The sequence below is a fragment of the Marinospirillum minutulum DSM 6287 genome (assembly GCF_000422325.1).
Classification (GTDB): Bacteria; Pseudomonadota; Gammaproteobacteria; order Pseudomonadales; family Halomonadaceae; genus Marinospirillum; species Marinospirillum minutulum.
In genome coordinates this window covers 1-56908 of record NZ_AULO01000013.1, presented here as the reverse complement: position 1 = coordinate 56908, position 56908 = coordinate 1, and the positions used below count along the sequence as shown (strand labels likewise).

Here is a 56908-nt window from a genome sequence, read left to right as displayed (position 1 = left end):
CTATTGCCACCAGCATTGGTTGCTATATTGCCGCCTATTTGACACGAACCACGCGCACCTAAGTCTAGAGCAAACATCCAACCAGCAGCTTCTGCTTCTTCCTGAAGGGTTTGCAGAATTGCACCTGCCTGCACTTGTAAAGTGCCTACTACTGCATCTAGGTGCTCAATTTTATTCATCTTGGCAAGCGATAAAAGTAAGCAATTTTCTGAAGGAACAGCACCACCAGCTAACCCACTTAGGCCGCCTTGAGGCACAACAGCAACGCCATACCTATTACACAGTTCCATAATGCTAGCCACTTGTTCGGTGGTGCGAGGTGTAACTAAGCATTGAGGCTTGCCTGGCTGTTCGTCACTCCAGTCGTGAAGGTTAGCTTCTGGCACATCAACCATTAAATCTTTTGTATCAATAAGGGATTTAAGTTCATCAAAGAAACTGGAAGGGATAGCTTTAGCATTCATGCGGTGTCTATTTCCTACACTTAATTCAAAAAAAAGGGAGCGTAACTTTAATAGTATAAAGTAGCACTCCCTTAAGTCTTTTACTTATTTTTTGCCATGGTCAAAGCCAGGTCTTCAATCATGTCTTCTTGTCCACCCACAGTACCGCGACGACCTAGTTCAACTAAAAGGTCACGGGCTGAGATGCCGTATTTTTCTTCGGCACGCTTTGCGAATAAGAGGAAAGAGGAATAAACACCAGCATAGCCTAGTGTCAGTGCGTTACGGTCTACTCGAACGGGGTGATCCATCATAGGAACAACTAGGTCTTCAGCAACGTCCATGATTTTGAATAGATCAACACCCGTTGTTACGCCCATGCGATCAAGCACGGCACAGAAAACTTCTAGGGGTGTATTACCCGCACCAGCACCTAAACCTGCAACTGAACCATCAATGCGGCTAGCACCGGCTTCTATGGCAGCCAGCGAGTTAGCTATACCCATACCTAGGTTGTGGTGTCCGTGAAAACCTATTTCGATGTTTTTTGGCAATTCTTTACGCAGTAGGCCAATGCGAGCCGTCACATCATCCGGCAGCATATAACCCGCTGAGTCGGTGGCATAAATGCAGTTAGCACCGTAGCTGACCATCAACTTAGCCTGCTCCAGAATTTTTTCTGGGCTAACCATGTGCGCCATCATCAAAAAGCCGACGGTATCCATGCCCATCTTAGCGGCTTGGGTAATGTGCTGTTGGCTCACATCGGCTTCGGTACAGTGGGTGGCTACACGAATACTGGTGACACCACAATCTTTGGCCATGTTTAAATGATCAACCGTTCCAATACCCGGCAATAAGAGGGCTGAAATTTTAGCCTGCTTCATTTTTGGCACAACGGCTTTTAGGTACGCTTCATCGCTGTGTGCTGGGAAGCCGTAGTTAACCGAAGCACCGCCTAGGCCATCACCGTGGGTCACTTCGATCATCGGCATACCGGCTTGGTCTAAGCCAGTAGCAATATTAACCATTTCTTCCAGTGATATTTGGTGACGCTTGGCGTGCATACCATCACGTAGGCTCATGTCGTGTAGCGTGACTTTTTTACCTTGTAAATTCATTGGGTTTCTCCTAGCCGCGAGCGGGTAATGTGATGGACTGATTGGCCGCTTCTTCAGCAAACATTTCTGCGGTACGCAGTGCTGCTGCGGTCATTATGTCGAGATTACCGGCGTACTTGGGTAGAAAATCACCCAAGCCTTCCACCTGCATAAAGCAAGACACACGCTTGCCATCAAACACTGGACCATTGACTAGCTGATAACCGGGCACATAGCGTTGCACTTCTTTAACCATGGCATGAATGGATTCAGTAATCGCCGCTTGGTCAGGCGTCGTTTCGGTTAAGCAATGCACGGTATCGCGCATCATTAAAGGCGGCTCGGCAGGGTTAATAACAATGATTGCCTTGCCTTTTTTAGCACCACCCACCTGCTCTACACCGCTGGCGGTAGTACGAGTAAATTCATCAATATTAACGCGTGTACCCGGGCCAACAGAGCGTGAAGAAACGGTGGCAACAATTTCTCCGTATTCAACTGGTTGCACACGGGAAATGGCCGCGACCATAGGAATAGTGGCTTGCCCACCACAGGTCACCATATTCACGTTCATGGCAAGGTTTTTAGTTTGTTCAACCAAGTTCACCGGTGGCACACAAAAAGGACCAATCGCAGCCGGTGTTAGGTCAATCATAATCACGCCTAGTTCATTCAGCTTGCGGCTGTTTTCAGCATGAACGTAGGCTGAGGTGGCATCAAAGGCAATGCGGATATCATCTTTGACAATGTGCTCTAACACACCATCTACGCCTGTTGCACAGGTTTTAATGCCCATGGCTTCGGCACGTTTTAAACCTTCTGAGGTTGGATCAATACCTACCATCCAAACGGGTTCTATCCATTCAGAGCGTTGCATTTTCATCAACAGGTCGGTGCCGATATTGCCTGGACCGATGATGAGGGCTTTAAGTTTTTTACTCATATTTTTTCTCAATTAGTTATTAATTAAATTACTTAAACCCAACGATATAAAAGGTAGGTAAGTAATTAGTAACAGAGCAACCAGCATCACAATCACAAAAGGCACAGCACTACGCATAACCTTTTCAAGCGATAAAGACGCAACTCTTGAGGCTACAAAGAGATTCACCCCAACAGGTGGCGTTATCATTCCTATAGCTAAGTTAACAATCATAATGATGCCAAAATGTACAGGATGTACGCCTATGCCAGCAGCGATAGGTAATAGGATGGGTGTTAAGATAATTATTGCCGCTAGCGTTTCCATAAACGTGCCTATCACTAACAGCAATACGTTTATCAGTAGCAATAATAATAAAGGGTTGCTAACAATTTCTAAGGTGTAATCAGCTAGTTGAACTGGGATTCGCTCAATTGTTAATACCCGTCCAAAAATGGTAGCAGCACCAACAATGATCATAATGGTTGAGGTAATTAAAGCTGAATCGGCAAGAATGGTATAAAGCTTTTTAAGTGATAACTCTTTGTAAAGAAACACGCCAACAATTAAGCCATAAAATACAGCTACAGCGGCAGCTTCGGTGGGTGTAAATACACCGCCATAAATACCACCCAAAATAATGACCGGTACTAATAAAGCCCACTTAGCATCGTAAATAGTTTTTAATGCTTCACCTAAAGTGGGTGTAGGTTCTTTTAAGCCAACACTTTCACGCTTGCCAACAAACCAAGCATAGGCAATTAGAAAAATACCAATAAGCAACCCCGGAATAATGCCTGCTAAAAACAGCTCAGTTACTGAGACATTGGCAGAGGAGGCATAAATTATCATGGGAATACTCGGTGGAATGACTATTCCTAAGCTACCAGCTGAAGCAATTAAACCCGTAGAAAAGGCCGGACGGTAACCACCTTTTGTCATGGCTGGCAGTAGTATTGCACCTACAGCAGCAACGGTTGCAGGGCCAGAGCCAGAAATAGCACCAAAGAACATGCAGGTGACTACGGCAATAACAGCCATGCCACCATTGAAGCGTCCAAAGAGTATTTTACCTACAGAAAGCAAGCGTTCTGATAACCCACCCTGGCTCATTAAATTACCAGCTAAGATGAAAAAAGGTACTGCCATTAAGGGGAAGGAATCTATGGAGGTTACTAGCCCTTGGGCGACATAACTTGAGCTAACTTTTCCACTGAATAGTAAAGCGGCAGTGGAAGCTAAGCCTAAACCTATAGCAATAGGGACGCTTAAAAATAATAAGAAAGTAAATAAACCAAAAAGAATTAGCGCTGTCATAGGGCTTCACCTTTTGGATTACGAATAAAGCAAATCTCTTGATAAATTGCTTGCACCAAACGTAAAGCAGATAAAGAAAGCCCGACTACTGGAGCCAAATATACGTACCCCATGCTAATGCCAATAGAAGCAGAGCGCTGGTTAAATCGAAATATCTTTTCAGTTAGTGCGATACCTTCTTTTACTACAAGAATGCAGAAAAACAGGAAAACTAAGTGAAGCAATATATTGAAATGGTGTTGTATTTTAAGCGGTAGTTTATTGGCAAAAGTGGAGACACGAATATGTGCTTGTTTTTTAATACCATAACTTGCACCTATCCAAGTCATCCAGATAAACAGGTAGCGTGCTAGTTCTTCTGACCAGGTAATAGAAGAACCCACAACAAAGCGCATGAAAATCTGCGCAATAATTAACGCTGACATAATGCTAATTAATGCAACTAGCAGAATTTCTTCAAAGTAATTGTCGAGGAATTTCATTGATGAAAAAGCCTATAGCAGGGCAGGCCGAAGCCTGCTTGGGAATACACTTATTGTGCTGCTTTAACAATACGATCAGCTAAATCGGCACCAACAATTTTTTTGATCTTATCGTAAACAGGTTTCATTTTTGACGAGAAAGTATTTAGCTCTTCTGCTGTTAGGCTAGTAATGGTTACACCCTTAAGTTGTGCTGAAGCTTCACTATCTGCTTTTTGTGCTAAACCTCTTTGGTAAGCTTTAGCCTCTTGGAAGATCTCAGTGAAAATAGCCTGATCTTTTTTACTTAATCGGGCTTGTAGTTCTGGGTTCATTAGCACAACAAAAGGAGAGTAAATATGGTTGGTAATACTGATGTGTTTTTGTACTTCATCAAAACGCATATCACGGAAGAGGTTGATTGGGCCTTCCTGAGCTTCAAAAGTACCTTGTTGAAGTGCAGTATAAAGTTCACTGAAAGCTAAAGGTGCAGGATTAGTACCTAATTCGCGCCAAGCCATTAGGTGAATTTCATTTTCCATAGTACGCATACGAAGACCTTTAAGGTCATCTGAGGTACGGATTACACGCGAGTTATTAGTTAGCTGACGGAAACCATTTTCCCAGTAACCTAAACCTGAAAGGCCGACTCTATTTAGGCTTTGTAGAAGCTCCTGACCAATTTCACCGTCTAACACCTTATAAACTGAAGCGCGATCTTTGAATAGAAAAGGCATGTCTAGCGCAAAAAACTGCTTGTTAAAGCTAGCTAGTGGTGCGGAAGAAACAAAAATTAAATCTATATTACCTAGCTGAATACTCTCAATTAGCTCCCTTTCGCCACCTAGCTGACCATTAGGGAAAATTTCTATGCTAATACGACCATCAGTACGTTCACGTAATTCACGATCCATCAGCTCCAAGGCTTTATGACCAGTATTGGTTGTGGATGCAGCGTGAGATGCTTTAATGGTTAGCTCAGAGCCTGCCTGAGCTTGGGTCAATCCCATTGCTAGTGCAAGTGCACTAACCGAAAGAAGTTTTCCGCCGACTTTTAAAAGTTTTTTCATACTTACCTCGTTTTTTATGCAGTTTTATTGGTGTAAATATTTGCTGTTGGAAATTTAGATTAGTGCCTTTAGAATTTTCTGTCAAATATAGAAATCTGTTTTCAATATATGGAAGAAATGGATTGTTGTTACAGCTAGGTATACTTGCTATTTTGCCGCTTTAGGCATCAGCTATTCATTAATTTAAGAAACTAAATTCAAAGGCTTGTTATGCTCAAATTACTTATGATTGGTGCAGGTGGTATTGGCGGGTATTACAGCGCAAGACTGGCTGAAGCAGGGCATGAAGTTGTCTTAACTGCCCGTGGAGAACACCTAGCAGCATTACAAAAAAACGGTTTGCTTGTTCACTATGAAGGGCAGCAACTGGCTTGCCAGCTACCGGCGGTGGATCATACCACCCTAATGCAAAACTATCAGTCCAGTGACTTTGATGTGATTGTTATTGCGCTAAAATCGACAGCCACCCAAGCGGTATTAAACGAACTAGAATCTTGGTTGAAATCAAGCCAAGTGCCAGTGCTATCGTTACAAAATGGTGTGGATAATGAGCCTTTAATTGCTCAACTGCTGGGTGAAAAACGTGTGTTAGGTGGTTTGGCTGTACGTATTGGTGGTCATATTATTAAGCCAGGTGTGGTTGAAGCAGAGGGGGTTGCACAAATTGTTATGGGTGAATGGCCTGCGGCATCGAAGCAGCCAGATGCAAGGTGTTTACTAGTCGAAACACTGCAAACAGCATTTGTGCAGGCGGGTATTCCTACAACCGTTTCTACTGCTATAGGTTATGAACTTTGGCGTAAGCTAGTAATCAATAATGGGGTGAATCCTATTTCTGCTTTAACTGGGCTAGACACTCAAAGCCTGACTCGGCATCCTGAGTTAAGTAAACTTGTGTATGGCATGATGATGGAAACAGCCAAAGCAGCCAAAGCCGATGGTTTAGAGCTAGGTAAAAAAGATGTTGTTGAAATGTTTGAGCTGATAAGCAGCTTTAATGCCATTAAAACCTCTATGCTGGTCGATAAAGAAAAAGGCCGCCCTTTAGAATTGGATAGCATTGCTGGTGCTGTGCTGCGCCGTTCAGAAATTTTAGGTATTGATGCACCTTACACCACTACGGTAAATGCATTGCTCAGGTTAGCTAATTAAAAATAAGAGAGAAGACAAGCCAGTGACCCCTACACCCTTACCAGCTCCTAAAGTTCTGGCTAACCCTTTAATTAGGCGTACAGTTTTTATTTTTGGTTGGTTTAGTTTGGTGATGGGAGTTATTGGCATTTTTTTACCTTTACTACCAACTACGCCTTTTATTTTGTTAGCTGCTGCCTGTTTTGCACGGAGTTCACCTAGGTTTTATGCTTGGATAACCAGCCACCACCGCTACGGACCGATGATAGCTAACTATTTAGCTGGCAGAGGTTTGCCCGTAAAAGCCAAGGTAATGGCGATAAGTTTATTGTGGATAAGTGTTAGCTTTACCTTGTTTATTGTTAGCCTGCTTTGGGCAAAGCTTGCAATGTTAGCTACAGCGTTAGCAGTGAGTGTTTATATTATTTGGCGCTTACCCACCTTAAAAACAGGTTAGGTTCTTCTATTTTAGTGAACGCACGCTATCTTGTGAATGGTTTTCAGAGTTCTTCAAAAAAAGCTACTCATGCAGGTAAACGGTTGAACTTTTTAGCAAAAGTTGTACCTAAGAGATATGGAAATTATTTTAATAACAAAGGTGAAACATGCAAATCAAAGAATTAAAAAAGCAACTCGAGCTTAATCCGCAAATTCAAGTAGGTATTATTAATCACACTGCTAGTAGTTTTTGCTTAGTACAAATACGTAATGCAGAAGAAGTGAAGTTCTTAACTGGCTGGCGCGGACAACATCGTGTTTTTCGTAGTTTAGATGAAGCAACAGAAGAATTAGCACGCCATGGCATTAAACCTGCCTTTTTAACGAACTATGAACCTTTTTATGAAGGTTTAAACACTAGACCACTTAGCTTTTCGTTTTAAATTAAATTTTAACCCCTGTTTTAAACCCTTGTGCACAGCTAATTGATAGAGGTAGAGCGGCTGATTTGGTAATATGACGGCTAGTGTCATTTTACCAACTAACGAGGTTAGTCCGTGTCTTCAAATAAAAAGCCCCCTTTTGCAGTATTATTGGTGAACCTGGGAACACCAGATGCACCAACCCCTTCTGCAGTAAAAAAATACCTCGCTGAATTTTTATGGGATAGCCGTGTAGTTGATGTGGCACGCCCTTTGTGGTGGCTTATATTACATGGCATTATTTTGCGCTTTCGTCCAAGTCGAGTTGCTAAAAACTACCAACAGGTATGGACTGAAGAAGGCTCACCCCTCTTGGCAATTAGCAAGCAGCAACGCCAAGGGTTAGAAGCCAAATTGGAAGCCACGCTAGGCGAAAAAATACCCGTATTGCTAGCCATGACTTATGGTTCACCCTCTATGGAAGATGTAGGGCGCCAGATGCGCGAGCTAGGTGTAGAAAAACTGCTTGTGCTGCCTATGTACCCGCAGTTTTCTTCTTCTACTACAGCCGCTGCGTTTGATCGTTTAGCAGCTAGCCTAAAAAAATGCCCTCACTGGCCAGAACTGCGTTTTATTCGTGATTATGCTACCTACCCTGCTTACATAAAAGCTTTGGCTGAATCAGTGCGTCAGTCTTGGCAAAGTCAGGGCAAAGCCAGTGAATTACTTATTATGTCCTTTCACGGTATTCCCCAGCGTTACACCGCTAAAGGTGATCCTTATGCAAGGCATTGCAAAGCCACAGCCAAGGCTTTAGCTGCCGAGCTAGGTTTACAGCCAGAACAATGGAAGCTTACCTACCAATCGCGTTTTGGTCGTGAGCCTTGGTTACAGCCCTATACTGATGAAACCATGAAAAGCTTAGGCGCGGCTAAAACAGAAGGTATCTCTGTTATTTGTCCGGGTTTTAGTGCTGATTGCTTAGAAACGCTTGAAGAAATTGAAGAAGAAAACCGTGAATATTATGAAGAAGCAGGCGGTAAAGGTTTTACTTATATACCTGCCCTAAATGCGCGTTCTGAACATATTCAAATGATGCAAGAGCTCGTTAGACAGCATACCCAAGGCTGGTAGAGTCAGGTTGAAGCCTTCACAAATGAATGAGTGCATAGCATGGGTTTGAATCAGCAAAACAATGAGTCATCCAGTGGCTTTCGCAGCCTATTTAACCGTTCGGCTGCTGAAGTACAGCGAAAAAAACCCGGTCAACCACCGGGGTTTTTGCAACACACGGGTGAGCAGAAGTTAGAAGCAATGCGCATGACGGTGCATGATTACGATGCTAACCGTTATGACTCTTTTACTATTGATGCGCTAGATCCAACGGCTGCTTATATGCGCCCCAGTAGTAAAACTTGGATTCAGATTCAAGGTTTGCATGATATTACCCAGCTACGCAAGATAATGGACTATTTTGAACTGCACCCCTTGGTTCAAGAAGACATTGTTAGCATTAACCAACGCCCTAAAGTAGAACCTTATGGCGAGGTTATTTTTGTTGTGGGGCGAATGATAACGGCACGTCAAGAAGGCGATGCAACAGAGCTTAAATCAGAACAGGTTAGCTTGGTTTTAGGTAAAAACTTTGTCTTATCGTTTCAAGAAAGTGATGACCCACTATTTGATCCAGTCATTCGCCGTATGCTGGTAGCTAATACCCGTTTACGCCGTCATAGTATCGACTTTTTAACCTATGCCTTGTTAGACAATCTGGTTGACCATTACTTCACTGCTTTAGATTTTATTAACGAAACCATTGAAAGCATGGAAGAAAGGGTGCTAGATCAACCAGATCCTTCAGATTTACAAAGCATTCATGCTTTGCGGCGTGATCTTATCTTTTTTAGAAAGTCAGTTTGGTCTTTGCGAGATGGAATTAACAGTTTAATTAGAGATGATTCACCACTGATTAGCCCGGAAATTAAAGTTTATTTGCGTGATGTTTACGACCATCTTGTACAGGTAATTGATAGTGTTGAAAGCCAGCGCGAGTTGGTATTTAGCCTTTACGATATGTATATGTCATCACTCAGTAGCCGTATGAATGAAGTAATGAAAGTACTGACAGTCATTTCTACGCTATTTATTCCACTCACCTTTATTGTGGGTGTTTATGGAATGAACTTTAACCCTGAAACAAGCGTATGGAATATGCCCGAGCTAAACTGGGCTTTTGGTTACCCAGCTGCTTGGGGCTTAATGTTAATTATAATAGCGTCCATGCTTTACTATTTTAAGCGCAAAGGCTGGTTTTAATTTTCACTACCTTTTTGTTTATTAACTAAGTCTGCTTTAGCGGGTGGATTGCCACCTGCTGTTGCTGCCTTATGAGCTTCAACTCCTTGAGTTCTTTCAAGCGTATCTGTGTCTACGTGTAAAGCAGCTTTAGCCATCATGTGTGCACTAACGGGTGCAGTAATAAACAAGAAAATAGTGATCAGTATTTCATGAATACTAAACATGGAGTTTTTAATACTAAAAAACAGCATGGATGCTATTAACAGACTACCTACACCTAGGGTTGTTGCCTTGGTGGGCGCATGAAGCCGCATATAAAAGTCAGGTAGTCGAGCTAAGCCTATCGAACCAATAAGCATAAATAGCCCACCCAAAAGCACAAAAAAACTTAAAATTAATTCTATCCAATTCATAGTGATATCTACTCAATAATATCGCCGCGCAGCAGGTATTTACAAAGGGCTGCGGTACTTACAAACCCAAGTAGGGCAATTAAAAGGGCGGCTTCAAAATATAGCGGTGAACCCATATACATACCCAGTAAAATAATTAAAGCGATACTGTTAATGTAAAGGGTGTCTAGCGCAAGTATACGATCAGCCAAGCTAGGGCCTTGTATAAGCCGCCATAAGCTTAGTAAAAGCGCTATTGCTATCATAACATTCACTAGGAGTAGGGCAGTTTTTAGCATCCAAAAATCTCCTTTAGTGGTGCTTCATAACGCGTTTTAATTGAATGAATGAGTGCTTGCTCATCTACTAAATTCAGTGCATGAATATAGAGCCAACGCTTATCTTCAGATACATCACAGCTAACCGTACCAGGCGTTAAAGATACCGTGCTGGCTAAGAGGGTAATGGGTAGGTTTTGGTTTATATCTAAAGGCACTGCAACAAATCCTGGCTGCATTTTTTTGAGTGGCCCAAGAATTAATACAGCTACTTGCATATTGGCAATAACAATATCCATAAGCACCAGTAAAAAATAACGCAAGGCTAAGAGGGGTTTGCGAACAGTGGGTTGAGGGTTTTGTAGGCCATTCACCAATAAAGGAATAGTAAAGGCTAGCGTGGCTGCTAAAAAAATATGGCCAACGGCTAGGGTGTTATTCATTAAAAGCCAAACAACAAAGAGGAGTGCGCTTTGTACCGGCATAGGTACTAAACGAAAACGTGGTTTAGCATCCATTACTTAGCTCCTTGTTGCAGAATCAAATCAATGGTGGGTTGGATATTAAATAGCTGCTCTGCTGCTAGACGAGTGTACTCGGTAATGCTGCCTGCAAAAATTACCATTAGCGGTGAGCAAAGCAATAACAACCAAACGCCCGAAAGCTTAAATAGTGGCGGGGTTTCGGTAGCGCTATTTTCACCACTGACACGCCAGAATAAGCTAGTGCCAGCTCTGGCTAGGGCGATAATAACGGCTAGGCTGCTAATTAAGAGGGTAGGCCAAACCCAGCTAGCGATAGAGGGAAGGCTGCTTGCTTGTAACAGCATTAGCTTACCGACAAAACCTGAAAAAGGTGGCATACCAGCAAGGCTTAAAGCAGATACAAAAAAAGCAGTGCCTAGTAAAACTGGCTGTTGTACGCGTCTGGCTGAAACAAAACGATCACCTGGTTTACCCCTTTGTTCACCAATAACATCAGCTAATAAAAACAGCGCTGCAGCAATTAAAGTGGAGTGAACTAGGTAATAAAGTGCCGCTGCAGTTGCTTGAGGTGTAGCAATGGCAGCAGCTAATAAGAGAGTGCCTACAGAGATAATAACCAAGTTAGAAGCCAGCATTCTTAAGCTGGGGCTAGCTAGGGCACCTATTGCACCTATTGCCAAGGTTAATAGAGACATAGGCCATAACCAAGGCTGAATTAGGTTGGCTAAATCACCTGCTTCTGGCCCAAAAACTAAGGTGTGTACTCGTAAAATGCTGTAGATACCCACCTTGGTCATAATCGCAAAAAGAGCAGCTACCGGTGCGCTGGCCGCAGAGTAGGTGCGAGGCAGCCAAAACTGTAAAGGCAAAAGTGCGGATTTCAGCCCAAAAACAACCAATAGCAATAATCCGCCTGCTTTTACCAAGGCCTGCTCATCGGGTTGCAGCTGGTGAATTCTAGCCGCCATATCGGCCATATTAAGTGTGCCTAGCGTGCCGTAAAGAATACCTAAGGCAAATAAGAAGAAGGCTGAACCCACTAGGTTAAGAATAACGTAGTGCATGGCTGCCTGAGTACGCTGTTTGCCACCCCCATGAATAAGCAAAGAGTAGGAAGCTATCAGCAGTACTTCAAAGAAGACAAAGAGATTAAATAAGTCGCCGGTTAAGAAAGCGCCATTAATGCCCGCAATTTGAAATAGAAATAGTGGATAAAAGAACATCCCTGTTTTGTCATCACCACCAGTAGCATAGAGCAGCGCACCCAGCGTTAATATACTGCTGAGTAGTACCATTAATGCAGAGGTTCTGTCGGCGACAAATAAAATACCAAAGGGTGGCTTCCAGTCGCCCAAATAGTAAAGCTGGATGCTGCCTGAACTGGCGATTTGTACCATCCAAATACTGAGTGCAATAAGTACCAAGCTAGTAAGCAGCGTGACATTACGCTGCCTTACTAAGCTATTAGTAATAGGGGGCAGTAAAATTAAAGCCCCCATTATTAATGGAAAAACAACAGGCAAGAGTGTTAGGTGTTGCTGAATCATTTTTTCTTTTCCTCAGGCTCTACTGCTAGGCGGCCATCAACATGGTCGTTGCCCAAGTCCGCACGAGAACGCATGGCAAGAATTAAAACAAAGGCAGTCATGGCAAAGCCAATCACTATCGCGGTTAATACCAGTGCTTGAGGAACTGGGTCTGCATATACCTCTGAAGTGCCTAATACCGCAGCGCCGTTAATGGTTAAGCGCCCGCTTGAAAAAAGAAAGAGGTTAACTGCATAAGACAGCAGGGTAATACCAACTACCACAGGAAAACTACGACCCCGCAAGGAAAGAAATACACCAGCAGCCGTTAATAAGCCGATACTAAAAGCGAATAGAGCTTCCATTAGTTATTCTCCTTCATGGCAGGGCTTTGGTTGGTTGTTAGCTTACCTAAGTTAGCCAGTATCATTAGGGTTGCACCTATAACGGTGAGATAAACGCCTAGATCAAATAACATGGCGCTAGCTAGTTCAAACTCACCAATAATGGGTAGGTTGAAGTAATCGTACCAAGTGGTTAGGAAGGGGCGATTAAAAAACCAACTGCCTACCCCTGTTAAAGCAGCAACTAAAATACCGCTAGCAACCAACCATTGGTAGTTAATACGCAGACGGTCTTTTATCCAGTCAACACCATGTGCTATGTACTGTTGAATAATTGCCACAGAAGTAATTAAACCAGCAATAAAACCGCCGCCGGGCATATTGTGTCCGCGTAAGAAAATATAAGCCGATACCAACAAGGCTAGGGGTAGTAAGCTTTGTGATACAACACTGAGCATCATTGGGTGACGACCCACTGCCCAAGGGCGACCAGTAGAGTCACTGCTAGGCATATAAAGGCGCATACGCACGATGAGTTTAAAAATACCTAAAGCAGCTATGCCCAATACTGATATTTCACCAAGGGTATCTAGTCCACGAAAATCGACCAGAATAACGTTGACGACGTTAGTACCACCACCACCAGATTTACTATTTTCTAGGAAGAACCAAGAAATACTGTCTAGTGGGCGAGTAATCATGGCGTAGTTAATGGTGCCAATAACGCCACCAATAATACCCGCTAGGCTTAGGTCTCTAACCAGTCGGCGTGGATGAGATTCCTTGGGTGTGTTTTGTGGCAAAAAGAAGAGAGCAAGCAGCATAAGTATCATGGTTACAACTTCAACTGAAAGCTGAGTTAAAGCTAAATCAGGTGCTGAAAAACGAGCAAAAGCAAGGGATACAATTAAACCAACCACCGACAAACTAATAATAGAAACCAATCTTTTACGGTTGAATAAAACCGTAGCAAGAGTGGCTACGGCAAGAATAATGGCCGCTATTAGGCTTAGGTTATCTATAGGCAGTTGTGACTTATGGCCTTCAGTAGCGTTTAAGTCAATCATTGGGCCAGCCATTAATATCATGGCTAAAAAGATAAGCAGATAGATGTAACGCTGCAAAGAGCCATTTTCTAGCTTTTGCATAATGCTTGTACAGCCTTTAACTAGCTGCTGCATCATCCATTCAAAAATAAGCTTGGCATCCGCTTCAGGAAATTGTGCTTGAAAGCGAAACAGGTGCTTACGGTTATAGTAGATAATTAAACCGCCTACCATGGCTAAGAAACTCATTAATAGCGGGATATTAAAACCATGCCAAATAGCTAGGCTGTAGTTAGGTAAATCACCACCCAAGGCTGCAGTAGAAGCGACAGCTAAAAGTGGGCCGACTACGAAGGTTGGAAAAATACCGATAAGCAAACAAAGTGCGATAAGCACTTCAACAGGAATACGCATAAAACGCGGTGGTTCATGGGGTGTTTTAGGTAGATCGACTGGTTCACCGTTAAAAAAGACATCATGAATAAAACGCGCTGAATAGGCTACTGAGAAAACTGTACCTAAAGTAGCAAATACTGGCACCATCCAGGAAAGTGAGCCTAGGGTTACTTGCTGTAGTGTTTCTGCAAAAAACATTTCTTTAGAAAGGAAACCGTTCAGAAGGGGTACGCCCGCCATAGATGCTGCGGCAACCATTGCAAGTGTGGCGGTATGCGGCATGTACTTCCATAGCCCATTAATTTGCCGCATATCTCGGGTACCCGTTTCATGGTCAATGATACCTGCCGCCATAAAGAGCGAAGCTTTAAAGGCAGCGTGGTTAATTATATGGAAAATGGCAGCAACGGTAGAAAGTTGGGTATTCATACCTAAAAGCAGGGTAATTAAACCTAGGTGGCTAATGGTTGAATAAGCCAGTAGCCCTTTTAAGTCATGCTTAAATAAAGCGACGTAAGCACCGATTAGCAAAGTGGCTAAACCAGTCATGCTAACAATTAAAAACCATAGCTCAGTACCCGAAAGCACAGGGTACATACGAGCCATTAAGAAAATGCCTGCTTTAACCATAGTGGCCGAATGCAGGTAAGCGCTCACCGGTGTTGGTGCTGACATGGCATGGGGAAGCCAAAAATGGAAAGGAAACTGAGCTGACTTGGTAAAAGCCCCTAAAAGTACCAGCACAAGAATGACAGGATAGGCAGCATGTTCACGAATTAAGTCACCACTGGCTAATACAGTGCTTAAATCATAACTACCCACCACTTGACCAACAAGTAGTAGCCCAGCTAGGAGTGCTAAACCACCTGCACCTGTAACTGTGAGCGCCATACGCGCGCCCTTGCGTGCTTCAGATTTATGTGACCAAAAGCCAATTAGTAAAAATGAGCTAATGCTGGTTAATTCCCAAAAGAACCAGAGCTGAATAAGGTTGCCAGACAAAACTATGCCCAGCATGGCTGTCATAAACAGAAGCAGATAAGAATAAAAGAGCGGCATATTATCTTGTTCAGAAAGATAATAGCGCGCATAGAGAATAATAAGCTGGCCTATACCAAGAATTAACAAGGCAAAAAGCCAAGCTAAACCATCTAATCTAAAAGCAACGTCTAAACCTGCTAGAGGTATCCATTCAAAGCTGACTGCTAGCACTTCACCACTAAAAACTGCTGGCGCTTGTTTAAAAAGTAAAATAAGTGCGATTGCAGGAAGTAGCGCAGTAAAAATAGCGATGCTGTTGCGGCTAAAGCGCGATGCCAGCAAAGGCATTAGTGTACCAAGCATTGGCAACAGAGGAATCCATAACAAGCCCATCGTAGGTTTGTCTCCAATTTTAAGGTTAGCTAGTTGCTAATATAAGGGAAATAGACCTGAGGTTATACCTTGTGTGTAAAAAAAGGTCTACCTTAAGTAAGATTTTTAGCTAGGACGAATTGTCTCAGAAAAGGCGTGACAACAAGGCTGTTACTGCCGTTTCTACACGCAAGATACGCTCACCCATTTGTACTGGTTGAAAGTTTTGTGCTTCTAAAAGCTGTATTTCATAATCAACAAAACCACCCTCTGGACCTATCGCAAGCGTTAGTTGTTGATCAATATTTCTTGGGCAGGTTGGGTAGTTGCCAGGGTGAGCCACTAGCTTAAGGGAATTAGCTGCAAGGCTAGCCAATTCATCTTCAACAAAGGGTTTGAAACGGTTTTTAAAAATAACCTCAGGTAGAAGGGTATCTTTAGCTTGCTCTAAACCCAAAATAAGGTGTTGATGAATTTTTTCTGGTTTTAATTCAGGTGATTGCCAGTAGCTTTTTTCAACTCGGTTGGTTTGCATAAGAACCAGCTTTTTTACGCCCAAAGTAGCTAAGTGCTCTAAGCTTCGCGCTAACATTCTAGGGCGAGGTAAAGCTAAAAGCAGGGTGACAGGCAGGGGAGGAGGTGGTTGCTTGTAAAGGTTTAGCTTAAGGCGTGTGGCATGGCTTTGTTGTTCTATAATTTCTGCTTCGCCACACAGGCCATTAATTACGCCTGCTTGTAGGGTGTCACCCACTTTAAGGCGATGAATGTTTTGAATATGCTGATGGCGACGATCGGTTAGTAGTACACAACCCTGACTATCAATTTCTTGCTGAGTTACGAGTAGTAGATTCATTCCTTGCTTAACTAAACATGCTAGCAGTTGGGATGTTTTTATCTAGCGCTTTATTTAAGAAAGCTTCTAAGGCATCTTGTTGCTCTTCACTCAGTTCTAATAAACGAAATGCCACATTAAACCCCTGTTGAGAATAACGGCGACAGCTGAGTACTTGTAGTTTTACATTAAGTTTAAAATTATTATCTAGCTGCAATTCTGCTTGATGAACAATTTTCTCATCAGGGCGATGGTGAGCAGTTCTGGGAACGAGTAAAGGGATATCGCCAGCTGGGCAAATAACACGAACTTCTTCGTGAGAGAGTTCTTGAGCATTGGCGTGAAACTCGCCTTTCTCTAGTAGAAAAGTAACTAGAAACTCTAGGTTAAGCAAAGGAAAACGCTTACGTTTAGAGTTGGGCTTGGAGCTGTTCGCTTTTGAGGTAGGAGTTATAGGTTGTAACATGCTATTCCCTGTTCTTTCTGCATTTTCACTAATATTGTATATTCTAGGGCTAAAGTTAAGTTAACTTCTACCCATAAATAACGAAAAGGTGTAACAGTCTTGAGCTTAATTGCAAGTTAATTTAACAATAGACTACTTGCAGCTAGCTAATATCAGTATTAAGTTAAATTAGAGTCTGTTTAACGCACTAGGAGTAAGCAATGAGGCTACAGCCTAAAAGTTATAAATGTTATTTTGCACTAGGCAGAGCTGTTTTTTTGCTACTGCTGTTGGTGCAGTGCATTGTACCTGAAGCTAGGGCAGAGAGCGCACATAAAATACAGCTGATAGAAGTTAAGCACCGCTCTGCAACTGAAATTATGGCTGCTATTAAGCCACATTTACCTAAAGGTACGGTTGTTAGTCAACAAAACCAAACGCTTGTTCTTAGTGGAAAGCCTTCAAATTTAGAGCAATTAGCCGTATTGATAGATGCTTTAGATCAACCCCTGCTTTCTTGGCGGGTACTTTTTGCGCAAGGTCAGGTTAACTTTCAAGCAGTTCAGCAAAAGTCGGCTCGCTATTATTCAACAGCGCGTTCAGAAGTTTTTGAAGTGCTGATAAGAGAAGCAAGTGAAGCAAGGTTGGAGCGAGGCTTTTGGGTTCCAATACAAACGGGTGTGGGTCAGTACCGCGAAACAGCTTATGAGTGGTTGGCTAGTGGTTTGTGGGTCAGAGTTAAGCCTGTTGGTGATCAATTAATACTTAGCTTGAGTAGCCAGCAAACGGAACAAAAAAAGACGAACGCAACGGGTTTGTCTAGTTTTTCTGGGCGGCAGTATGAAGGCGAGGTTGCTTTGCAGCTAGGTCAGTGGACAACTTTTGGTAGTGAAGCAGAATTGGCCGCACAAACACCGAATGCTTCCCGCCGTTATGTGGGCGGGAGCAAGAGTGAGTTTTACAGTGTTTGTATTGAAGCAAGCGATAAACCAACTTGCCCACGTTAGAATTAATCGTTGTTAAGAATGCTGCCATTTAGTGCCTGAAGTAGACCAAGGTATTCTTGGATGCTTTCAGGTAGGTAGTAGAAAGTATAAAAGCGTCTTTCGTGAATGCGGCGTTCTGGGTGCTTGGAGTCTGGATAAGAAGAAAAAGTTGGTGCCATAGTAAAGTGGATAACGGTCGTTTCAGCAGGTAGTTTAATTTTTTTACCATCTAAGCTTAATTTTTCTGAGTCAGATTTCAGCGTGTAGTGAGATAACTCAGTAATTTGGTGCAAGTTTAGGTAAATATGGCTACTAAGATTTATTAGCCTATCTTTTGGTGTATCGTTGGTAATGAAGTAGATTACACTGCTTTTATGGATTTTAATTAACATACTACTCTCCTAGTATTTTTGCTTAGTCTAGCTAAGTGTTACAAAATAACAATAATTAAACGGCTTAGGTAAGTCTCTAGGTCGTTGGTGCTGTTACAATAAGTTCAAAATAAGTAGGCCTGTGTGTTTTAGCAAGCTTTATATAAGGAGTTGCCTTTGCGAGCCATTCGTAAATATGCCAATCGACGTCTCTATGATACCTCAGAAAGCCGTTATGTGACCTTAGAAGATATTCGTCAACTGATTATAGATCAGGAAGACTTCTATGTTGAGGATTCAAAAAGTGGTGAAGACCTAACCCGTAATATTTTACTGCAAATCATTACTGAGCAAGAAAACCAGGGTGGTGAGGAACGAGGCCGTCCGATGTTTAGCAATAAGGTATTACAACAGCTCATTCGCTTTTATGGGGACTCTATGCAGGGTTCTATGAGCGGTTATCTAGAACAAAGCATTAGTATTTTTATGGAACAGCAAAAGTTGTTGCGTGAACAAATGCAGCAAGCCATTAAAGCTAATCCGATACAAGCTGCTAACCCTATGGAAGTGATGCGCAAGGTTGCCGAGCAGAATCTACTGCTTTGGAAGAGTTTAGCTAGGGGTAGTTTTGGTCGTTCGTTAGCTGAAAAAGAAACGGATGAAAAGAAAACGGATAGCGAATAAAAAACCCGGCCAAGTGGCCGGGTAAAAATAACAGCACGCTGAATCAGGCAGAGGGAGTTTGCTGAAGTACGGCTGCTAAACTTTTTAAAAACTTAGGCTTACTTAGCAGCTTTTGCCTGAGTTTTAAGTACTTCAACTTCAGCTGTAGCGCTTTCGCGTGCTTCAGTCATAATATCCATATTGGTTTTAAATAAGCGACCAACACGGTTCTGTAAATCTTGAGCAAAATTAAACTGAGCTTCTTGTAGTTTAGTTACATCAGTTGTTTTACTGGTGTTTTCAACTTGTTTAGAAACTGCTTCAACACACTCAGTGTAAAAACGGGTTTGTTCGCTACCAAGCTTTTCTAGGGCTTTAGCTTGAATAACCATTAGGTTAGAAATAGGCTGAAACTGCTTACCGTTTAGGCTTTCTTGGTAGGGCTTCATCATGGTTTGCATATCAGTCATAAATTTCTGGAACATGGTGCGACTCCTTTAAATAACAAAATACTACCTAAGCTTTGCTGCACCGCAACAAGCACACTTAATATAGTGCACTGCACAATAAGCGTCAAACGAGAAATGAAAAAAAAGCCAAAAAACTTGTTTTTTGGCTTTTTTATAGAGTAAAACGTTGTTTAACCACCTAAATAGGCTTTTTTCACATCCTCATTGGCTAAAAGGTTTTGGCCTGTGTCCTGTAAAACTAGCTCCCCATGCTCTAAAACGTAACCTCTATCTGCAATAGCTAGTGCTTTAAGGGCATTTTGTTCTACCAAGAAAATAGTTGTACCTGTTTCGCGCAACTGTTGAATGATTTCAAATATTTGGCTAATGATAAGCGGTGCTAGCCCCAGCGAAGGTTCATCAAGTAGTAGTAATTCAGGTTCATCCATTAACCCTCGACCTATGGCAAGCATTTGTTGCTCACCACCCGACATGGTGCCGGCACGTTGATGAAATCGCTCTTTTAAACGAGGAAATAGATTTAAAACCCTTTCTTCTTGCTGTTCTTTTACTTCTTTACTCTGAAAGTAAGCACCCATGGCTAGGTTTTCTTCTACTGTCATACCTGTGAATACGTGCCTACCTTCTGGCACAACAGACAAGCCATTACGCATAATTTTGTTGGTTGGTTTTTGGGTTATGTCTTCACCTTGAAAGATAACTCGGCCTTGGCTGGCTTGTGGATCACCACAAATAGTCATCATTAGGGTGCTTTTACCTGCCCCATTAGCGCCAATTAGGGTAACTATCTCTCCTTTTTTTACATTAAGAGAGACGCCTTTTAAGGCATGTACTGCGCCATAGTGGGTGTGAATATCTTCTAGCAGCAGCATTATTCTTCCCCTAGGTAGGCTTTAATAACAGCTTGGTTGCCAAGAATTTCTGCTGGTGTACCCGTTGCTAAGGGAGCGCCTTGGTTAATAACCACTATTTGATCAGAAATTCCCATAACCAGTTTCATGTCATGTTCAATTAATAGAAGGGTGACGCTGTATTTATCGCGTAACTCTATAATAAGTTGGTCTAGTGCTTGGGTTTCTTGAGGATTAAGCCCTGCTGCGGGTTCATCTAACATGAGTAAAGTAGGTTGCGTTACCATGCAGCGGGCTATTTCTAAGCGCCTTTGTTGACCATAAGCAAGCGTTCCTGCTTCACGGTTAGCAAATTCAAGTAGGTTTACCCTTTCTAGCCATTCTGCTGATCTATCTTCTAGTTCCTGTTCTTTCGCTTTATAACTAGGGAGGTTTAACATACCTTTAAGCAGGTTTCTTTCTGCATGCATGTGTTGGGCAACTAACAGGTTTTCGAGAAGGGTCATTTCCTTAAATAAGCGAATGTTTTGAAAGGTACGAACCATGCCATGTCGAGCAATTAAATGCCCAGGTAGCTTGTGCATGGGCTTACCTTTAAAAAGCACTTCACCAGCAGAGGGTTTGTAAAAACCACTAATGCAGTTAAATACGGTAGTTTTACCTGCGCCATTAGGACCAATTAACGAGACTATTTGCCCTTCATTAACATCTAAAGAAACGTGGTTAACCGCCATTAGGCCGCCAAAACGCATCACAAGGTTTTTTACTTCTAGCAAAGGTTGAGTCATTTATTTCACCTCTGCGTTAGTGGTTTTAAGTTCACGATGAGGGCGTTTGGCTGGTAATAATCCTTGGGGACGCCAAATCATCATTAGCACCATCATTAAACCAAAGAGCAGCATACGGTATTCATTAAACTCTCTGGCTAATTCGGGCAGTAATACCATAGCGATAGCTGCTAGCACTACGCCTAGTTGAGAGCCCATACCGCCGAGTACCACTATGGCAAGAATTATGGCAGATTCTATAAAAGCGAAAGACTCTGGGCTAATAAAGCTTTGTCTAGTAGCAAAGAAAGCACCTGCAAAACCGGCAAAAGTTGCACCTATAGTAAAGGCAGAAAGCTTAATGTTCGTTGGACTCATACCAAGAGAACGGCAGGCAATTTCGTCTTCACGTAACGCTTCCCAAGCTCGCCCTATGGGCATTCTTATTAAGCGGCGAATAATGTAGATAGATAGCATAACGAGCAACAAAGCAAGCAGGTAAAGAAAAATAACTCGATGAACTGGGTCGTAAGCAATACCAAAAAACTCATGGAAGGTGTTGTCGCCCCTGCGGGAAAACTCTAAGCCAAAAAGAGTGGGTTTTGGAATGCTACTAACACCATTAGGCCCGCCTGTTAACTCGGTAAGGTTATTCAGCAGTAGCCTAATAATTTCCCCAAAACCAAGCGTTACTATGGCTAAGTAGTCTCCTCTAAGCCTTAGTACAGGATAACCCAGCAACCAGCCTGTAATGGCTGCAAATAAGCCAGCGACTGGTAGTGCTTGCCAAAAGCTAAAACCAAAATAGGTATAGAGTAAACCATAGGTGTAAGCACCTACGGCGTAAAAACCAACATAGCCTAAGTCTAATAAGCCAGCCAAACCTACAACAATATTTAGCCCTATAGCTAGCATTATGTAGATAAGCACTAGTGTTGCTAAGTCGATATTGCTTCGCCCTGTGGTGAAGGGAAAAACGAGTAGTGCGGCTATAGTTAACATCAGCCACAAGCGTTGTTGTTTGTCAGTACGTAAAAAAGCCAGTATGGCTATACGATCAGTTGCGCTACTACTGAGTTTAGGAATTCGATCTCGAAAAAGTTGAAAAAGAAACACAATTAATCCCGCTAAACCTAATTCAATAAAGGTTTGGGTGCTTGCTAGTTCAACGCCTAGGGTAATGCCTTCAGATTTTAGGCGTAAGCCCATAACTGAAGCACCAAGGAAGAGGGTTAAACCTGCGGCAAATAATGCAGAAGTTAAGTTAGTGAAAAGAGGTTTTTTTGTCATTAGATTTTTTCAACCTCTGGCTTACCTAGTAGGCCACTTGGGCGGAAAAGTAGAATTAAGCAGAGTAAAGAAAAGGCGACTACGTCTTTATATTGAGCAGAGAAATAAGCGCCTGTCATGGTTTCGGCAGTACCAAGAATTAAGCCACCTAAAACAGCACCTGGAATACTGCCTATGCCACCTAATACAGCGGCAGTAAAGGCTTTTAGGCCTGCTATAAAACCAATCATGGGGTTAACTACACCGTAATAAAGCCCTAACAAAACACCCGCAACCGCAGCCAACATAGCACCTATAACAAAGGTGGCAGCAATCATGTGGTTGGTATTGATACCTAAAAGATTAGTCATACCAGCATCTTGTGAACAGGCGCGGCAGGCACGACCAACACGAGAGCGACTAATAAAAAGGGTCAGTAAAACCATGCAAATCAGTGTGATAACAAAAATAATAAGTTGCATGTAGGCAAGGTTTACGCTGATCTCATCTGTACCTAGTGACCAGCTACCAGAAATAATACTTTGTTGGGCTAGATCACGCGAACCTTGTGCGAGGCGCATATAGTTTTGTAAAAAAATAGACATACCTATAGCAGAGATAAGGGCAATTAGGCGCTTACTACTGCGAACAGGACGGTAGGCAACACGCTCAATTGTAAAACCATAAGCACCTGCAACCATCATGCTAATAATTAAAGCGGCTATTAAAATAAAGGGTAGGCTTTCTATACCTAGGAGGGTTAGGCCAGCAATGACTATAAAAGTAATATACGTGCCTAGCATGTAAATCTCACCATGGGCAAAGTTAATCATGCCAATAATGCCGTAAACCATAGTGTAGCCTATGGCAATTAGGGCATAGGTGCTGCCTACGGTTAGTCCGTTAATCACTTGCTGTATAAAATAACTAATTGATTCATTCATGGTTGGTACCATTGGTAGTGCGCGAGGCTGTTCGTGGTAAGTTCAGCACGGCTTAATTTCAGGCGATAACCCGAAAGCCCCAGAGTTAACTGGGGCTTAATATTTAAGTTATTTGCTTCAAGGCTTAAGGTGCTTCAGTACGAGTTGCATCGGCATGCCAAGTGAAAACAACAAAATTAAAGGCTTTTAAGTCACCTTTATCATCGTATTGCACTTGACCAATGGGCGTGTCAAAAGAGTTGGCGCGTAGGTAGGCAGCAACTTTTTCTGGGTTTTCAGATTTAGTGCCTTTCATACCTTCAGCCATTAGCTGTACCGCAGTGTAAGCAGGCATTACAAAAGGACCGGCAGGGTCTTCTTTGTTATCACGAAAGGCTTTAACTAGATCAGCATTACGAGGGTCTTGTTCAAAAGCGGGTGGTAGGGTTACAAGTAAGCCTTCTGATGCTTCACCTGCAATGGCTGTAATGTCAGGGTTACCTACACCTTCAGGCCCCATGAACTGTGCATCTAAACCTTGTTCGCTAGATTGGCGTAGCAGCAGGCCAAGCTCTGGGTGGTAGCCACCATAGTAAACAAAGTCAACATCTTCACGAACCATACGCGAAATAATGGCAGAGAAGTCACGGTCACCAGCATTAATACCATCAAACATAACAACGTTGATACCCTTGTCAGTTACTGTTTGGTTAACTGCACGAGCAATACCTTCACCATACTGTTGTTTGTCATGCAGTATCGCCATTTTTTTGGGTTTAACCTTGGTTGCTATGTAGTTACCTGCAACAGGGCCTTGCATGTTATCTAAACCAATAGTACGGAAGATGGTTCGATAGCCAAGCTGAGTGATTTCTGGGCTGGTTGAAGCGGCGGTAATCATTAAGATGCCTTCTTCATCATAAACGGCAGAAGCTGGCTGAGTTGAACCCGAGCAAAGGTGGCCTACAACAAAGCTAATGTTATCGTTAACTATACGGTTGGCTACAGTAACGGCTTGGCGTGGCTCACAAGCATCATCATAAACCACACCCTCGAGCATCTTACCGTTAACACCACCCTGGGCATTAATGCGTTTAATGGCCATTTGAGCGCCAGTAAATTGCATATCACCGTATTGGGCTACAGGGCCAGAAACTGGGCCAGCCAAGGCTATTTTTATAGTAGAGGCTGCGCTAGCTAAAGAGCTACCTAACAGCAGGCTTGCGGCGGCAGCGCTTAGTAGTGTTGCTTGAAAAGTTTTTTTCATTTTATTGTTTTCCATTTGCAAGTTTTAGGTCAGATTTTTTGGATCAGACTTAGTTAAACACTCTTGGTTAAACACTCTTGGGTGTACTAAATAATTGCTCAGTATAGTTCCACAGGTGATTACTAGCACTTCAAAACCAACTTGTCTAGAAGCTATTTATAGCGGCAACTAGGGTTAAGTTTCATTTGTTTAGATGAATTTATCGTTATAAAAACTTAGCTAGTTTTTAATCCTGTATTTTTTTTGATTGCTAGGGGTTTCGTTCTAATTAATACACCTGTATGAAAATGGCTAATAGTGCTCGATTAGCCTGAATAGAGTTCCAACACAAAAAAACTGTATAATGTTAAGAATTATTTTTAGCTAAACTTTTAAGCAAAACATAGGAAGCAAAACACATGAAATTATTGGTTGTCGGCAGCGGTGGACGCGAGCACGCTTTGGCTTGGAAAGCAGCTCAGTCAGCAGATGTTTCAGAGGTGCTAGTAGCACCAGGTAATGCAGGCACTGCGCTAGAGCCAAAAATAAGAAATATTGCCCTAGATGTGCTCGATTTTGCAGGCCTAGCGGCCTTGGCTAAAAAAGAAAATGTGGCCTTAACGCTTATAGGGCCAGAAGTGCCTTTAGTAGAAGGCATAGTGGATTACTTTGAAAAAGAAGGCTTGGCCGTGTTTGGCCCTTCTAAAGGGGCCGCGCAGCTAGAAGGTTCCAAAGCTTTTACTAAAGATTTTTTAGCGCGTCATAATATTCCAACTGCTTTTTATGGTGTTTTTACTCAGGTAGATGAAGCACTGACTTATGTTCGTGAAAAAGGTGCGCCTATAGTTATTAAGGCTGATGGTTTAGCAGCGGGTAAGGGCGTTATTGTTGCCATGACTTTACCAGAAGCAGAAGCCGCTATTATTGACATGCTTTCAGGCAATGCTTTTGGAGAAGCTGGCGCTCGTGTTGTTATTGAAGAGTTTTTGGAAGGTGAAGAAGCCAGCTTTATTGTAATGGTTGATGGTGAAAATGTACTTCCTATGGCAACTAGTCAAGACCATAAGCGGGTAGGGGATGGCGACACAGGCCCAAATACTGGCGGTATGGGGGCTTATTCTCCTGCGCCGGTTGTAACCGATGAAGTTTATCAGCGTGCCATGAATGAGGTTATCTACCCAACTGTGAAGGGTATGGCAGCAGAAGGTAACACCTATGTTGGCTTTTTATATGCTGGTTTAATGATTGACGCTAGTGGCACACCTAAAGTCATAGAATACAACTGCCGTTTTGGTGACCCAGAAACGCAACCCATTATGCTGCGTTTAAAGTCAGACTTGGTCAAACTTTGCCAAGCGGCTTTAGATAAAAAACTAAACACAGTGACTGCGGAGTGGGATGAGCGTCCCGCTATTGGTGTAGTCATGGCTGCAGGTGGCTATCCTAATGATTACACTAAAGGTCAGGTGATTACTGGTTTACCTCAGCAAGAGCAGGAAGCAGTAAAAGTATTTCATGCGGGTACTGCCATGCAAGATGATACCGTGGTGACGAGTGGTGGTCGTGTCTTGTGTGTTACAGCTATGGGTGAAACAGTAGCACAAGCACAAGCACAGGCTTACCAGCACTTAGATAAAATTAGCTGGGAAGGCTGCTTCAGCCGTCGCGATATAGGTTACCGTGCCATTGCTCGGGAGCAAGCTAGCCAATAGGTTATTCCCTAGTTAGCTAGTAAATGCTTTAATACAAGTGTTTTAATTTTATAAGCCCAGTTTCTAGCTGGGCTTTTTTTTCCTAGGAGAAGCGGTTTATGTCTAGAATTACCTTGGATTTTCCAGCCCCCGCTATTTATAGCCACCCAGTACGCTTACGCATTAGTGATATTAATTATGGAAATCATTTGGGGCACGATACTTTAGTTTCTTTATTGCATGATGCACGTTGTGGTTGGTTGGCAAAACATGGCTTAACAGAGCTAACAGTTGACGGTAAATCTTTAGGCTGGGTAGTGGCTGAGTTGGTGGTTAACTACCGTGCAGAAGCTTTTTATGATGATGAGTTACAAGTTGAGTTGGCTATAGGTGAAATTGGCTCTAAGGGCGCAGAAATCTATCACCGCGTAGTAGGTAAAGAAGGGGTGGAAGTTGCTGTAGCAAAAGTTGGAGTGGTATTTTTTGATTATATAGCGCGTAAAGCTGCTGCTGTGCCAGAGAACTTTATTCAATTAGCTAAAAGGCCTTAGTATGGCGCGTGAATACCCTATTATTGCTGTTACTGGTTCATCAGGTGCTGGTACGACTACAGTTAAAGATGCTTTTGCGCGAATGTTTGCTCGTGAAGAAGTGAATGCCGCTTTTGTGCATGGTGATAGTTTTCATCGCTATACACGAGAGCAGCTAGAAAAACTGCTAGAGGCTCACCCAGAGCAACGTCAATCACTTTCACACTTTGCCTTGGAAGCCAACCTCCTAGATAGACTCGAACAGTTATTTCAGGATTATTCCGCCAGCGGAACAGGTGAGTATCGTCAGTATATTCATGCTGAAGATAAAGAGCAGGTAGAAGCAGGCTACAAGGTGGGTACGTTTACCCCTTGGGAAGCTTTACCAGAAGGGACAGACCTGTTGCTTTATGAGGGCTTGCATGGTGGCCTAGTAACGGAAGATTATAATATTGCGCAGTATGTTGATCTATTAATAGGTGTTGCTCCATCCATAAATTTGGAATGGATTCAAAAAATAGAAAGAGACACTAAGCTGCGTGGTTATTCGCAAGAAGCCGTGATAGACACCATTCATTCAAGAATGGAAGATTATTTGCGTTACATTCTGCCGCAATTCTCGCGTACGCACATTAACTTTCAGCGAGTACCAGTTGTAGATACTTCTAACCCTTTTGAGATAAGTAGTGTGCCAACCGCTGATGAAAGCTTTGTAGTGATACGCTTTCGCGGGCCACAAAAAGCGGACTTTCCTTACTTGCTTTCCATGATTAAAGACAGCTTTATGTCTCGCCCAAACACACTGGTAGTGCCAGGGGCAAAAATGCAGCTAGCCATAGAATTGATTATGTTGCCAAGAATGCAGGAAATTTTAGAAGGTCGACGGTTTAAATAAGAAGATCCGCAGGGATGCTGTTGAAATAAACTAAACTAAGGGAAGATTTTATAACTAGGAGTGATTGAAGAAGCTTGTTAGTTGGCGCGCTCTGGAGGATTCGAACCTCCGACCGCCTGGTTCGTAGCCAGGTACTCTATCCAGCTGAGCTAAGAGCGCGCAAAACTAATACACAAGATTTTAAATGTTTTTGAATTGGCGCGCTCTGGAGGATTCGAACCTCCGACCGCCTGGTTCGTAGCCAGGTACTCTATCCAGCTGAGCTAAGAGCGCGTAAGTCATTTTAAAGCAAACATCTAAAATTAGTGGCGGAGAGAGAGGGATTCGAACCCTCGATGAGATTTCTCCCATACGCCCTTAGCAGGGGCGCGCCTTCAGCCACTCGGCCACCTCTCCAACACGGCGCACATAATACCATCTGTTATTTTTTTGTCTACCCTTTGCTAAAAAAAACTTGTTTAAGCAACAACTTAAATTGTTTAGGCAAAGAAAAACCGCAACTTAGGTCGGTAAGGTACCGGTAAGTTGCGGTTTTTTAGTTAGCAGTCAAAAAGGGAAATTTAGTAATTACCCTGATTGCCACCTTCCTCTTTTTCACGTTAGATACGTTGGTAAATTTCTTCGCGGTGTACTGCAATTTCTTTAGGTGCATTAACACCTATGCGAACTTGATTACCTTTAACACCTAGAACAGTAACAGTAACTTCATCACCAATCATAAGCGTTTCACCAACACGGCGAGTAAGAATCAGCATAGTAGAATCTCCATATCAATCAGTCCAGATATATATACATCTCAACAGGCGTTGGAATAAGGCTTGAAAGCTTTACTCCATGTGTCTTGGTTAAATGTAGACCATCTCCGATGGCTAGTGTTCACTTGCCAGACAAGCATATTATCCGTCAATAGCATAAAAATGTTAAATGATTTTTAACTATTTGTTGGATGAGTTTTCTATATGAGTGCAGAAACCCTCCTTGGTTTGCTGCTTTTAGGCTTTATAAGAGGTGATTACTCAGGTTTATCTAAACCAAAAGCTGTATGCAATGTTCTAACAGCGAGTTCAGTAAACTTCTCATCTATGACTACTGAAATTTTAATTTCAGAGGTAGATACCATGCGAATATTGATGCTGTTCTCTGCTAGGGTCTTAAACATTAGGCTGGCAACACCTGCATGAGAGCGCATACCTACACCCACTAGTGAAACCTTAGCCATAGCGTTGTCACCAAGAATACGGCCAGCACCCATTTCTTCAACACACTTCTCTACTAGGCTATAAGCTTTTTTATAGTCGCCTCGGCCTACAGTGAAAGAAAAGTCGGTAGACTCACCGTCTGGTGAGACGTTCTGTACAATCATATCGACTTCAATGTTAGCGTCACTAATAGGGCCAAGAATTTTTGCTGCTACACCAGGAATATCTGGAGCGCCTAAAATAGTAATTTTTGCTTCATTGGTGTGGTGAGCAATACCAGAGATTAGTGGATCTTCCATCGCGTTATGTTCCTCGTTATCTGCAATAATGAGTGTGCCTTCACCTTCGCTATCTTCAAAACTTGAAAGAACACGTAAGGGAACTTGGTATTTACCTGCAAATTCGACTGAGCGTATTTGTAGAATTTTTGAACCAAGACTGGCAAGTTCAAGCATTTCTTCTACAGTAATTTTGTCTAGTCTGCGTGCCTTAGAGCAAATACGTGGATCGGCGGTATATACGCCATCAACATCAGTATAGATTTGGCATTCATCTGCTTTTAAAGCAGCAGCTAAGGCAACGGCTGTGGTATCTGAGCCACCGCGACCTAGCGTAGTAATATTGCCTTCTTCATCAACGCCCTGAAAACCAGCCACAACCACAACACGACCCTTGTTAAGGTCATTCTTAACTGATTCAGTATCTATTTTTTTGATACGGGCTTTGTTGTAAGACTTGTCGGTAACTATACCCACTTGAGCGCCAGTATAAGAAGTGGCTGGAATGCCTTGCTGTTCCATTGCCATAGCTAAAAGGGCAATCGTTACCTGTTCACCTGTTGAAATAAGCATGTCTAATTCGCGAGGTGAGGGGTTGTCATGAATATCTTGAGCTAACGCAAGTAGACGATTAGTTTCACCGCTCATGGCTGAAACAACAACGACTACATCATGCCCTTCCTTACGGAAGCGACCAACGCGCTCTGCTACTTTTTTTATTCGTTCAACGCTACCGACTGAGGTGCCGCCAAACTTTTGTACATAAAGTGCCATAGGTATCCTTTTGGGTTATGTAAGGGAATTAATCCTACCCCAGTTGTTCTGCTACCCAAGCTTTAACTGAAGCTAAGGCTGCGGGCAGGCTTGATGGCTTAGTGCCACCCGCCTGCGCCATGTCGGGGCGACCACCACCCTTGCCACCGACTTGTTGAGCAACATGATTAACTAATTTGCCTGCATGAATCTGGTCTTTAGCTGCACCTGATACACCGGCAATTAAACTAACCTTGTCGCCCTCTACTGCTGCTAGCACAAGGGCTGCTGGTGCTAGTTTTTGTTTCATTTGGTCCATCAGTTCACGCAGAGTGGGTACATCTGCACCTTCAATACTTACTGCAAGAACCTTAACACCAGCCACTTCTTCTACTTGACTGGTTAAATCTGTACTACCGCCTGAAGCAAGTTTTTTCTTAAGTTGCTGCAAGTCTTTTTCTAGCTGACGCATACGGTCTTGATTGGTTTCTAAGCGTTCAAGTAGCTGTTCTGGTTTAACTTTAAGTTGGCTAGCAGCTTTTAGTAATTGCTGCTCACGCTCTTGTAAAAAGTTAAGTGCTGCTTCGCCTGTAATACCTTCAATGCGACGCACGCCCGCAGCTACACCTGATTCAGACGTTAGGTGAAATAGCGCGATATCACCAGTACGAACAACATGCAAGCCACCACAAAGCTCGATAGAAAAGCTTTGCTCACCTTGTTTGGTGCCCATACTTAATACGCGAACTTCTTCGGCATATTTTTCACCAAATAAAGCCATAGCACCACGTTTTTTTGCTGTTTCTAAATCGAGTAATTCAGTGGTGACCGCAGCATTAGCACGAATTTGCTCGTTTACTAAACGTGAGATTTCTTGTAGTTGTTCAGCTGTTAAGGCTTCATTGTGGCTAAAATCAAAACGTAAACGTTCAGAATCTACCAAAGAGCCTTTTTGCTGAACACTGTCACCTAAAACTTGGCGAAGGGCTGCATGTAATAAGTGAGTGGCTGAGTGGTTACGGCGGGTGCGTTCACGCACACGGGTATCTACTTGAGCGGTTAGCTGATCACCAACTTTTAATGAACCTTCGGCAACTATACCTTGGTGTGCAAAGGCCTCACCGGCCTTAGTGGTGTCTTGTACATCGAAGCGCTGGGTTTTACCTAAAAGCTGACCTGTATCACCTACCTGACCACCCGCCTCTGCATAAAAAGGTGTGGTATCAAGAATAACTAAACCCTTTTGACCTTCAGCTAGGCTTTCTACTGGTTTGCCTTCTAAATAGAGTGCAATAACTTCTGCTTTATCGCTTGCTTTGCTATAGCCAGTAAATTCAGTGGGTCGATCAATATTAATAATGCTGTTGTAATCTAAACCAAAGCTGCTTGCAGAGCGGGCACGTTCACGCTGGGCTTGCATTTGTTTTTCAAAGCCAGCTTCATCAACGCTTAAGTCTCTTTCACGGGCTATGTCAGCGGTTAGATCGAAGGGGAAGCCAAAGGTGTCATAAAGCTTAAAAGCAACTTCACCTGGAATAACCTTGCCTTTTAGCTCAGCTAAATCTTGCTCAAGAATTTTCATGCCTTGATCTAGCGTTTTAGCAAATTGTTCTTCTTCATGCTTAAGGGCTTTTTCTATTTGCGTTTGCTTTTCTTTTAGTTCTGGAAAAGCATCGCCCATTTCTTTAACCAGCGCAGCAACAATCTTGTAGAAGAAACTACCTTCAGCACCGAGCTTATGACCATGGCGGCAAGCACGACGAATAATGCGGCGTAGTACATAGCCACGGCCTTCATTTGAAGGTAACACACCATCGGCCACTAAAAAGCTACAAGAGCGAATATGGTCGGCTACAACGCGTAGGGAAGGTTGGTCTGAATTTTCACAACCGATAGCGATAGAAGAGGCTTGGAGCAAGTTTTGGAAAAGGTCAATTTCATAATTGGCATGAACGCCTTGCAGCACTGCGGCTAGTCTTTCTAAGCCCATACCTGTATCAACGGAGGGGGCAGGTAGGGGAAGCATTTCACCTTCAGCAGTGCGATTAAACTGCATAAAGACGACGTTCCAGATTTCTATAAAGCGGTCGCCATCTTCTTCAGGCGAACCGGGCAGGCCACCCCAAATGTCTTCACCATGATCATAAAAAATTTCTGTACAAGGACCACAAGGGCCAGTGTCACCCATTGCCCAGAAGTTATCTGAGTTATAGGCAATACCTTCTTGGTCACCAATACGAATAATGCGTTCGGCAGGAACACCAACTGACTTATTCCAAATTTCAAAGGCTTCGTCATCGGTATGGTAAATAGTAATCCATAGCTTTTCAGGAGGAAGTTTGGCAACGCCGGTTAAAAATTCCCAAGCGTAGGTAATGGCATCTTGTTTGAAGTAGTCGCCAAAACTAAAGTTACCTAGCATTTCAAAAAAGGTGTGGTGACGGGCGGTATAGCCGACATTTTCTAAATCGTTATGCTTGCCACCAGCACGAACACATTTTTGGGTGGTGGTTGCACGGGTATAGCCACGTTGTTCGTGACCAAGAAAACAGTCTTTAAATTGGTTCATCCCCGCATTAGTAAATAGCAGGGTAGGATCATCCTGGGGTACTAGGGAGCTGGATGGAACAACAGTGTGGCCTTTAGACTGAAAAAACTTCAGGAAAGCCTCGCGAATTTCAGCACTTTTCATGATGCCTCTCTGTATGCGAATTAAGCTGCCGGGTTAAGCTGGGCAACTATTATACGGAGTTCGTAGCAAAATGATAACCTCGCTTATTCTAGAAAAACCGCCTTACGGATTAGGTCTGGTGTAAACCCCTGCTGGGCTAGAAAGCGTTGCATTTTTCCTGCTTCACGCTGATCTATAGGTGGTTGATTCCCAAAGCGCTTTTCCCTAACCCGCATAATTTGTGGATACCAAAGCGGCTCTAAGGATTTAAGTTGTTGGTTGACTAGCTGCTTAGCTAGTTGGTGTTTCCAATAGCCTTGTTGTAATGCTAAGGGACCTTTACCTTGGCGGAGAAATTTATTGGCTAGGCTTTCTATAAAGCGTTCATCACTTTGTAAGTCGTGTTCAAGCAGGAATTCGATTAATTGGTTAATTAGCTCTGTACAGGTTGCTTGATCAGGTGTTTTTTCAGGGTCAGCTGTTTCTGCTGCGGTAGGCTTGAATAGCTTTTCGCGCAACTCATGTAAGCTTTGCTCTCTAGCCGCCAATAAGCGAAAAGCCCGCTCTCGGCGGGCTTTAATCCAAGCTTCTGCAACTGAATCTTGCATTAACTAGCCTAGTCTTCTAAAGGTGGCAGCTCATCGACTAGCGTGTCTTTAGCTGGTTTTTTAGTGCTGGCAGTAGCCTTGGCGTCTTTGCCATCAGGCTTATCTTCTAATTTGCTAAGCAGTTGATCACGAACACCCGTTTCAATTTCATTCATGATTTCAGGGTTGTCTTCTAAATATTGAGCGGCATTAGCCTTACCCTGACCAATTTTAGTGCCCTTATAGCTATACCAAGCACCTGCTTTTTCAACCAGTTTGCACTGCACACCTAGGTCAATGACTTCACCTGCATGGTAAATGCCCTTGCCATAAAGAATTTGGAACTCTGCTTGACGGAAAGGAGGCGCTACCTTGTTTTTAACCACTTTAACGCGCGTTTCGTTACCCGTTACTTCATCGCCCTGTTTAACAGCGCCTATACGACGAATATCTAAACGAACCGAGGAGTAAAACTTAAGTGCGTTACCACCCGTTGTGGTTTCTGGGCTACCAAACATCACGCCAATTTTCATACGGATTTGGTTAATAAAAATAACCAAGCAGTTGGCGTTTTTAATGTTACCCGTGATTTTACGTAGGGCTTGCGACATTAAGCGAGCTTGTAAACCTACGTGAGAATCGCCCATTTCGCCTTCAATTTCAGCGCGGGGTGTAAGGGCTGCGACTGAGTCAATAACGATAACATCAACAGCACCTGAGCGAACTAATGAATCGGTAATTTCTAAGGCTTGTTCACCGTTATCTGGTTGAGAAACCAGCATGTCATCTAGGTTAATGCCTAGTTTTTCTGCGTAGATAGGGTCAAGTGCATGCTCAGCATCTATAAAGGCACAAGTTTTGCCCATTTTTTGTGCTTGTGCGATAACCGATAGGGTGAGTGTGGTTTTACCTGAAGATTCTGGGCCGTAAATTTCAACTACACGACCAAAGGGCAAGCCGCCTATACCCAGTGCAATATCAAGCCCTAAGGAACCAGTAGAAACAGATGGAATGGCAACTCGGGGTTGATCACCCATGAGCATAACAGCGCCTTTACCAAATTGTTTTTCAATTTGGCCTAATGCAGCGCTAAGGGCTTTTTGGCGGTTTTCATCGGAAGCCATAAGAGAATATCCTTTTTGTGCGATCTGTTGGGTAGTGTCGAATAAAATTTAACAGTTTGTCGATTACTGTATAGGTTAACAGTATTTTGCTGGAAGGCAAGAACTGATTTATATGCTTTTTTCAAGCCAGTCTAACAAGCCTTCTAAGGCTTTATCTATACTGGCTTCTCTTACCTGCCTACGATCACCTGTGAAGTTAAATATTTTAGCAAGCTGTTGCTCGCTTGTACCCCAAGCAAGCCATACAGTACCTACAGGTTTTTCAGGGCTGCCACCACCTGGACCAGCAACACCGCTAACTGCAACAGCTAAATTTGCAGGGCTTCTTTTACATGCGCCTTGCACCATGGCTTTAACAACCGCCTCACTCACAGCACCTTGTTTTTCTATTGTTGTTTTGGCGACACCCAAAAGGTTGTGTTTTGCTAGGTTGGAATAGGTAACTAAACCACTAGTGAACCAGGCGGAGCTGCCAGCTACTTCAGTGAGTGCTTTTGCTATACCACCACCCGTACAAGACTCTGCTGTAGCTAGCTGGTAGTTAGCGCTTGTCGCTAGTTTAGCTATTTTATTGACTAAGGCCATGCGTGAAGTCATTTTTTTCTCCTGCTATAAGTGATGAGGAAGGTTTTCAAAAAAAGCTTCTAAGGCTGGATTAATAAAGTTGGTTTTTAAGTGATGATCTTCTGGCAAAGGTAATATAACTAGTGTTAGATAGCGAGCCTTGTTTGGCGTAGTTTATTCCTTTTTATTAAGAATAATGAGTAGAAAATAGAACCAAGGAACTCTAGTTATGTGGCAGTTAATTAGACGTGTTTTTGATAATTACACGCTTTTATTATTAGGCATGGTGTTGTTGGCAACCTTTATTCCGGCAGTAGGTGTGGGCGAGTTTATTATGACTTGGCTGACCCGCTTTGCTATAGGGTTGTTGTTTTTCTTACATGGTGCACGTTTATCTCGTCAGGCTATTTTGGCTGGTATCATGCACTGGCGGTTACATAGCCTAGTGTTTGGTTTTACCTTTATTGCTTTCCCATTAATTGGTTGGTTGCTACTGCCTGTATTGCGCCCTTTATTGGGCAACGAGCTGGCAATGGGTATGCTTTACCTTTGTGCTTTACCCGGTACGGTGCAATCTGCCATTGCCTTTACCGCACTAGCAAGAGGAAACCTGGCAGCGGCGGTATGCAGTGCTTCGGCTTCCAGCCTTATAGGTATACTGGTGACGCCGCTATTAGTATTAATTCTGTTAGACCTAGATGCCTCTGGTGCTGGTTTTTCTTTTTTAGATACGTTAGTCAGCATTAGTTTGCAGTTATTAGTACCTTTTTTGGCTGGGCATTTATTACGCCCTTGGCTAGCTGATTGGATAGGTAAGCAACGCAGCTGGTTAAGCAAGGTAGATCAAACCTCCATTTTATTAGTGGTTTATACTGCTTTTAGTGCTTCGGTTGTAGCTGGCTTATGGAATGACGTTCCTTTAGAAAGGCTGCTTTGGTTAACCTTTGCATGTGCAGTGCTTTTAGCTGTAGTTTTATTTTTAACTGCTTGGTTGGCACGCCGGTTTGGCTTTAATAAAGAAGATGAAATTACCATCGTGTTTTGTGCTTCTAAAAAAAGCATGGCAACGGGCGTGCCAATGGCGCAGGTTTTATTCAGTGGCGCACTGCTCGGCCCTATGTTGTTACCCTTAATGATATTTCACCAAATACAACTCATGGCCTGTGCACAACTTGCTGCTTATTATGCCAAGCGGTCAGAACAAAAAGCATGAGCCTGTATTCAAACTCTTGCCTCGGGTATCATGTGCGGGCATTTACCTTCTAGCAGGCAGGAGTTTTAAGGCTTGAGCGACGCAGACTTTTCCAACCATACGCCGATGATGCGGCAGTTTCTCACTATTAAGCGCGATTATCCTACCACCCTGCTTTTTTATCGTATGGGTGATTTTTATGAGCTTTTTTTTGATGATGCCAAGGAAGGTGCGCGGTTATTAGATATCACACTAACGCAGCGGGGTTCATCGGATGGTGAGCCAATTCCCATGGCTGGTATTCCTTACCATTCTGCTGATGGTTATTTGGCACGTTTGGTTAAAGCAGGTAAGTCGGTTGCTATTTGTGAGCAGGTAGGGCAAGCCGGTGAAGGCAAAGGGCCGGTAGAAAGAAAGGTTGTTAGAATTATTACCCCCGGCACTTTGACAGATGAAGCCTTAATGGATGAGCGCCGAGACAACCTGCTGGTCGCAATTTATCCACAGGGTGAAGCATCTAAGCCTGAACAAAAGGTTTGGGGTATTGCCAACCTAGATTTAGCCAGTGGCCGTTTTGTGGTTGCCGAAGTGGTAGGGCAAACCCAGCTAGAAACCACCTTGGCGCGTTTAGCCCCTTCTGAGTTGCTGGTTGATGAATTAACCCAACTGCCTGCCGAATGGGAAAAGCTTAAAGGTTTGCGCCGAATACCGCCTTGGCAGTTTGATAAACAAACCGCTGTTCGTAAATTATGTCAGCAGTTTGCTGTGCAAGATTTACGCGGTTTTGGGTGCGATGCGTTAAACCCTGCTTTAGCGGCTGCGGGTGCACTTTTAGATTATGTGCAAGAAACTCAAAAATCTGCCTTGCCGCACCTGCGCTCTTTAGTAGTTGAAAATGAAGACGAAGCGCTGCTGTTAGATGCTGCTAGTCGCCGTAATCTAGAACTAGATACCAATCTTTCTGGCGGGCAAAACCATACGCTTATGGAAGTGTTGGATGCCACGGCTACACCTATGGGGTCACGTTTACTGCGCCGCTGGTTACATCGCCCTTTGCGTAACCTTGGTATTTTGCAACAACGCCAAGTAGCTTTGCAGGAATTACAAGTCAACCTGTTTGAATTAGAACTGGCAACCAACCTAAAAAGTATTGGTGACTTAGAACGTATTTTATCGCGTATTGCATTGCGTTCGGCACGCCCTCGCGATTTATCTAGGTTAAAAGATGCCTTGCTTGATTTGCCTGAATTAAAAGCAAAAATTGGTGATTTAAAAGCCCCCTTACTAAAAACAATAAATCAACAGCTAGCACCTCTGCCAGAACTAGCAGACCAATTAGCGCGTGCTCTTATTGAAAACCCACCCGTTGTTATTCGTGATGGTGGCGTGATTGCTTCAGGTTATGATGTTGAGCTAGATGAATTAAGGGATTTACGTGAAAACGCCGGTGGCTTCTTATTACAGCTAGAAGAGCAAGAAAAAGCCCGCACGGGTTTATCCACCTTAAAAGTGGGCTATAACCGAGTGCATGGTTATTTTATTGAAATTAGCCGAGCACAATCTGATAAAGCACCCGTTGAATACCAGCGCCGCCAAACGCTTAAAAATGCCGAGCGTTTTATTACCCCTGAACTAAAAGTATTTGAAGACAAAGCGCTTTCCAGCCAAAGCCGCGCTTTAACTCGTGAAAAGCAGTTGTATGAAGAACTGTTAGATGTACTAAATGAAAACTTAGCTAGCCTGCAGCAAACAGCCACAGCCCTAGCTGAGCTGGATGTATTGCATAACTTAGCAGAAAGGGCTGAAACCTTGCGCTGGTGTGTGCCTGAATTAAGCAAGCAAGAAGGCATTAGTATTACTGCTGGTCGTCACCCAGTAGTAGAGCAGGTAGTGACTGATCCTTTTGTAGCGAATGATTTAAATTTTAATCCAGCTACACGCATGTTAGTTATTACTGGTCCTAATATGGGCGGTAAATCGACTTTTATGCGGCAAGTGGCTTTAATTGTTTTATTGGCTTATATCGGTTCAGCTGTGCCTGCTGATGCAGCTCAAATAGGGCCGATAGACCGTATTTTTACCCGTATAGGTGCATCCGATGACCTGGCTTCAGGACGCTCAACCTTTATGGTGGAAATGACGGAAACTGCTAATATACTGCACAATGCTACGGCACAAAGCTTGGTGTTAATGGATGAGGTGGGGCGAGGTACCAGTACTTTTGATGGTTTGTCTTTAGCTTGGGCTAGCGCAGAAGAACTGGCCGCTTTAGGAGCTTGGACTTTATTTGCTACCCACTATTTTGAACTTACGAGCCTAGCTGATGACTTAGCCAAGGTTGCTAATGTGCATCTTTCTGCCAGTGAGCAAGATGATTACCTGGTTTTTATGCACAAGGTTGAAGCTGGGCCTGCTAGTCAAAGCTATGGTTTACAAGTTGCACGTTTGGCGGGTGTGCCCAATAAAGTAATCAAGCGGGCGCAGCAAAAGCTAAAAGATTTAGAAGCGTTAGAAGTCACTAAGCAGGTACCCGTAACAGAAACCCAAGTAACAAACCGGCAAGTTAAGGAATCTATGGCTAGGCAAGCGAGTTTGCCACCCTTACAAGCCGATATGTTTGCTGTAGAGTCTCACCCTTTGGTTGATAAGTTTCGTACTCTTATCCCTGATGAGTTAACACCTAAGCAGGCCTTAGACTTGCTTTACAGCTTTAAAAAACTAGTTGATGATTAAAAACATTATAATTACTAAATTGAGGAGGCTCAGGTGACCTTTGTAGTAACTGAGAACTGTATTCGCTGTAAATACACTGACTGTGTAGAAGTTTGTCCGGTTGATTGCTTTTACGAAGGGCCTAACTTTTTAGTTATTCACCCAGATGAATGCATAGACTGTGCTTTGTGTGAGCCTGAGTGCCCTGCTGAGGCAATCTTCTCTGAAGATGAGCTGCCTGCAAATATGAAAAACTACATTGAATTAAATGCGGAACTAGCAGAAGTTTGGCCCAATATTTCAGAACAGATTGACCCTTTACCCGATGCAGCTGAATGGGACGGTAAAACTGATAAGCTTAAGTACTTAGAACGTTAAATAGTTAACTAAGTGCTGCTTTAAAATAAAAAATAGGAGGTATCACCATGCAAGACTGTATTTTTTGTAAAATTGCTAAGCATGAATTACCAGCAACAGTGCTTTACGAAGACGACCAGGTTATTGCTTTTAATGATATTGACCCAAAAGCACCGCATCATTTGCTGGTGATCCCTAAACGCCACATCACCACCTTGAATGATTTACAAGAAGGTGATGAAGCTTTAGTAGGACGTTTGCAAGTAACAGCAGCCAAACTAGCTAAAGAATTAGGTTTTGCTGAAGCGGGCTACCGTGTAGTGATGAATTGTAATGAAGATGGTGGCCAAACAGTATGGCATATTCATATGCATGTATTGGCTGGCCGTAGTTTGACCTGGCCTCCAGGCTGATTAAATTCAGCTAAGTGCCATTAATGGTTTTTATAAATTTGAGGAATCCTAGAAACATGAATGATGCAATCAAGAAGGTATTAGCACCTCACGCGCCGAAAGATAAGGATGTAAAACACTTTCGTTTGGAATCTATTTTACAGCAAGCAAAGGATGCAGCGCCGGTTCCAACCGCTGTAGTGCATCCTACTGATGTCAATAGTCTGCAAGGTGCTATAGAAGCAGCCGAAGCAACTATAATTGTTCCTTTTCTAGTGGGTCCAGAGAAAAAAATTCGTGCCACGGCAGAAGAAGCAGGCATAGACTTAAAAGATTATAAAATCATTAACACCGAACACAGCCATGAAGCAGCTAATGTAGCAGCAAAAATGGCACAGTGTGGTGAAGTGCATGCTCTAATGAAAGGCTCTATAGCAACCGCTGAACTCTTGGGTGCGGTAGTTTCCAGAGAGAATGGTCTGCGCACTGAACGCCGTTTGTCGCACATTTTTGTTATGGATGTGCCTAGCTACCATAAAACACTACTGATTACCGATGCTGCTATAAATATTTCGCCTAACCTAATGGATAAGCGCGATATTTTACAAAATGCTATCGATTGTGCTCATGCGCTAGGTATTCCTTTACCTAAAGCAGCGATACTTTCAGCTGTAGAAAAAATTAAGCCTAATATTCAATCTACCTTAGATGCGGCAGCCCTTTGTAAAATGCTTGATAGAGGTCAAATCACTGGTGCGATAGTTGATGGCCCTTTAGCCTTTGATAATGCCATTTCCTTAGAAGCAGCACTAGATAAAGGCATTAATTCACCTGTGCCTGGTGATGTGGATATCCTTATGTCACCTGATTTAGAGTCGGGCAATATGTTTGCTAAACAGCTACAGTACCTAGCCAGCGCTAAAGCGGCAGGCATAGTTATGGGTGCACGTGTTCCAGTTATTTTAACTAGCCGTGCTGCCAAATCATTAGAACGCTTATCTTCCTGTGCAGTAGCAGTGATGGTTGCGCGTAAATTGGGTCGTCTGGAGTAAGCTATGTCTGCTAAAACAAATATGGTGCTCATTATTAACGCAGGCTCTTCAAGTTTGAAGTGCTCTTTGTTTGATGTGCAAGGCAATGAAATTAACCAGCATTTTCGCGTTAAAGTGGCTAATCTAGCTGGCCCTGCTCGCTTAGAAATTTATGACCACAGTGTAAACCCTGATGGTGTACTGGTTGATAAAGAAACACTCAGCGCTGAACAGCTGGGTGTGGCAGATAAACAAGCCCATGCCAGCGCACTTAAAGTTGTGCTTGAGTGGATAGAAAAAAACACGCCTCACTTTAAAGTGGCTTGGGTAGGTCACCGTGTTGTTCATGGTGGCGATCGTTATGCAGAGCCAGTAGTTATTGATACAGAGGTTCTCGAGTTTTTAGAAACGCTCATTCCACTAGCACCTTTGCATCAGCCCTATAACCTTAAGCTGATTCACCTTTGCCGTGAGTTTTTACCCGATAGCCCACAGGTGGCTTGTTTTGATACGTCTTTCCACAGCACTACACCCGTTGTAGCGCGTGAGTTTGCAATTCCTAAAAAGCTTACCGAAGAAGGTGTTCGTCGCTATGGCTTTCATGGCCTGTCTTATGAATACATTCACGACAAGCTAGAGCGCCTAGATGCTGACCTAGCTAAGCAAAAACTACTGGTTGCCCATTTGGGTGCAGGTAGCTCTATGTGTGCTATTTCTAAAGGCGCAAGCTTGGCCTCCACTATGGGCTTTACAGCCGTTGAAGGCTTGCCTATGGGTACGCGTTCTGGCCAGCTAGACCCAGGTGTAATGCTTTACCTAATGCAAGAAAAAGGCTGGGATGCTAAGCAGCTAGAAAGCTTCCTTTATAAAGAATGTGGTTGGTTTGGTGTTTCTGGTGGTATTTCTTCAGACATGCTTACCTTAAAAAAATCAGACGACCCACTGGCTAAAAAAGCCATTGATATGCTGGTTTATCGCATTGCGCGTGAAACAGGCTCTTTAGCAGCGGCTTTAGGTGGTTTAGATGTGTTTGTTTTCACTGGTGGTGTGGGTGAAAACGATGCAGATTTACGTGCGGCCGTGGTTAAAGAAAATGCTTGGTTAGGTATGAAGCTAGACCCAGCACGTAATCAAGCAAACGAGTACCTGATTTCAGCTGATGATAGCCGAGTGAAGGTGTTTGCTATTCCAACTAATGAAGAAAAAATGATTGCTCGCCATACGTTAAAGCAGCTAGGTGTTGCTTAAATTTTGTAAGGCTTAAATCAGGAGGGTGGTATGTCTCTTCCCAGACAAGAAACCAAGGTTGATAAAGTAATCAGCCAGTTTGATGTACTTTTGCGTACTCTAGTGCCTAAAGCCGCTCAGCCTTATCGACCTAATCCTGCGCTGGCGCATGAACAAGCCGATATGGATGAAGCAGAGCGACGTCATGCGGCTGGCTTAATGCGAATTAACCATACGGGTGAAGTTTGTGCTCAGGCGCTTTATCAAGGTCAGGCAGCAACGGCCAAATTAGAAGAAGTGCGTGAACAAATGACCTTGGCTGCACAGGAAGAGATAGACCACCTAGCTTGGTGCGACCAACGCCTTCAAGAATTAGACAGTCGCACTAGTGTATTGAACCCACTCTTTTATGGTTTGTCTTTTGGTATTGGTGCAGCGGCTGGTTTAGCCGGTGATAAGTACAGCTTGGGTTTTGTGGCGGCTACAGAAGACCAAGTCTGCCAACACCTAGAAGAGCACTTTGAATCTTTACCTGCCCAAGACGAGCGTTCTCGCGCCATACTGCGCCAAATGCATGAAGATGAAGCACAACATGCTGAGTGGGCGCTTAATGCCGGTGGTATAGAATTTCCCGCCCCAGTAAAAAAAGTGATGACCTTGCTTTCAAAGGTGATGACTAAGAGCGTTTATCGTATATAATCGCGCGTTTTGCTAACACTAAACTTAGCCCAGTTCCAAAACTGGGTTAGGTGTGAGGCTGACGATGCTGAAAACGCCCTATTACCTAATTGATAAAAGCCTATTGCTAAAGAACATGGAAAAAATTGCCTATGTTCGCCAGCAATCAGGCGCTAAAGCCCTCCTAGCACTCAAGTGCTTTGCCACCTGGTCTGTGTTTGATTTAATGCAAGACTATATGGATGGCACTACTTCTTCTTCGCTTTATGAAGTTAAGCTTGGTCGTGAAAAATTTGCTGGTGAAACCCATGCTTATAGCGTGGCTTATGCCGACGATGAAATTGCCGAAGTGTTAGCCAATAGCGACAAAATTATTTTTAATTCGATTAGTCAGCTAGAACGCTTTGAAAGTGTCTCCCGTGAGCATACGCGAGGTTTGCGTGTTAACCCTGGGGTTAGCACTTCAGAATTCACCCTAGCAGACCCTGCTCGTCCGTTTAGCCGTTTAGGTGAACATGACCCAGCTAAAATAGCAGCAGTTATAGATAAAGTTTCTGGCTTTATGTTCCACAATAATTGTGAGAACGAAAGCTTTGAACGCTTTGATGCAATGCTAACAGGTATTGAAGCCCGCTTTGGCGAACTACTAAAACAGGTGGAATGGGTAAGCTTAGGTGGCGGCATTCATTTTACGGGTGAAAACTACCCGTTAGATGCCTTTTGTCAGCGCCTTAAAGGTTTTTCTGAGCGTTGGGGTGTGCAGGTGTATTTAGAACCCGGCGAAGCCGCCATTACGAATACCTGCTCTTTAGAAGTGACCGTATTAGACACCCTGTTTAATGGCAAAAATTTAGCAATAGTTGATAGTTCCATAGAAGCGCATTTATTAGACCTGCTTATTTACCGTGAAACAGCCAAGCTGCTGCCAAATCAAGGTGAATATGACTATATGGTGTGCGGTAAATCTTGTTTAGCGGGTGATATTTTTGGTGAGTTTAAGTTTGAAAAGCCTTTGCAAATAGGTGATCGCCTGTCTTTTCAAGATACGGCTGGTTATACAATGGTTAAGAAAAACTGGTTTAACGGTGTGAAAATGCCTGGCATTGCAATTAAGCAACTAGATGGTCGTATAGAACTTGTTAAGGAGTTTAATTACGGCGACTTTGTGCAAGGGCTCTCTTGAGCCCTGCTTCAAGCGAATTAAAAGTGGAGTTGAATCTGGAAATGAAAAAAAACGTTCTGATTATTGGTGGTGGTGGTGTTGCTCAGGTTGTTGCACATAAATCTGCTCAAAATAATGATATTTTAGGCAAAATAACCTTAGCATCGCGTACAGTAGAAAAGTGCGAAGCCATAGCTAAAAGTGTTGCAGAAAAAGGCAGTATGAAGTTAGCAGGGACTATTCAGTGTTATGCATTGGATGCTTTAGATGTAGCTGCAACGGCTGCTTTAATTCGTGAAACCCAATCTCAGATCGTAATTAATGTAGGTTCTGCCTTTATTAATATGTCCGTTCTTAGTGCCTGTATGGAAACGGGTGCTGCTTATTTAGATACAGCTATCCACGAAGAGCCAAACAAAATTTGTGAAACACCACCCTGGTATGGCAACTATGAATGGAAGCGTAAAGAAGCCTGTGCCGAGAAAAAAATAACAGCTATTTTAGGTGTGGGTTTTGACCCGGGTGTAGTGAATGCTTATGCCGCTTTAGCAAAGCAGGATTATTTCGATACCATTGATTCTATTGATATTATTGATATCAACGCTGGCAGCCACGGCCATTATTTTGCTACTAATTTTGACCCTGAAATTAACTTTCGTGAATTTACCGGTCGTGTTTGGTCTTGGCAAAATAGTCAGTGGACGCAGAACAAAATGTTTGAAGTGAAGCGTACCGATAACCTGCCAGTAGTGGGCGAACAAACCAGCTATATGACAGGTCACGATGAAATTCACTCGTTATCTAAAAACCTAGATGTGCCCGATATACGTTTTTGGATGGGGTTTGGTGAGCATTATATTAATGTATTTACGGTGCTTAATAACCTTGGCCTACTATCTGAGCAACCGATTACCACTGCCGAAGGGCAAGAAGTTGTTCCTTTAAAAGTGGTTAAAGCGGTACTTCCTAACCCTGCGTCTTTAGCGCCTAATTACACAGGTAAAACCTGTATTGGTGATTTAGTTAAGGGTAAAAAAGATGGTGAAGAACGCGAAGTATTTATTTACAACGTGGCAGATCATAAAGAGGCTTATAACGAAGTAGGCTCACAGGGTATTTCTTATACCGCAGGCGTACCACCCGTTGCAGCAGCAATTTTGGTTGCTCAGGGTATTTGGGATGTCGAAAAAATGGTGAATGTAGAAGAGCTACCACCTTCACACTTCTTAAACCTACTGAATCAGATGGGCTTGCCAACCAATATTCGTGATGAGCAAGGTGAGCGTCCACTTAACTTCTCTTAGAAGCAGTTAACTTTAAACCTTCCAGCTATTTATAAAATAAAAGACCTTCTGGCTAGTGCTGAGAAGGTCTTTTTTTATAAGTGCTTTCTAGCGGCTTTAACTAGCTTAAGCTTCAACCACCTCATGACTATGAGTAATTTCAACACCACCCTTGCCTAGCATAATTGAAGCGGAACAGTACTTTTCTGCAGATAAGCTAACTGCGCGTTCAACTTGGGCCGGTTTTAAGTCTTTACCTGTTACAACAAAGTGCAGGTGTATTTTACTAAAAACAGCAGGCACAGCATCCACTCTTTCGGCTTCAACAGAAGCTTGGCAATCAATAATATTTTGTCTAGATTTTTTTAAAATAGATACCACATCATAGCTACTGCAAGCACCTAGCCCCATCAACAATAATTCCATGGGTCTTGGCCCTGTGTTGCGCCCACCTGCTTCAGGTGAAGCATCTACAACCAGTGCGTGGCCTGAACCTGACTCAGCAACAAACTGTACGCCGTCTGTCCATTTAACCTTTGCTTGCATTTTGTGATCTCCGTTGGTACTAAAATTAAATTACCATCTATACTAGTGAGTTAAGTCACAGGATATAATATTTTGTGTTACTAGAAACGGTTCTAGCGCCAACCCTGTATTCTACCAGCATCCTTAGTCTGGTGTTTTGGAACGCAAATGAATTTTACAACCAATCAAAACATGGAAGGAAAACCTAATGAACTCGCCCTATGCTGATGTAAAGCAAGCAGCCCTAGAGGTGCTTTTAGAGCAAGCGCATAAGCGACGTTATAGTAAAAAATCTTTAGTTATTCATGCAGGTGAAGATGCTCACTCCATTTACTACATTCTTAAAGGCAGTGTTGCTGTTTATATTGAAGATGAACATGGCCGAGAAATGATCATTTCTTACCTAAATAAAGGTGAGTTTTTTGGTGAGTTAGGCTTGTTTGATGAAATATGTCGCCGCAGTGCTTGGGTAAGAGCTAAGAGTGATTGTGAGTTAGCAGAGATGAGTTACCAGCGTTTTACCGAGTTAGCCAGGGAGCAACAAAGCCTTTGGTTTTTATTGGGTAATCAACTTGCTGTTCGCTTGCGTGCTACAACAGAAAAAGTTGGTGATCTAGCTTTTTTAGATGTTACAGGCAGAATCGCCCGAATACTTTTGGAGTTGGCTAAGCAGCCAGATGCAATGACTCACCCTGATGGAATGCAAGTGCGTATTACGCGTCAAGAAATAGCCCAGCTAGTGGGCTGTTCAAGAGAAATGGCTGGGCGTGTTTTAAAAGACCTAGAAGAAAAGGGATTGGTTGAATCGGAGGGCATGAACCTTGTTATTCGTGACCTCTCCCTAAGACCTTCCTTTTAATTAGCACTTTAAGTTGCAGGCCAGTGTAAGTCTCTAGCTGCAACTTTTAGATGTAAATCCTTTTGCCAACTAGCTAAACGTAGCTGAGTGTATTCTGCTAACTGCTTAATAAAAGGGTGCTCAGCACTTGCAGCTAAGCAATTAAGGTAGCGTTCGCTCCAAGGCAAAAGGTGAAGCGTTAGTAGCTGAATCAGTGGGTTAGATTCTTCTTTAGTGTTTTGGTGTTGTGCTGCTAACTGAGCAACTAATAAGAGCAATAAACCAAAATGATCTTCTGGTTCATTCATATCAGTGGTTAGTTGTAGCCCAAGATCGTTAAGAAAAGCTCTTAACTCAATGAGTGACACGCCAAAAACCACCCTTTCTGGGTCAAGGTAAACTGAAGCCCAAGGTGGTGCAGGTAAATAACCTGGACCATAAAAGCAGGCTTGCCAAGCGATAGATAAATTAGGCTCAGCTAAGGCTGCTTGCCAGTCTGTGAGAGGTAAGTCAGGTAACAGCTCGGTGATGCTACCTTCCTTTATTGCTTGAAATAATGCTTTGCTAGCAGCATGGCTAGGGCCGTAATAAAATAAGGCACCTAGCGCATGTGCTTCTAACTGTAAGGTTTGAATCACTTAGGTTAAAGCCCCACAGTCATATGAACACTATAATAAATTACTCGCCCAGCCCCTTCAGCAGCCAAAACTAGAAGCAGAGTCGCTAGTAGGGAAATGGGTGTAATGCGGTCTTTTAATACAGTTGCTAGCCAAAGAATACCAGCAGCAAGTAGTAATACAGCGCGTGCAGTCATCCAGCTTGAATAGCCAGCAAACTGTTCTGCTGGTGTCGTAACAGAAGTGCTAATACCAGCCCAGTGTGCAGCCTGCATTCCCATAACAATAGCGCAGGCTAATAAACCTAGGAGTCCAACAAAGTGTAAACCCGCTTGAATTTTAGGTGTGTAAAAATCTTCGATGGGTTGCACTAGTAGTAAGGCTAATAAAGCACCTGCAGTTGCAGCGGTGGCAAAAAAACCTGCCGGTGTGTGCCAGCTATCCCAAACAGGTACGGTATAAATCATGTAGGTAAGTGACATGGCGGCTAAGCCAGCCAAGCCACTAAGCAAACCAACAACTAAGCTGAGCTTACGTAATCCTACCCACTCCTGTTTTTTCCAAGAAGCTAGCCAGTAAAAACCAACAGAGCCAAAGAAGGTGCCGGTAATAATAACTTCATTACTTAGCCAGCTACGACCTAAACCTAAGAGAACGTTAGCGCCACGCAAAGGGTGACCTAGGTGTAAGGTGGAGGTGGCAAGTGCTAGACCACTCAGTATTAAGACAACTATTAGGCGCCTAGAAAGCTGTAGGCTACTTGCTTGGTTGAGTTGTTGCTTAATTAATAGAAGTGCTAGCAGAATAAACCCACCCGCAGCCATTTGTTGCAGTAGGGTAAAGATTACTAGGGGAAAGTCCTTAGTCATGACTAAACCTCCTGCGGGTTAGCTAGTGTTCCGGCACGAGAGCCAGTTGACTTAGCATTAGGGTTTAAACGAATAATTAAGTTAGGTTGTGTCATGTGTGAAGGTGGCAGTGGCGCAATATCGCGCTGGTAACCATACTTCTCAGTTAACTCATCCATAGGACCAAAATCTATCGCTCTAAGTGGACAAGATTCAACACAAATAGGCTGTTTACCTTCGCCAACCCGTTCATAACAACCGTCACATTTGGTCATATTGCGTTTTTCAGCATTGTACTGAGGTGCGCCATAAGGGCAGGCCGATTCACAGTGGCGACAGCCAATACAAATGTCTTCTGCTACAAGTACGAAGCCATCGTCACGCTTGTGCATTGCACCCGTGGGGCAAACCGTTGTACAAGCTGGGTTATTACAGTGATTACAAGCCATAGAAACATAGTAGGCAAAAACATCTGGAATCCAGCAGCCAGTAGCATCTTGATGCCAGTCACCGCCGGTATACTCATAAATTCGGCGGAAATTTATTTCTGTACCTAGGTCTTTGTAATCTTTACAAGCTAGCTCACAAGTTTTACAACCGGTGCATTTCTCAGTATCTATATAAAAACCGTGTTGTTGAGTCATCTTTCTCTCCTCCTACAAAAGGTTCACTCTGCTAAGCGTTAAGCCTTAGCAGCCAATAACTTGATTTCTACCAAGTTGGTGTGTGATGGGTTGCCCTTTGCTAAAGGGGAGGGAGCTTGCGTTGCTAGAACGTTAAAGGAGCCTTGGGTATCAACACCTTTTTGGTTAGGTTGGTACCAAGCACCTTCAGATAAAGCAACAACGCCAGGCATAATTCTTGGTGTTACCTTGGCTTGAGTAAAGGTTTCGCCATAATCATTTTTTAGATTAACCAAATCGCCATGTTTAATACCACGCGAATCAGCATCTAGGGGATGAATCCAAACTTCTTGGGGGTTAGCTGCTTTAAGTAGCTCTACATTACCGTAGGTTGAGTGAGTACGTGCCTTGTAGTGGAAGCCTATAAGCTGTAAAGGTAATTCTTTACGCTTTTCATCATCCCAGCCATCAAGGGTGGAAACGTGTTCGGGTAGGGCAGTAATCACATCGCCTTCAGGTAATTGCCAAGTAGCAGCAATTTCTGCCAAGGCTTGGGAGTAAATCTCTATTTTACCTGTTGGAGTGCTTAAAGGATTCGCTTTGGGGTTATCACGGAAACCCTTGTAAGCAATAAAATGGCCATTAGGATCGCGGCGTTTGATGATGCCCATTTTGCGGAATTCTTCAAAACTAGGAAAGCTTGGGTCTCTAGCGCGGGTTACTGCGTAAATATGCCTTAACCATTCTTCTTGATTACGACCTTCAGTGAATTTGTCAAAAACAGATTCGCCTTGGTAATCACCTAGGGCTTTAGCTATGCCACTACAAATATCGTAAATAGAGCGGCATTCAAACATTGGCTCGATAACTTTATCGCAGAAGATAACCAAGTTCATGTTGCCGAAGTTAGCATCAGTAGCGAAGTCCATTTGTTCAGAAGTGGTTAAGTCAGGTAAAACTAAGTCTGCCCATTCCGCGCTGGAAGTCATGTGGTTGTCTATTACCACTATCATTTCACAACGAGATTCATCACCTAAAATTTCACGTGTACGGTTAATGTCACCATGCTGGTTAACTAAGCAGTTACTGGCGTAGTTCCAAATAAACTTAATGGGCGCATCGAGTTTATCTTTACCGCGCACACCATCTGCGGTGGCAGTCATTTCTTCACCACGCAAAATAGCGTCTGTCCAGGTGAACATAGAAATGCTGGTTTTTACTGGGTTGCTAAGGGTTGGGAAGCGCTGGAAAGGAATAGCATAGCTAGATTCACGCGCACCACTGTTACCGCCTTGAATACCTACGTTACCGGTTAAAATAGGTAGCATAGCTATGGCACGGGAAATGTTTTCACCGTTACGACTACGCTGCGGGCCCCAACCTTGAGCAATATAGCAAGGCTTGGCTTGGCCAATTTCACGCGCTAGCTGAACGATGGTTGCAACAGGAATCCCAGTTTGCTGGCTAGCCCACTCAGGAGTTTTAGGTGTTTGGTCATCGCCTTCACCTAAAATATAAGCCTTGTAGTGGCTATTAGCTGGCGCATCTTTGGGTAGGGTTTTCTGGTCATAGCCAACGCAGTATTTATCTAAGAAAGCTTGGTCTACCAAGTTTTCGGTAATTAACACATAAGCTAAACCATTAACCAAGGCAGCATCGGTACCTGGACGAATAGGTATCCATTGGTCTTCTTTACCTAGTGCGGTGTCTGTATAGCGAGGGTCAATAATGATTAAGCGTGCATTAGAACGTTTTTTAGCTTCTTGTAGGTAATAAGTTATACCTCCACCACTCATGCGAGTTTCTGCAGGGTTATTACCAAACTGAACAATTAGCTTGGTGTTTTCAACATCGGAAATGCTGTTACCGCTGGCCCAGCCACCGTAGGTGTAGTTTAAGCCTGCAGCAATTTGTGCTGTAGAATAGTCACCATAATGGTTTAAATAACCACCGTAGCAGTTCATTAAGCGAGCAATGAGTGAGCCAGCTGGCGGCCAAGATTTAGTGACTGTGCCGCCTAGCGTACCTGTACCGTAGTTAAGGTAGATGGCTTCATTGCCGTATTCTTTACTAATACGCTTAAGGTTATCTGCAATGAGGCTAAAGGCTTCATCCCAACTAATGCGTTCAAACTTACCCTCACCACGCTTACCTACACGGCGCATAGGGTATTTGAGGCGATCAGGTGAATAAACACGACGGCGCATAGAGCGGCCACGTAAGCAGGCCCTTACTTGATGGTCTTCACCGTAGGTGTCAGTACCTGTGTCATCGGATTCAACATAAAGAATTTGGCCGTTACGGGTAGTCATTTGCAGAGGACAGCGGCTTCCACAGTTAACGGTACAAGCACTCCAAGTACGCTTGGTGGTGTCATCAAACTTGTTGATAGGCGTGTAGGGTGCTGAGAAGTTATCAGCTTTAGCCTGTGCTTGTTGAAAAGGTAGGGGAGCGGAAGCTAGAGCAGCAACTCCAGCCATGCCTTTAAGTAAACCACGGCGACTAGGGTCAGCGGGATGGTTTGTCATGGATGAGGCTCCTCGGGGTAGAGAGACAGAAAAAATATGTTATATATTATACATTTAGACTACTACCCCGAGCCTAGCAAGAAGGCATTAAGTAAGCTTGATCTAGATCAATGAATGCTAGATGAGCTAGGAAATGAACAGTTCTTCAAGCGCTTTGCCAGGGTCTTCTGCTCGCATAAAGGCTTCACCTACTAAAAAGGCATTAACCTTATGTTTTTGCATGGCTGCTACATCATCACGATTAAGTATGCCGCTTTCGGTAATCACTAGTCTGTCTTCAGGAATAAAAGGCAGTAAGTCCCAAGTGTTTTCTAGTTTAACTTCAAAGGTGTGTAGGTCGCGGTTATTGATACCTAGCAGACGATTAGGTACTTGCAGTGCGCGATCTAACTCAGCACGATTATGCACTTCAATGAGTACATCCATACCTAGCTCATGAGCGAGTAGGTTTAGCTCACTCATTTGTTTATCAGTTAAACAAGCCGCAATAAGCAAAATACAATCAGCATTTATGGCACGTGCTTCAACAACTTGGTAAGGATCAACAATAAAATCTTTACGAATGACAGGTAGGTTACACGCGGCGCGGGCTTCCATTAAGTAGCTTTCTTGCCCTTGAAAAAAATCTTTGTCAGTTAAAACAGATAGGCAGGTGGCACCGCAGTCTTCATAACGCAAGGCGATTTCTGCAGGAATAAAGTTATCACGCAATATGCCTTTGCTGGGCGAAGCTTTTTTTATTTCTGCAATAACGGCAGGTTGACCAGTTGCTGCTTTATCTAACATTGCTTGAGTAAAAAGGCGGGGCGATCTAGCTTTCTCTGCCGTTTTATAGAGTTCGTTTAAGGGCGTAATTTGACTGCGTTCTGCTACTTCTTCGTATTTACGCTGTACAATTTTCTTTAGAATAGTAGGGGTGTCATTCGACATAATTAAAACCTTTTTCAGGCAAGGCTCTGGGTAAAATTCACCAGAACCTTTAGTTTTTCAGCAGCTTGACCTGATGCCAGTGCATCTTGTGCCATAGCCACACCTTCAATAATTGATTCAGCTACATCAGCAGCAAAAAGGGCTGCACCTGCATTGAGCAGTACCATATCACGAGCAACACCTGGTTGATTGTTTAGAACCTGTTTAACTAGGTTAAGGGATTCTTCAGCTGAGTTTACACGTAAAGGGTCGAGTGAGTGGGGTTGCAAACCAAAGTCTTCAGGCTTAATAACATATTCAATTACGTGACCATTACGGTATTCAGCAACATGGGTAGGTGCGGCAATTGAAATTTCATCCAAACCATCATCACTACTCACAACCAGCGCATGTGTTAGGCCAAGATTGCCTAATACCTTGGCTAGAGGTTTAACTAGCTTTGCTGTGTAAACACCGAGTAGCTGGTGTTTAGCACCTGCAGGGTTGGTGAGTGGGCCTAGGGTATTAAAAATAGTACGTATGCCTAAATCACCACGAACAGCAACAGCATGCCTCATAGCAGTATGGAACTGAGGTGCAAACATAAAACCTACACCAATTTCGTTAACACAACGGGCAACTTGGTCGGGGGTAAGGTTTAGGTTAACACCAGCAAAATCTAATAAATCGGCACTGCCGCTAGAAGAGGAAATAGAGCGGTTGCCGTGTTTAGCAACCTTGCCACCAGCGGCAGCAACAACGAGAGAAGTACAGGTTGAAACATTAAACAGATTAGCACCATCTCCACCAGTGCCAACAATATCAACCAACTGGTTTGATTCAATGCTAATTGGAGTGGCAAGGTTACGCATTACTTCAGCAGCGGCAGTAATTTCTTCTACTGTTTCGCCCTTCATACGCAAACCAACTAAAAAACCAGCCATTTGGGCGGGAGTTGATTGCCCTGTCATAATTAAGTGCATTACATCGTGCATTTCTTCACGTGCTAAATCTTTAAAGCGTGAAATAGCGTCAATGGCTTGCTTCATATCCATTTTTTTTCTCCAAGAAATTTTTTAAAAGTTGGTGACCTTGGTGTGACATGATTGATTCAGGGTGAAATTGTACCCCTTCAATATCCAACGTTTTGTGTTTAATGCCCATAATTAATCCTGGTGTTGGGTCATCTGCCACAACACGCGAGGTTATTTCTAAACAAGCGGGAAGGCTGGCTTCTTCAATAACTAAAGAATGGTAGCGAGTAACTAGGAGCGGGTTTTCTAAACCACTAAAAACCCCAGTATTTTGATGTTCGACTAAAGAAGTTTTGCCGTGCATCACCTGTGGTGCTCTAACGATTTTGCCACCAAATGCCTGAGCTATGGCTTGGTGTCCTAAGCAAACACCCAAAATTGGAAGCTTACCGGCAAAGTGCTGTATTGCAGCAACAGAAATACCTGCTTCATTGGGTGTGCAAGGGCCGGGGGAAATAACCAAGTGGCTGGGGTTCATGGCTTCAATTTGTTCGAGTGTTAGCGCGTTATTACGCTCTACACGAACATCAGCACCTAGTTCAGCTAGGTACTGAACGATATTAAAAGTGAAACTATCAAAATTGTCGATCATCAACAGCATGGGGATTTTATCCTGCTATTTTTAAAGTTGAATACAAACAAACGCAGCATTCTAACACTAAGCTAGCTAAGGCTGCACAAACAAAGCCATGCTTTCTACATGCGCTGTTTGGGGAAACATATCCATGATGCCTAATTGCTTTAGCTCAAAACCCTGCTGTAATAGTAGGGCTGTGTCACGCGCTAAGGTTGTAGGGTTACAAGAAATGTAGAGAATTTTTTTTGTACCTAATTTGCCCAGTTGTTGGCAAATGGCTTCCGCGCCTGCTCTGGGTGGGTCTAAAACAACTACCTCCCAAGCCGCATTTTTAGCTAGCCAAGCTTGTTCTTTTAAAGGTTGGTTAAGGTCAGCTGCAATAAACCTAGCGTTGGCTATTTGGTTAAGCTCAGCATTGTTTTTGGCACGCTCAACCTGTGTTTTAGCACCTTCAATACCCAATAATTCAGCAGCTTGTTTGGCAAGAGGTAAAGAAAAATTACCAAAGCCACAAAATAAATCTAATACTTTTTCTGTGCCTTGTAGTTGTAACCAGTCTAAAGCCTGCTTAACCATGCGCTTATTTACTTGAGCATTTACCTGCACAAAGTCATTACCCGCAAAAAACAGGGTTAGGTCTTCTAGTGGGTAGCTAAACAAAGCAGGTGCTTCTTCAGGGTTTAAAGAGTGAGTACCTTCTTCATCTTGAAGCAAAAGATTTACAGCCTGTTCTTTTGCCCAATTTCTCCAAAAACGCTGGTCATTTTTGGTTAAGCGCTCTAATGGGCGCAATAAGCGCACTAATACGCCTACTTGGTTTTCACCTTCGACCAGTTCGATATGACCTAAATGCTTTTTACCCTCTAAGCGAGGCAAAAATTCATGCAAACCAGGTAATAGAGGCTGTAGCTTTTCGGTAAGAATAGGGCAGTGAAGAATATTGGTAATAAAGGCTGAGGACTTTTCTCGAAAGCCTAATAACAGGCTACCGTCTTTGCGCCACTTAATACCCAAACGTGCTTTACGACGATAACCAAATGGCTGAGAGGTAATGACTGGCTGAAACATTTCTTCAGGTTGCTGCATAAGTTCTGCAACCAGTGATTGCTTAAATGCAACTTGGGCTGCTGTATGTAAGTGCTGTAAATTACAGCCACCACAGCTAGCATAGTGTTCACAGCTAGGTTCTTGGCGTTGGGGTGACTTTTTTAAAACTTTATCTAAAACAGCTTCGTCATAACGGCTACGAGTAAAACGTACTTTATAAGTAACCTGTTCATCAGGTAAAGCACCCTCTACAAAGACAGTTTTTCCTTCAGCATTGCGCCCTACGCCACGGCCTTCATGGCTTAGTCGCAAAATAGCCATGCCTGCCAAGTTTTCATCTTGAATATTAGGATTTTTAGGTAGCTGAGGTTTTTTAGCTTGGGTTTTAGCTTTAGCTGAGTTTTTACGGGGCTTAGCGAACAGGCTCATAAGGATACCGATAAGAAAATAGAAGTCTATTCTACGCTACCCAGCCAAAACTTTTCAGTGAGAAGGTAGGTATTCTATGCCATACAACATGGTTATACATTGGAAATAGTTGCTAGTGTGCCACTCGTTAGCAAGATAGGCGGCCTGCTTGAATTGCCACCAAAGGTTAGCTTGTTATTATTGAATTTAGCTTTAGTATTGAACGACTTAAAATTATTTTGAAAAGGCAAGCCCAAGCAGCAAAACGAGCATGCCTACTATTAAAATGTTAAGCATTCAATAAATGGAGATATTCATGAAAATTTTAAAACTAGGCCTAGCTTTAACTTTCCTAATGGTTTTACCAATAGGAGTAATAGCTTCAGACACGGAAGATGTTGAGAAACTACGCGCAGAGCAAATTAAAAAGTGGGGTGATACCAGCATACCAAAGCCAAAGGATATTGCCTTAAAAGCAAAAGCAGTTCTTGATAAACCGATCGAAAATCAATCAATTGTAGAGCTAAAATCTATAGCAGAGCAGTCCAATAAAGCTGCCAATTATGTTGGTTTCATTCTTGATGATTACGCTACGTACTATCGTGATAATTACAGGTATGACTTTGTCCAAGAAAAAGTTGCTCCATTTCACGATGCTTATGTAAAGCTATCAAATGAACTAAAAGGCTACAGAAATCAGTCATATTTTAACATCGGAAAAAAATTAGCAGCCTCAAACAATGAGATCGAGGCCTTTTTCTACTTTAGAGATGCCTATCGTCTTTCGTCATTTACCGACGACAAAGGCGATCATAAAGGAATGAGGTATTTAGCTGAGCAGGAAATGAAAAAATTAATGGGGCTTGCAGATATTGGTTCATTTATCTACTGGAAATAGATGCTTAACAAAGCCATGCACGCGACAAGCGCGTGATGGCGGCGTTATGCATTAATTTGGAGCTGAGTATGGGCTTGTTTTCATCGAAGGAAAATAAAAGCAGTGTGACTATCCCTCGCGAGTTGCTGAATGAAAAAATTCAGGTAAGTGTTTGCGACACAATACCAAACAAAACTATCGTCAAACTTGTGTCGGCAGTTTTTTCTGAAAAAACATATATGCCCACAATGCGTAAAAGCGAAGAACATTTCACTTTTGTACGTGAGGAAGTTCAGTACATGCTAATGCAGCAAGCATTGGAGCTAGGAGCAAACGCTATCGTAGGGTTTAAACTAAGCTTTGCTCCATTTAATGCTCAGGGCACTAATTGGGGCGTGTCAATGGTAGTTGCCTCTGCAAATGCAGTTATCACAGAATAAATGCATAACAAGCCGCTTAAATTCGTTACGGCCACAAAAAGCGTGGCCTCCACCGGACTCGCTTGCGCTCGCCGTTTAGCGGGGCGTTCAGGCTGTAGAAAAACCTTCTAAATTATGGTTTGATTGGATTTTCAGATAACGAGGGCAGGGAGATGGCTCGATTCAAGCATTACGACTATAACCAGCAGACGATGGTGGTGATTAATTATTTAGAACAGCTTCAGCTTGGCATCTTCGAATTTGCTCTGCATTATCTAATCTCTGAAAAACTCGACCTGTCAGCTTTTCACAAGCCTTATAAAAATGATGCCGAAGGTCGCCCAGCCTACGATCCAGCCATTTTGTTAAAGATTATCTTATTTGCTTATTCTAAAGGCATCACCTCTAGCCGTGAAATTCAGTGGTGTTGCGAAACTAATATCATCTTTAAAGCCTTATCCTGCGACAGCGTTCCACACTTCACTACTATTGCCCATTTTGTTAGCAGCCAAAGCCAAGCCATTGCCACCTTGTTTGAACAAGTGCTGCTGGTCTGTGATGAACAGGGTCTTTTAGGCCATGAACTGTTTGCCATTGATGGCTGTAAAATGCGTTCGAATGCCGCCAAAGCATGGTCTGGTACCTTTAAAGAACTGGAACAAAAGCGCCAAAAACTGAAGCGCTTAATTAGCTACCATTTAACAGAGCATCAGAAAAAAGACAGCTGGGAAAGTGAAGAAGAACTGGATCGCGCTATTCGCCAAGTCAAAACTATTTTAACGCTGGATAAAGCAGCCAATAAGATTGATAAATTTTTAAAGCACAATGAACCTAGACTGGGTAAAGGCAAACGTAGCAACGAAGTGAAGAGCAATATTACTGATAACCAATCAGCCAAAATGACGACCAGTAAAGGTACGATTCAAGGTTATAACGGTGTTGCTTCCGTTGATAAAAAACACCAAATTATCATTGATGCGCAAGCTTTTGGGGAAGGGCAAGAACACCACACTTTGCAACCGGTGCTAGAAACCATTCAAGAACGTTACAAGCGGCTGGGTATCAGCAAAAACCTCTATGAAGAAGG

At 43.1% G+C, this 56908-nt stretch carries 59 protein-coding genes and 3 tRNA genes (1 of these 62 cut by a window edge); 23 read left to right on the top strand and 39 right to left on the bottom strand.

Translation table 11 applies throughout. The features are described from left to right. The 6 genes from H571_RS0108075 to H571_RS0108050 form a co-directional block, all read right to left on the bottom strand. On the bottom strand, positions 1 to 464 hold the 5' end (the start) of the coding sequence (locus tag H571_RS0108075) for an FAD-binding oxidoreductase (RefSeq protein ID WP_027848855.1). The gene continues 931 nt to the left of window position 1, outside the view; only the first 464 of its 1395 coding nucleotides appear in the window; its start codon is at positions 462 to 464; the stop codon falls past the left edge of the window. Positions 465 to 544: 80 nt separating this feature from the next. Further along, a complete protein-coding gene (gene dmpG, locus H571_RS0108070) occupies positions 545 to 1564 on the bottom strand; it encodes a 4-hydroxy-2-oxovalerate aldolase (RefSeq protein WP_027848854.1) in 1020 nt (339 codons plus the stop codon). 10 nt (positions 1565 to 1574) lie between these two features. Next, complete coding sequence (locus tag H571_RS0108065; protein ID WP_027848853.1) at positions 1575 to 2486, bottom strand: acetaldehyde dehydrogenase (acetylating); 912 nt, start codon at positions 2484 to 2486, stop codon at positions 1575 to 1577. Between the two features lie 12 nt (positions 2487 to 2498). Next, positions 2499 to 3782, bottom strand: coding sequence for a TRAP transporter large permease (locus H571_RS0108060; protein ID WP_027848852.1), 1284 nt, complete (start codon positions 3780 to 3782; stop codon positions 2499 to 2501). Then, positions 3779 to 4264 carry a TRAP transporter small permease gene (locus tag H571_RS14685; RefSeq protein ID WP_036217941.1) on the bottom strand — a complete coding sequence of 162 codons (486 nt, stop codon included), beginning with the start codon at positions 4262 to 4264 and terminating at the stop codon, positions 3779 to 3781. Before H571_RS14685 ends, H571_RS0108060 begins: the two co-directional genes overlap by 4 nt. Positions 4265 to 4314: 50 nt before the next feature. Next, a complete protein-coding gene (locus tag H571_RS0108050) occupies positions 4315 to 5313 on the bottom strand; it encodes a TRAP transporter substrate-binding protein (RefSeq protein WP_027848851.1) in 999 nt (332 codons plus the stop codon). 210 nt (positions 5314 to 5523) lie between these two features. Between H571_RS0108050 and H571_RS0108045 the strand changes: the two genes are divergently transcribed. The 5 genes from H571_RS0108045 (at position 5524) to corA (ending at position 9620) form a co-directional block, all read left to right on the top strand. Further along, entirely contained in the window at positions 5524 to 6465 is a 942-nt protein-coding gene (locus H571_RS0108045; protein WP_027848850.1) for a ketopantoate reductase family protein, read from the top strand. A gap of 22 nt (positions 6466 to 6487) precedes the next feature. After that, complete coding sequence (locus H571_RS0108040; RefSeq protein WP_245562335.1) at positions 6488 to 6901, top strand: YbaN family protein; 414 nt, start codon at positions 6488 to 6490, stop codon at positions 6899 to 6901. A gap of 148 nt (positions 6902 to 7049) precedes the next feature. Further along, entirely contained in the window at positions 7050 to 7325 is a 276-nt protein-coding gene (locus H571_RS0108035; RefSeq protein ID WP_027848848.1) for a hypothetical protein, read from the top strand. A 114-nt stretch (positions 7326 to 7439) separates the two neighbouring features. Beyond that, on the top strand, positions 7440 to 8438 hold the full coding sequence (hemH, locus tag H571_RS0108030; protein ID WP_027848847.1) for a ferrochelatase: 999 nt from the start codon (positions 7440 to 7442) through the stop codon (positions 8436 to 8438). A 39-nt stretch (positions 8439 to 8477) separates the two neighbouring features. Beyond that, positions 8478 to 9620 (top strand): magnesium/cobalt transporter CorA, encoded by a 1143-nt coding sequence (gene corA, locus H571_RS14680; RefSeq protein ID WP_051168237.1) that lies wholly within the window; start codon positions 8478 to 8480, stop codon positions 9618 to 9620. Here the strand turns inward: corA and H571_RS14675 are convergent. From H571_RS14675 to H571_RS0107985, 8 genes are all read right to left on the bottom strand, one after another. Further along, positions 9617 to 10015, bottom strand: coding sequence for a Na+/H+ antiporter subunit G (locus H571_RS14675; RefSeq protein ID WP_084482757.1), 399 nt, complete (start codon positions 10013 to 10015; stop codon positions 9617 to 9619). The genes corA and H571_RS14675 overlap by 4 nt on opposite strands. A gap of 8 nt (positions 10016 to 10023) precedes the next feature. After that, complete coding sequence (locus tag H571_RS0108015) at positions 10024 to 10293, bottom strand: K+/H+ antiporter subunit F (protein ID WP_027848846.1); 270 nt, start codon at positions 10291 to 10293, stop codon at positions 10024 to 10026. Further along, on the bottom strand, positions 10287 to 10790 hold the full coding sequence (locus H571_RS0108010; RefSeq protein WP_027848845.1) for a Na+/H+ antiporter subunit E: 504 nt from the start codon (positions 10788 to 10790) through the stop codon (positions 10287 to 10289). The genes H571_RS0108015 and H571_RS0108010 overlap by 7 nt, the downstream gene beginning before the upstream one ends. Then, positions 10790 to 12304, bottom strand: coding sequence for a monovalent cation/H+ antiporter subunit D (locus H571_RS0108005; protein WP_036217939.1), 1515 nt, complete (start codon positions 12302 to 12304; stop codon positions 10790 to 10792). Before H571_RS0108005 ends, H571_RS0108010 begins: the two co-directional genes overlap by 1 nt. Next, positions 12301 to 12648 carry a Na+/H+ antiporter subunit C gene (locus H571_RS0108000; RefSeq protein WP_027848843.1) on the bottom strand — a complete coding sequence of 116 codons (348 nt, stop codon included), beginning with the start codon at positions 12646 to 12648 and terminating at the stop codon, positions 12301 to 12303. The genes H571_RS0108005 and H571_RS0108000 overlap by 4 nt, the downstream gene beginning before the upstream one ends. Continuing rightward, complete coding sequence (locus H571_RS0107995; protein WP_027848842.1) at positions 12648 to 15443, bottom strand: monovalent cation/H+ antiporter subunit A; 2796 nt, start codon at positions 15441 to 15443, stop codon at positions 12648 to 12650. The genes H571_RS0108000 and H571_RS0107995 overlap by 1 nt, the downstream gene beginning before the upstream one ends. A gap of 124 nt (positions 15444 to 15567) precedes the next feature. Next, complete coding sequence (locus H571_RS0107990) at positions 15568 to 16275, bottom strand: 16S rRNA (uracil(1498)-N(3))-methyltransferase (protein WP_027848841.1); 708 nt, start codon at positions 16273 to 16275, stop codon at positions 15568 to 15570. A 7-nt stretch (positions 16276 to 16282) separates the two neighbouring features. Next, positions 16283 to 16720, bottom strand: coding sequence for a hypothetical protein (locus H571_RS0107985; RefSeq protein WP_027848840.1), 438 nt, complete (start codon positions 16718 to 16720; stop codon positions 16283 to 16285). A 200-nt stretch (positions 16721 to 16920) separates the two neighbouring features. On the opposite strand from H571_RS0107985, the gene H571_RS0107980 reads away from it, so the two are divergent. Continuing rightward, a complete protein-coding gene (locus H571_RS0107980; RefSeq protein ID WP_027848839.1) occupies positions 16921 to 17706 on the top strand; it encodes a hypothetical protein in 786 nt (261 codons plus the stop codon). A gap of 2 nt (positions 17707 to 17708) precedes the next feature. On the opposite strand, the gene H571_RS0107975 is transcribed toward H571_RS0107980, so the two are convergent. After that, positions 17709 to 18077: a hypothetical protein gene (locus tag H571_RS0107975; RefSeq protein WP_027848838.1), complete on the bottom strand. Its 369-nt coding sequence runs from the start codon at positions 18075 to 18077 to the stop codon at positions 17709 to 17711. A gap of 156 nt (positions 18078 to 18233) precedes the next feature. On the opposite strand from H571_RS0107975, the gene phaR reads away from it, so the two are divergent. After that, positions 18234 to 18740: a polyhydroxyalkanoate synthesis repressor PhaR gene (phaR, locus tag H571_RS0107970; RefSeq protein WP_027848837.1), complete on the top strand. Its 507-nt coding sequence runs from the start codon at positions 18234 to 18236 to the stop codon at positions 18738 to 18740. 98 nt (positions 18741 to 18838) lie between these two features. Here the strand turns inward: phaR and H571_RS0107965 are convergent, their stop codons facing one another. From H571_RS0107965 to H571_RS0107940, 6 genes are all read right to left on the bottom strand, one after another. Next, the gene (locus tag H571_RS0107965) at positions 18839 to 19204 is read right to left on the bottom strand and encodes a phasin family protein (protein ID WP_027848836.1); all 366 of its coding nucleotides are present in this window, start codon (positions 19202 to 19204) and stop codon (positions 18839 to 18841) included. Positions 19205 to 19359: 155 nt separating this feature from the next. Continuing rightward, positions 19360 to 20061, bottom strand: a complete 702-nt coding sequence (locus H571_RS0107960) for an ABC transporter ATP-binding protein (RefSeq protein ID WP_027848835.1) — start codon at positions 20059 to 20061, stop codon at positions 19360 to 19362. After that, on the bottom strand, positions 20061 to 20828 hold the full coding sequence (gene livG, locus H571_RS0107955; RefSeq protein WP_036217937.1) for a high-affinity branched-chain amino acid ABC transporter ATP-binding protein LivG: 768 nt from the start codon (positions 20826 to 20828) through the stop codon (positions 20061 to 20063). The genes H571_RS0107960 and livG overlap by 1 nt, the downstream gene beginning before the upstream one ends. Beyond that, on the bottom strand, positions 20829 to 22097 hold the full coding sequence (livM, locus tag H571_RS0107950) for a high-affinity branched-chain amino acid ABC transporter permease LivM (protein WP_027848833.1): 1269 nt from the start codon (positions 22095 to 22097) through the stop codon (positions 20829 to 20831). It abuts the gene before it with no gap. Then, entirely contained in the window at positions 22097 to 23020 is a 924-nt protein-coding gene (livH, locus tag H571_RS0107945) for a high-affinity branched-chain amino acid ABC transporter permease LivH (protein ID WP_027848832.1), read from the bottom strand. Before livH ends, livM begins: the two co-directional genes overlap by 1 nt. A gap of 124 nt (positions 23021 to 23144) precedes the next feature. Beyond that, complete coding sequence (locus tag H571_RS0107940; RefSeq protein ID WP_027848831.1) at positions 23145 to 24266, bottom strand: branched-chain amino acid ABC transporter substrate-binding protein; 1122 nt, start codon at positions 24264 to 24266, stop codon at positions 23145 to 23147. A gap of 398 nt (positions 24267 to 24664) precedes the next feature. Between H571_RS0107940 and purD the strand changes: the two genes are divergently transcribed. The 3 genes from purD (at position 24665) to H571_RS0107925 (ending at position 27361) form a co-directional block, all read left to right on the top strand. Further along, positions 24665 to 25957 (top strand): phosphoribosylamine--glycine ligase, encoded by a 1293-nt coding sequence (purD, locus tag H571_RS0107935; protein WP_027848830.1) that lies wholly within the window; start codon positions 24665 to 24667, stop codon positions 25955 to 25957. Between the two features lie 98 nt (positions 25958 to 26055). Continuing rightward, on the top strand, positions 26056 to 26487 hold the full coding sequence (locus H571_RS0107930; RefSeq protein ID WP_027848829.1) for an acyl-CoA thioesterase: 432 nt from the start codon (positions 26056 to 26058) through the stop codon (positions 26485 to 26487). A 1-nt stretch (position 26488) separates the two neighbouring features. Beyond that, positions 26489 to 27361: a phosphoribulokinase gene (locus tag H571_RS0107925; protein WP_027848828.1), complete on the top strand. Its 873-nt coding sequence runs from the start codon at positions 26489 to 26491 to the stop codon at positions 27359 to 27361. Between the two features lie 82 nt (positions 27362 to 27443). Here H571_RS0107925 and H571_RS0107920 read toward each other — a convergent pair. The 9 genes from H571_RS0107920 to H571_RS14670 form a co-directional block, all read right to left on the bottom strand. Next, positions 27444 to 27520: transfer RNA gene (locus H571_RS0107920), tRNA-Arg, on the bottom strand. A 37-nt stretch (positions 27521 to 27557) separates the two neighbouring features. Continuing rightward, positions 27558 to 27634: transfer RNA gene (locus H571_RS0107915), tRNA-Arg, on the bottom strand. A 33-nt stretch (positions 27635 to 27667) separates the two neighbouring features. Beyond that, positions 27668 to 27757: transfer RNA gene (locus tag H571_RS0107910), tRNA-Ser, on the bottom strand. A 203-nt stretch (positions 27758 to 27960) separates the two neighbouring features. Further along, positions 27961 to 28116 carry a carbon storage regulator CsrA gene (gene csrA, locus H571_RS0107905; RefSeq protein WP_027848827.1) on the bottom strand — a complete coding sequence of 52 codons (156 nt, stop codon included), beginning with the start codon at positions 28114 to 28116 and terminating at the stop codon, positions 27961 to 27963. Between the two features lie 257 nt (positions 28117 to 28373). Further along, the gene (locus tag H571_RS0107900; RefSeq protein WP_027848826.1) at positions 28374 to 29612 is read right to left on the bottom strand and encodes an aspartate kinase; all 1239 of its coding nucleotides are present in this window, start codon (positions 29610 to 29612) and stop codon (positions 28374 to 28376) included. A 34-nt stretch (positions 29613 to 29646) separates the two neighbouring features. Further along, positions 29647 to 32283, bottom strand: a complete 2637-nt coding sequence (gene alaS, locus H571_RS0107895) for an alanine--tRNA ligase (protein WP_027848825.1) — start codon at positions 32281 to 32283, stop codon at positions 29647 to 29649. Positions 32284 to 32366: 83 nt separating this feature from the next. Beyond that, entirely contained in the window at positions 32367 to 32870 is a 504-nt protein-coding gene (locus tag H571_RS0107890) for a regulatory protein RecX (protein WP_027848824.1), read from the bottom strand. A gap of 8 nt (positions 32871 to 32878) precedes the next feature. Further along, entirely contained in the window at positions 32879 to 33973 is a 1095-nt protein-coding gene (gene recA / locus H571_RS0107885; RefSeq protein ID WP_027848823.1) for a recombinase RecA, read from the bottom strand. 108 nt (positions 33974 to 34081) lie between these two features. After that, positions 34082 to 34570, bottom strand: a complete 489-nt coding sequence (locus H571_RS14670) for a CinA family protein (RefSeq protein ID WP_051168236.1) — start codon at positions 34568 to 34570, stop codon at positions 34082 to 34084. Between the two features lie 196 nt (positions 34571 to 34766). Here H571_RS14670 and H571_RS0107875 point away from each other — a divergent pair, with 196 nt between their 5' ends. The 9 genes from H571_RS0107875 to H571_RS0107835 all read left to right on the top strand — a co-directional run bounded on the left by H571_RS0107875 (position 34767) and on the right by H571_RS0107835 (position 44592). Next, the gene (locus H571_RS0107875) at positions 34767 to 35750 is read left to right on the top strand and encodes a bile acid:sodium symporter family protein (protein WP_027848822.1); all 984 of its coding nucleotides are present in this window, start codon (positions 34767 to 34769) and stop codon (positions 35748 to 35750) included. 72 nt (positions 35751 to 35822) lie between these two features. Next, complete coding sequence (mutS, locus tag H571_RS0107870; RefSeq protein WP_027848821.1) at positions 35823 to 38462, top strand: DNA mismatch repair protein MutS; 2640 nt, start codon at positions 35823 to 35825, stop codon at positions 38460 to 38462. A gap of 33 nt (positions 38463 to 38495) precedes the next feature. After that, positions 38496 to 38819, top strand: a complete 324-nt coding sequence (gene fdxA / locus H571_RS0107865; RefSeq protein ID WP_027848820.1) for a ferredoxin FdxA — start codon at positions 38496 to 38498, stop codon at positions 38817 to 38819. Between the two features lie 47 nt (positions 38820 to 38866). Further along, entirely contained in the window at positions 38867 to 39211 is a 345-nt protein-coding gene (locus H571_RS0107860; RefSeq protein ID WP_027848819.1) for a histidine triad nucleotide-binding protein, read from the top strand. Between the two features lie 56 nt (positions 39212 to 39267). Next, positions 39268 to 40242 (top strand): bifunctional enoyl-CoA hydratase/phosphate acetyltransferase, encoded by a 975-nt coding sequence (locus H571_RS14665; protein WP_051168235.1) that lies wholly within the window; start codon positions 39268 to 39270, stop codon positions 40240 to 40242. 3 nt (positions 40243 to 40245) lie between these two features. Then, positions 40246 to 41469 carry an acetate/propionate family kinase gene (locus H571_RS0107850; RefSeq protein ID WP_027848818.1) on the top strand — a complete coding sequence of 408 codons (1224 nt, stop codon included), beginning with the start codon at positions 40246 to 40248 and terminating at the stop codon, positions 41467 to 41469. 30 nt (positions 41470 to 41499) lie between these two features. Then, positions 41500 to 42147 (top strand): 2-polyprenyl-3-methyl-6-methoxy-1,4-benzoquinone monooxygenase, encoded by a 648-nt coding sequence (gene coq7, locus H571_RS0107845; protein WP_027848817.1) that lies wholly within the window; start codon positions 41500 to 41502, stop codon positions 42145 to 42147. 64 nt (positions 42148 to 42211) lie between these two features. Continuing rightward, on the top strand, positions 42212 to 43309 hold the full coding sequence (nspC, locus tag H571_RS0107840; protein WP_027848816.1) for a carboxynorspermidine decarboxylase: 1098 nt from the start codon (positions 42212 to 42214) through the stop codon (positions 43307 to 43309). Positions 43310 to 43350: 41 nt separating this feature from the next. Continuing rightward, positions 43351 to 44592, top strand: a complete 1242-nt coding sequence (locus tag H571_RS0107835) for a saccharopine dehydrogenase family protein (protein ID WP_027848815.1) — start codon at positions 43351 to 43353, stop codon at positions 44590 to 44592. A gap of 105 nt (positions 44593 to 44697) precedes the next feature. On the opposite strand, the gene H571_RS0107830 is transcribed toward H571_RS0107835, so the two are convergent. Beyond that, positions 44698 to 45117 (bottom strand): OsmC family protein, encoded by a 420-nt coding sequence (locus H571_RS0107830; protein ID WP_027848814.1) that lies wholly within the window; start codon positions 45115 to 45117, stop codon positions 44698 to 44700. 187 nt (positions 45118 to 45304) lie between these two features. Between H571_RS0107830 and crp the strand changes: the two genes are divergently transcribed. Continuing rightward, positions 45305 to 45955 (top strand): cAMP-activated global transcriptional regulator CRP, encoded by a 651-nt coding sequence (gene crp / locus H571_RS0107825; protein WP_027848813.1) that lies wholly within the window; start codon positions 45305 to 45307, stop codon positions 45953 to 45955. 8 nt (positions 45956 to 45963) lie between these two features. On the opposite strand, the gene dmsD is transcribed toward crp, so the two are convergent. The 8 genes from dmsD to rlmD all read right to left on the bottom strand — a co-directional run bounded on the left by dmsD (position 45964) and on the right by rlmD (position 54546). Beyond that, positions 45964 to 46572 carry a Tat proofreading chaperone DmsD gene (dmsD, locus tag H571_RS0107820; protein WP_027848812.1) on the bottom strand — a complete coding sequence of 203 codons (609 nt, stop codon included), beginning with the start codon at positions 46570 to 46572 and terminating at the stop codon, positions 45964 to 45966. 5 nt (positions 46573 to 46577) lie between these two features. Next, positions 46578 to 47420: a dimethyl sulfoxide reductase anchor subunit family protein gene (locus H571_RS0107815; protein WP_027848811.1), complete on the bottom strand. Its 843-nt coding sequence runs from the start codon at positions 47418 to 47420 to the stop codon at positions 46578 to 46580. 2 nt (positions 47421 to 47422) lie between these two features. Next, on the bottom strand, positions 47423 to 48043 hold the full coding sequence (locus H571_RS0107810; protein ID WP_027848810.1) for a DMSO/selenate family reductase complex B subunit: 621 nt from the start codon (positions 48041 to 48043) through the stop codon (positions 47423 to 47425). A gap of 38 nt (positions 48044 to 48081) precedes the next feature. Then, positions 48082 to 50550 carry a DmsA/YnfE/YnfF family dimethyl sulfoxide reductase gene (locus H571_RS0107805; RefSeq protein ID WP_027848809.1) on the bottom strand — a complete coding sequence of 823 codons (2469 nt, stop codon included), beginning with the start codon at positions 50548 to 50550 and terminating at the stop codon, positions 48082 to 48084. Between the two features lie 126 nt (positions 50551 to 50676). Continuing rightward, a complete protein-coding gene (gene trpC, locus H571_RS0107800) occupies positions 50677 to 51480 on the bottom strand; it encodes an indole-3-glycerol phosphate synthase TrpC (protein ID WP_027848808.1) in 804 nt (267 codons plus the stop codon). A 14-nt stretch (positions 51481 to 51494) separates the two neighbouring features. Beyond that, positions 51495 to 52514: an anthranilate phosphoribosyltransferase gene (gene trpD, locus H571_RS0107795; RefSeq protein WP_027848807.1), complete on the bottom strand. Its 1020-nt coding sequence runs from the start codon at positions 52512 to 52514 to the stop codon at positions 51495 to 51497. Beyond that, positions 52492 to 53094 carry an anthranilate synthase component II gene (locus H571_RS0107790; RefSeq protein ID WP_027848806.1) on the bottom strand — a complete coding sequence of 201 codons (603 nt, stop codon included), beginning with the start codon at positions 53092 to 53094 and terminating at the stop codon, positions 52492 to 52494. Before H571_RS0107790 ends, trpD begins: the two co-directional genes overlap by 23 nt. A 66-nt stretch (positions 53095 to 53160) precedes the next feature. Beyond that, complete coding sequence (gene rlmD / locus H571_RS0107785; protein ID WP_036217935.1) at positions 53161 to 54546, bottom strand: 23S rRNA (uracil(1939)-C(5))-methyltransferase RlmD; 1386 nt, start codon at positions 54544 to 54546, stop codon at positions 53161 to 53163. A 295-nt stretch (positions 54547 to 54841) separates the two neighbouring features. On the opposite strand from rlmD, the gene H571_RS0107780 reads away from it, so the two are divergent. The 3 genes from H571_RS0107780 to H571_RS0107770 all read left to right on the top strand — a co-directional run. Beyond that, positions 54842 to 55423, top strand: a complete 582-nt coding sequence (locus H571_RS0107780; protein WP_027848804.1) for a hypothetical protein — start codon at positions 54842 to 54844, stop codon at positions 55421 to 55423. 68 nt (positions 55424 to 55491) lie between these two features. Continuing rightward, positions 55492 to 55842, top strand: a complete 351-nt coding sequence (locus H571_RS0107775; protein ID WP_027848803.1) for a heavy metal-binding domain-containing protein — start codon at positions 55492 to 55494, stop codon at positions 55840 to 55842. 152 nt (positions 55843 to 55994) lie between these two features. Beyond that, positions 55995 to 56908, top strand: a 914-nt coding sequence (locus tag H571_RS0107770; RefSeq protein ID WP_027848802.1) for a transposase, incomplete at its 3' end; no start/stop codon positions are given.

Excerpts from the sequence above, each read along its gene's own strand:
- dmpG (WP_027848854.1), bottom strand. The coding sequence starts at position 1,564 with ATGAATTTACAAGGTAAAAAAGTCACGCTACACGACATGAGCCTACGT.
- H571_RS0108065 (WP_027848853.1), bottom strand. The coding sequence starts at position 2,486 with ATGAGTAAAAAACTTAAAGCCCTCATCATCGGTCCAGGCAATATCGGC.
- H571_RS0108060 (WP_027848852.1), bottom strand. The coding sequence starts at position 3,782 with ATGACAGCGCTAATTCTTTTTGGTTTATTTACTTTCTTATTATTTTTA.
- H571_RS14685 (WP_036217941.1), bottom strand. The coding sequence starts at position 4,264 with ATGAAATTCCTCGACAATTACTTTGAAGAAATTCTGCTAGTTGCATTA.
- H571_RS0108050 (WP_027848851.1), bottom strand. The coding sequence starts at position 5,313 with ATGAAAAAACTTTTAAAAGTCGGCGGAAAACTTCTTTCGGTTAGTGCA.
- H571_RS0108045 (WP_027848850.1), top strand. The coding sequence starts at position 5,524 with ATGCTCAAATTACTTATGATTGGTGCAGGTGGTATTGGCGGGTATTAC.
- H571_RS0108035 (WP_027848848.1), top strand. The coding sequence starts at position 7,050 with ATGCAAATCAAAGAATTAAAAAAGCAACTCGAGCTTAATCCGCAAATT.
- corA (WP_051168237.1), top strand. The coding sequence starts at position 8,478 with ATGGGTTTGAATCAGCAAAACAATGAGTCATCCAGTGGCTTTCGCAGC.
- H571_RS14675 (WP_084482757.1), bottom strand. The coding sequence starts at position 10,015 with ATGAATTGGATAGAATTAATTTTAAGTTTTTTTGTGCTTTTGGGTGGG.
- H571_RS0108015 (WP_027848846.1), bottom strand. The coding sequence starts at position 10,293 with ATGCTAAAAACTGCCCTACTCCTAGTGAATGTTATGATAGCAATAGCG.
- H571_RS0108010 (WP_027848845.1), bottom strand. The coding sequence starts at position 10,790 with ATGGATGCTAAACCACGTTTTCGTTTAGTACCTATGCCGGTACAAAGC.
- H571_RS0108005 (WP_036217939.1), bottom strand. The coding sequence starts at position 12,304 with ATGATTCAGCAACACCTAACACTCTTGCCTGTTGTTTTTCCATTAATA.
- H571_RS0108000 (WP_027848843.1), bottom strand. The coding sequence starts at position 12,648 with ATGGAAGCTCTATTCGCTTTTAGTATCGGCTTATTAACGGCTGCTGGT.
- H571_RS0107995 (WP_027848842.1), bottom strand. The coding sequence starts at position 15,443 with ATGGGCTTGTTATGGATTCCTCTGTTGCCAATGCTTGGTACACTAATG.
- H571_RS0107990 (WP_027848841.1), bottom strand. The coding sequence starts at position 16,275 with ATGAATCTACTACTCGTAACTCAGCAAGAAATTGATAGTCAGGGTTGT.
- H571_RS0107985 (WP_027848840.1), bottom strand. The coding sequence starts at position 16,720 with ATGTTACAACCTATAACTCCTACCTCAAAAGCGAACAGCTCCAAGCCC.
- H571_RS0107980 (WP_027848839.1), top strand. The coding sequence starts at position 16,921 with ATGAGGCTACAGCCTAAAAGTTATAAATGTTATTTTGCACTAGGCAGA.
- H571_RS0107975 (WP_027848838.1), bottom strand. The coding sequence starts at position 18,077 with ATGTTAATTAAAATCCATAAAAGCAGTGTAATCTACTTCATTACCAAC.
- H571_RS0107965 (WP_027848836.1), bottom strand. The coding sequence starts at position 19,204 with ATGTTCCAGAAATTTATGACTGATATGCAAACCATGATGAAGCCCTAC.
- H571_RS0107960 (WP_027848835.1), bottom strand. The coding sequence starts at position 20,061 with ATGCTGCTGCTAGAAGATATTCACACCCACTATGGCGCAGTACATGCC.
- livG (WP_036217937.1), bottom strand. The coding sequence starts at position 20,828 with ATGACTCAACCTTTGCTAGAAGTAAAAAACCTTGTGATGCGTTTTGGC.
- livM (WP_027848833.1), bottom strand. The coding sequence starts at position 22,097 with ATGACAAAAAAACCTCTTTTCACTAACTTAACTTCTGCATTATTTGCC.
- livH (WP_027848832.1), bottom strand. The coding sequence starts at position 23,020 with ATGAATGAATCAATTAGTTATTTTATACAGCAAGTGATTAACGGACTA.
- H571_RS0107940 (WP_027848831.1), bottom strand. The coding sequence starts at position 24,266 with ATGAAAAAAACTTTTCAAGCAACACTACTAAGCGCTGCCGCCGCAAGC.
- purD (WP_027848830.1), top strand. The coding sequence starts at position 24,665 with ATGAAATTATTGGTTGTCGGCAGCGGTGGACGCGAGCACGCTTTGGCT.
- H571_RS0107930 (WP_027848829.1), top strand. The coding sequence starts at position 26,056 with ATGTCTAGAATTACCTTGGATTTTCCAGCCCCCGCTATTTATAGCCAC.
- H571_RS0107925 (WP_027848828.1), top strand. The coding sequence starts at position 26,489 with ATGGCGCGTGAATACCCTATTATTGCTGTTACTGGTTCATCAGGTGCT.
- csrA (WP_027848827.1), bottom strand. The coding sequence starts at position 28,116 with ATGCTGATTCTTACTCGCCGTGTTGGTGAAACGCTTATGATTGGTGAT.
- H571_RS0107900 (WP_027848826.1), bottom strand. The coding sequence starts at position 29,612 with ATGGCACTTTATGTACAAAAGTTTGGCGGCACCTCAGTCGGTAGCGTT.
- alaS (WP_027848825.1), bottom strand. The coding sequence starts at position 32,283 with ATGAAAAGTGCTGAAATTCGCGAGGCTTTCCTGAAGTTTTTTCAGTCT.
- H571_RS0107890 (WP_027848824.1), bottom strand. The coding sequence starts at position 32,870 with ATGCAAGATTCAGTTGCAGAAGCTTGGATTAAAGCCCGCCGAGAGCGG.
- recA (WP_027848823.1), bottom strand. The coding sequence starts at position 33,973 with ATGGCTTCCGATGAAAACCGCCAAAAAGCCCTTAGCGCTGCATTAGGC.
- H571_RS14670 (WP_051168236.1), bottom strand. The coding sequence starts at position 34,570 with ATGACTTCACGCATGGCCTTAGTCAATAAAATAGCTAAACTAGCGACA.
- H571_RS0107875 (WP_027848822.1), top strand. The coding sequence starts at position 34,767 with ATGTGGCAGTTAATTAGACGTGTTTTTGATAATTACACGCTTTTATTA.
- H571_RS0107860 (WP_027848819.1), top strand. The coding sequence starts at position 38,867 with ATGCAAGACTGTATTTTTTGTAAAATTGCTAAGCATGAATTACCAGCA.
- H571_RS14665 (WP_051168235.1), top strand. The coding sequence starts at position 39,268 with ATGAATGATGCAATCAAGAAGGTATTAGCACCTCACGCGCCGAAAGAT.
- H571_RS0107850 (WP_027848818.1), top strand. The coding sequence starts at position 40,246 with ATGTCTGCTAAAACAAATATGGTGCTCATTATTAACGCAGGCTCTTCA.
- coq7 (WP_027848817.1), top strand. The coding sequence starts at position 41,500 with ATGTCTCTTCCCAGACAAGAAACCAAGGTTGATAAAGTAATCAGCCAG.
- nspC (WP_027848816.1), top strand. The coding sequence starts at position 42,212 with ATGCTGAAAACGCCCTATTACCTAATTGATAAAAGCCTATTGCTAAAG.
- H571_RS0107835 (WP_027848815.1), top strand. The coding sequence starts at position 43,351 with ATGAAAAAAAACGTTCTGATTATTGGTGGTGGTGGTGTTGCTCAGGTT.
- H571_RS0107830 (WP_027848814.1), bottom strand. The coding sequence starts at position 45,117 with ATGCAAGCAAAGGTTAAATGGACAGACGGCGTACAGTTTGTTGCTGAG.
- crp (WP_027848813.1), top strand. The coding sequence starts at position 45,305 with ATGAACTCGCCCTATGCTGATGTAAAGCAAGCAGCCCTAGAGGTGCTT.
- H571_RS0107815 (WP_027848811.1), bottom strand. The coding sequence starts at position 47,420 with ATGACTAAGGACTTTCCCCTAGTAATCTTTACCCTACTGCAACAAATG.
- H571_RS0107810 (WP_027848810.1), bottom strand. The coding sequence starts at position 48,043 with ATGACTCAACAACACGGTTTTTATATAGATACTGAGAAATGCACCGGT.
- H571_RS0107805 (WP_027848809.1), bottom strand. The coding sequence starts at position 50,550 with ATGACAAACCATCCCGCTGACCCTAGTCGCCGTGGTTTACTTAAAGGC.
- trpC (WP_027848808.1), bottom strand. The coding sequence starts at position 51,480 with ATGTCGAATGACACCCCTACTATTCTAAAGAAAATTGTACAGCGTAAA.
- trpD (WP_027848807.1), bottom strand. The coding sequence starts at position 52,514 with ATGGATATGAAGCAAGCCATTGACGCTATTTCACGCTTTAAAGATTTA.
- H571_RS0107790 (WP_027848806.1), bottom strand. The coding sequence starts at position 53,094 with ATGCTGTTGATGATCGACAATTTTGATAGTTTCACTTTTAATATCGTT.
- rlmD (WP_036217935.1), bottom strand. The coding sequence starts at position 54,546 with ATGAGCCTGTTCGCTAAGCCCCGTAAAAACTCAGCTAAAGCTAAAACC.
- H571_RS0107780 (WP_027848804.1), top strand. The coding sequence starts at position 54,842 with ATGAAAATTTTAAAACTAGGCCTAGCTTTAACTTTCCTAATGGTTTTA.
- H571_RS0107775 (WP_027848803.1), top strand. The coding sequence starts at position 55,492 with ATGGGCTTGTTTTCATCGAAGGAAAATAAAAGCAGTGTGACTATCCCT.